Source organism: Actinoplanes sandaracinus (assembly GCF_030009775.1).
Lineage (GTDB): Bacteria > Actinomycetota > Actinomycetes > Mycobacteriales > Micromonosporaceae > Actinoplanes > Actinoplanes sandaracinus.
The window spans coordinates 1-57,384 of the sequence record NZ_JASCTH010000046.1 but is presented as its reverse complement, the minus strand read 5'-3'; the positions used below and the strand labels follow the sequence as shown (position 1 = coordinate 57,384).

Annotated in this window: 45 protein-coding genes and 1 pseudogene; 24 read left to right on the top strand and 22 right to left on the bottom strand. The window is 71.3% G+C overall.

The window, feature by feature from the left end; all coding sequences use genetic code 11:
• Positions 1–221 precede the first annotated feature (221 nt).
• From QLQ12_RS43680 to QLQ12_RS43670, 3 genes are all read left to right on the top strand, one after another.
• Positions 222–662, top strand: a complete 441-nt coding sequence (locus QLQ12_RS43680) for a deaminase (protein ID WP_282766972.1) — start codon at positions 222–224, stop codon at positions 660–662.
• A gap of 359 nt (positions 663–1,021) precedes the next feature.
• The gene (locus QLQ12_RS43675) at positions 1,022–1,297 is read left to right on the top strand and encodes a hypothetical protein (protein WP_282766971.1); all 276 of its coding nucleotides are present in this window, start codon (positions 1,022–1,024) and stop codon (positions 1,295–1,297) included.
• An 81-nt stretch (positions 1,298–1,378) separates the two neighbouring features.
• Positions 1,379–2,926: a hypothetical protein gene (locus tag QLQ12_RS43670; RefSeq protein WP_282766970.1), complete on the top strand. Its 1,548-nt coding sequence runs from the start codon at positions 1,379–1,381 to the stop codon at positions 2,924–2,926.
• 718 nt (positions 2,927–3,644) lie between these two features.
• On the opposite strand, the gene QLQ12_RS43665 is transcribed toward QLQ12_RS43670, so the two are convergent.
• Entirely contained in the window at positions 3,645–4,547 is a 903-nt protein-coding gene (locus QLQ12_RS43665) for a S1C family serine protease (RefSeq protein ID WP_282766969.1), read from the bottom strand.
• A gap of 853 nt (positions 4,548–5,400) precedes the next feature.
• Between QLQ12_RS43665 and QLQ12_RS43660 the strand changes: the two genes are divergently transcribed.
• From QLQ12_RS43660 to QLQ12_RS43645, 3 genes are all read left to right on the top strand, one after another.
• Positions 5,401–6,039 carry a DUF732 domain-containing protein gene (locus tag QLQ12_RS43660; protein ID WP_282766968.1) on the top strand — a complete coding sequence of 213 codons (639 nt, stop codon included), beginning with the start codon at positions 5,401–5,403 and terminating at the stop codon, positions 6,037–6,039.
• A gap of 1,234 nt (positions 6,040–7,273) precedes the next feature.
• On the top strand, positions 7,274–7,555 hold the full coding sequence (locus QLQ12_RS43650; protein WP_282766967.1) for a peptidoglycan-binding domain-containing protein: 282 nt from the start codon (positions 7,274–7,276) through the stop codon (positions 7,553–7,555).
• Positions 7,556–7,857: 302 nt separating this feature from the next.
• Complete coding sequence (locus QLQ12_RS43645) at positions 7,858–8,562, top strand: TIGR03089 family protein (RefSeq protein WP_282766966.1); 705 nt, start codon at positions 7,858–7,860, stop codon at positions 8,560–8,562.
• A gap of 42 nt (positions 8,563–8,604) precedes the next feature.
• On the opposite strand, the gene QLQ12_RS43640 is transcribed toward QLQ12_RS43645, so the two are convergent.
• Positions 8,605–9,360, bottom strand: coding sequence for a hypothetical protein (locus tag QLQ12_RS43640; RefSeq protein WP_282766965.1), 756 nt, complete (start codon positions 9,358–9,360; stop codon positions 8,605–8,607).
• Between the two features lie 118 nt (positions 9,361–9,478).
• On the bottom strand, positions 9,479–9,997 hold the full coding sequence (locus QLQ12_RS43635) for a GNAT family N-acetyltransferase (RefSeq protein ID WP_282766964.1): 519 nt from the start codon (positions 9,995–9,997) through the stop codon (positions 9,479–9,481).
• Positions 9,998–10,288: 291 nt separating this feature from the next.
• Between QLQ12_RS43635 and QLQ12_RS43630 the strand changes: the two genes are divergently transcribed.
• Positions 10,289–12,268 (top strand): LysM peptidoglycan-binding domain-containing protein, encoded by a 1,980-nt coding sequence (locus QLQ12_RS43630; protein ID WP_282766963.1) that lies wholly within the window; start codon positions 10,289–10,291, stop codon positions 12,266–12,268.
• Between the two features lie 45 nt (positions 12,269–12,313).
• Here QLQ12_RS43630 and QLQ12_RS43625 read toward each other — a convergent pair whose 3' ends face one another.
• The 3 genes from QLQ12_RS43625 to iolB are packed head-to-tail and all read right to left on the bottom strand — an operon-like array spanning position 12,314 to position 16,583.
• Positions 12,314–13,807: a CoA-acylating methylmalonate-semialdehyde dehydrogenase gene (locus QLQ12_RS43625; protein WP_282766962.1), complete on the bottom strand. Its 1,494-nt coding sequence runs from the start codon at positions 13,805–13,807 to the stop codon at positions 12,314–12,316.
• A gap of 2 nt (positions 13,808–13,809) precedes the next feature.
• Complete coding sequence (gene iolD / locus QLQ12_RS43620; protein WP_282766961.1) at positions 13,810–15,693, bottom strand: 3D-(3,5/4)-trihydroxycyclohexane-1,2-dione acylhydrolase (decyclizing); 1,884 nt, start codon at positions 15,691–15,693, stop codon at positions 13,810–13,812.
• On the bottom strand, positions 15,690–16,583 hold the full coding sequence (gene iolB, locus QLQ12_RS43615) for a 5-deoxy-glucuronate isomerase (protein WP_282766960.1): 894 nt from the start codon (positions 16,581–16,583) through the stop codon (positions 15,690–15,692). Before iolB ends, iolD begins: the two co-directional genes overlap by 4 nt.
• Positions 16,584–16,777: 194 nt before the next feature.
• On the opposite strand from iolB, the gene QLQ12_RS43610 reads away from it, so the two are divergent.
• Together QLQ12_RS43610 and QLQ12_RS43605 are read left to right on the top strand one after the other, a co-directional pair.
• Positions 16,778–17,542 carry a dioxygenase family protein gene (locus QLQ12_RS43610; protein ID WP_282766959.1) on the top strand — a complete coding sequence of 255 codons (765 nt, stop codon included), beginning with the start codon at positions 16,778–16,780 and terminating at the stop codon, positions 17,540–17,542.
• 50 nt (positions 17,543–17,592) lie between these two features.
• Entirely contained in the window at positions 17,593–18,600 is a 1,008-nt protein-coding gene (locus QLQ12_RS43605) for a TerC family protein (RefSeq protein ID WP_282766958.1), read from the top strand.
• Between the two features lie 333 nt (positions 18,601–18,933).
• Here QLQ12_RS43605 and QLQ12_RS43600 read toward each other — a convergent pair whose 3' ends face one another.
• Entirely contained in the window at positions 18,934–21,087 is a 2,154-nt protein-coding gene (locus QLQ12_RS43600) for an amino acid permease (protein ID WP_282766957.1), read from the bottom strand.
• 203 nt (positions 21,088–21,290) lie between these two features.
• On the opposite strand from QLQ12_RS43600, the gene QLQ12_RS43595 reads away from it, so the two are divergent.
• Together QLQ12_RS43595 and QLQ12_RS43590 are read left to right on the top strand one after the other, a co-directional pair.
• Positions 21,291–21,557 carry a hypothetical protein gene (locus QLQ12_RS43595; protein ID WP_282766956.1) on the top strand — a complete coding sequence of 89 codons (267 nt, stop codon included), beginning with the start codon at positions 21,291–21,293 and terminating at the stop codon, positions 21,555–21,557.
• Positions 21,558–21,614: 57 nt separating this feature from the next.
• Entirely contained in the window at positions 21,615–22,655 is a 1,041-nt protein-coding gene (locus QLQ12_RS43590; RefSeq protein ID WP_282766955.1) for a S66 family peptidase, read from the top strand.
• Positions 22,656–22,745: 90 nt separating this feature from the next.
• Here QLQ12_RS43590 and QLQ12_RS43585 read toward each other — a convergent pair whose 3' ends face one another.
• Positions 22,746–23,408, bottom strand: a complete 663-nt coding sequence (locus QLQ12_RS43585) for a response regulator (protein WP_407651705.1) — start codon at positions 23,406–23,408, stop codon at positions 22,746–22,748.
• The gene (locus tag QLQ12_RS43580) at positions 23,396–24,637 is read right to left on the bottom strand and encodes a sensor histidine kinase (RefSeq protein WP_282766953.1); all 1,242 of its coding nucleotides are present in this window, start codon (positions 24,635–24,637) and stop codon (positions 23,396–23,398) included. Before QLQ12_RS43580 ends, QLQ12_RS43585 begins: the two co-directional genes overlap by 13 nt.
• 132 nt (positions 24,638–24,769) lie before the next feature.
• On the opposite strand from QLQ12_RS43580, the pseudogene QLQ12_RS43575 reads away from it, so the two are divergent.
• The 3 genes and pseudogenes from QLQ12_RS43575 to QLQ12_RS43565 all read left to right on the top strand — a co-directional run bounded on the left by QLQ12_RS43575 (position 24,770) and on the right by QLQ12_RS43565 (position 28,449).
• Positions 24,770–25,362 (top strand): annotated as a pseudogene (locus QLQ12_RS43575) (ATP-binding cassette domain-containing protein).
• 159 nt (positions 25,363–25,521) lie between these two features.
• Complete coding sequence (locus QLQ12_RS43570; protein ID WP_282766952.1) at positions 25,522–26,310, top strand: ABC transporter permease; 789 nt, start codon at positions 25,522–25,524, stop codon at positions 26,308–26,310.
• 279 nt (positions 26,311–26,589) lie between these two features.
• Entirely contained in the window at positions 26,590–28,449 is a 1,860-nt protein-coding gene (locus QLQ12_RS43565; protein WP_282766951.1) for a M6 family metallopeptidase, read from the top strand.
• A 32-nt stretch (positions 28,450–28,481) separates the two neighbouring features.
• On the opposite strand, the gene QLQ12_RS43560 is transcribed toward QLQ12_RS43565, so the two are convergent.
• Positions 28,482–29,186 (bottom strand): cyclase family protein, encoded by a 705-nt coding sequence (locus QLQ12_RS43560; RefSeq protein ID WP_282766950.1) that lies wholly within the window; start codon positions 29,184–29,186, stop codon positions 28,482–28,484.
• 90 nt (positions 29,187–29,276) lie between these two features.
• Between QLQ12_RS43560 and QLQ12_RS43555 the strand changes: the two genes are divergently transcribed.
• The 6 genes from QLQ12_RS43555 (at position 29,277) to QLQ12_RS43530 (ending at position 38,659) form a co-directional block, all read left to right on the top strand.
• Positions 29,277–29,933: a MerR family transcriptional regulator gene (locus QLQ12_RS43555; protein ID WP_282766949.1), complete on the top strand. Its 657-nt coding sequence runs from the start codon at positions 29,277–29,279 to the stop codon at positions 29,931–29,933.
• A complete protein-coding gene (locus QLQ12_RS43550) occupies positions 29,930–32,569 on the top strand; it encodes a VIT domain-containing protein (RefSeq protein WP_282766948.1) in 2,640 nt (879 codons plus the stop codon). The genes QLQ12_RS43555 and QLQ12_RS43550 overlap by 4 nt, the downstream gene beginning before the upstream one ends.
• Before the next feature lie 645 nt (positions 32,570–33,214).
• Positions 33,215–34,195 (top strand): ricin-type beta-trefoil lectin domain protein, encoded by a 981-nt coding sequence (locus QLQ12_RS43545; RefSeq protein WP_282766947.1) that lies wholly within the window; start codon positions 33,215–33,217, stop codon positions 34,193–34,195.
• An 884-nt stretch (positions 34,196–35,079) separates the two neighbouring features.
• Positions 35,080–36,708 carry a glycosyltransferase family 4 protein gene (locus QLQ12_RS43540; RefSeq protein ID WP_282766946.1) on the top strand — a complete coding sequence of 543 codons (1,629 nt, stop codon included), beginning with the start codon at positions 35,080–35,082 and terminating at the stop codon, positions 36,706–36,708.
• A 183-nt stretch (positions 36,709–36,891) separates the two neighbouring features.
• Positions 36,892–37,611, top strand: coding sequence for a class I SAM-dependent methyltransferase (locus QLQ12_RS43535; RefSeq protein WP_282766945.1), 720 nt, complete (start codon positions 36,892–36,894; stop codon positions 37,609–37,611).
• Positions 37,598–38,659: a prenyltransferase/squalene oxidase repeat-containing protein gene (locus tag QLQ12_RS43530; protein WP_282766944.1), complete on the top strand. Its 1,062-nt coding sequence runs from the start codon at positions 37,598–37,600 to the stop codon at positions 38,657–38,659. The genes QLQ12_RS43535 and QLQ12_RS43530 overlap by 14 nt, the downstream gene beginning before the upstream one ends.
• Here QLQ12_RS43530 and QLQ12_RS43525 read toward each other — a convergent pair.
• From QLQ12_RS43525 to QLQ12_RS43505, 5 genes are all read right to left on the bottom strand, one after another.
• Positions 38,598–39,236 carry a class I SAM-dependent methyltransferase gene (locus tag QLQ12_RS43525; RefSeq protein WP_282766943.1) on the bottom strand — a complete coding sequence of 213 codons (639 nt, stop codon included), beginning with the start codon at positions 39,234–39,236 and terminating at the stop codon, positions 38,598–38,600. The two genes, QLQ12_RS43530 and QLQ12_RS43525, sit on opposite strands and share 62 nt — an antisense overlap.
• A 123-nt stretch (positions 39,237–39,359) precedes the next feature.
• Positions 39,360–40,391, bottom strand: a complete 1,032-nt coding sequence (locus QLQ12_RS43520; protein ID WP_282766942.1) for a maleylpyruvate isomerase family mycothiol-dependent enzyme — start codon at positions 40,389–40,391, stop codon at positions 39,360–39,362.
• Positions 40,388–40,999, bottom strand: a complete 612-nt coding sequence (locus tag QLQ12_RS43515) for a sigma-70 family RNA polymerase sigma factor (RefSeq protein WP_282766941.1) — start codon at positions 40,997–40,999, stop codon at positions 40,388–40,390. The genes QLQ12_RS43520 and QLQ12_RS43515 overlap by 4 nt, the downstream gene beginning before the upstream one ends.
• Before the next feature lie 35 nt (positions 41,000–41,034).
• Positions 41,035–41,463 carry a hypothetical protein gene (locus QLQ12_RS43510; RefSeq protein WP_282766940.1) on the bottom strand — a complete coding sequence of 143 codons (429 nt, stop codon included), beginning with the start codon at positions 41,461–41,463 and terminating at the stop codon, positions 41,035–41,037.
• Positions 41,464–41,513: 50 nt separating this feature from the next.
• On the bottom strand, positions 41,514–42,923 hold the full coding sequence (locus tag QLQ12_RS43505) for a DUF4331 domain-containing protein (protein WP_282766939.1): 1,410 nt from the start codon (positions 42,921–42,923) through the stop codon (positions 41,514–41,516).
• Positions 42,924–43,102: 179 nt separating this feature from the next.
• Between QLQ12_RS43505 and QLQ12_RS43500 the strand changes: the two genes are divergently transcribed.
• Positions 43,103–44,389, top strand: a complete 1,287-nt coding sequence (locus QLQ12_RS43500) for a tetratricopeptide repeat protein (RefSeq protein WP_282766938.1) — start codon at positions 43,103–43,105, stop codon at positions 44,387–44,389.
• A gap of 134 nt (positions 44,390–44,523) precedes the next feature.
• Here the strand turns inward: QLQ12_RS43500 and mmsB are convergent, their stop codons facing one another.
• The 4 genes from mmsB to QLQ12_RS43480 all read right to left on the bottom strand — a co-directional run bounded on the left by mmsB (position 44,524) and on the right by QLQ12_RS43480 (position 49,304).
• Positions 44,524–45,756 (bottom strand): multiple monosaccharide ABC transporter permease, encoded by a 1,233-nt coding sequence (gene mmsB / locus QLQ12_RS43495; RefSeq protein ID WP_282766937.1) that lies wholly within the window; start codon positions 45,754–45,756, stop codon positions 44,524–44,526.
• A complete protein-coding gene (gene mmsA / locus QLQ12_RS43490) occupies positions 45,753–47,306 on the bottom strand; it encodes a multiple monosaccharide ABC transporter ATP-binding protein (protein ID WP_282766936.1) in 1,554 nt (517 codons plus the stop codon). The genes mmsB and mmsA overlap by 4 nt, the downstream gene beginning before the upstream one ends.
• 115 nt (positions 47,307–47,421) lie before the next feature.
• A complete protein-coding gene (gene chvE / locus QLQ12_RS43485; RefSeq protein ID WP_282766935.1) occupies positions 47,422–48,540 on the bottom strand; it encodes a multiple monosaccharide ABC transporter substrate-binding protein in 1,119 nt (372 codons plus the stop codon).
• 350 nt (positions 48,541–48,890) lie between these two features.
• Positions 48,891–49,304: a DUF2000 domain-containing protein gene (locus QLQ12_RS43480; RefSeq protein WP_282766934.1), complete on the bottom strand. Its 414-nt coding sequence runs from the start codon at positions 49,302–49,304 to the stop codon at positions 48,891–48,893.
• A 50-nt stretch (positions 49,305–49,354) separates the two neighbouring features.
• Here QLQ12_RS43480 and QLQ12_RS43475 point away from each other — a divergent pair, with 50 nt between their 5' ends.
• Positions 49,355–50,137 (top strand): AraC family transcriptional regulator, encoded by a 783-nt coding sequence (locus tag QLQ12_RS43475; RefSeq protein WP_282766933.1) that lies wholly within the window; start codon positions 49,355–49,357, stop codon positions 50,135–50,137.
• 70 nt (positions 50,138–50,207) lie between these two features.
• On the opposite strand, the gene QLQ12_RS43470 is transcribed toward QLQ12_RS43475, so the two are convergent.
• Entirely contained in the window at positions 50,208–50,558 is a 351-nt protein-coding gene (locus tag QLQ12_RS43470; protein WP_282766932.1) for a hypothetical protein, read from the bottom strand.
• Positions 50,559–50,763: 205 nt separating this feature from the next.
• Here QLQ12_RS43470 and QLQ12_RS43465 point away from each other — a divergent pair, with 205 nt between their 5' ends.
• Both QLQ12_RS43465 and QLQ12_RS43460 read left to right on the top strand, forming a co-directional pair.
• A complete protein-coding gene (locus tag QLQ12_RS43465) occupies positions 50,764–51,222 on the top strand; it encodes a diadenosine tetraphosphate hydrolase (protein ID WP_282766931.1) in 459 nt (152 codons plus the stop codon).
• 59 nt (positions 51,223–51,281) lie between these two features.
• Positions 51,282–52,178 (top strand): serine hydrolase domain-containing protein, encoded by an 897-nt coding sequence (locus QLQ12_RS43460; RefSeq protein ID WP_282766930.1) that lies wholly within the window; start codon positions 51,282–51,284, stop codon positions 52,176–52,178.
• A gap of 237 nt (positions 52,179–52,415) precedes the next feature.
• Here QLQ12_RS43460 and QLQ12_RS43455 read toward each other — a convergent pair whose 3' ends face one another.
• Positions 52,416–52,739: a hypothetical protein gene (locus tag QLQ12_RS43455; RefSeq protein WP_282766929.1), complete on the bottom strand. Its 324-nt coding sequence runs from the start codon at positions 52,737–52,739 to the stop codon at positions 52,416–52,418.
• Positions 52,740–52,943: 204 nt separating this feature from the next.
• Positions 52,944–56,582: an nSTAND1 domain-containing NTPase gene (locus QLQ12_RS43450; protein ID WP_282766928.1), complete on the bottom strand. Its 3,639-nt coding sequence runs from the start codon at positions 56,580–56,582 to the stop codon at positions 52,944–52,946.
• Positions 56,583–57,384: the final 802 nt, after the last annotated feature.

Sequence of the window (57,384 nt, the reverse complement as noted above, 5' to 3'; positions counted from 1 at the left end):
GCGCCGCAGTGCCGGTGCCCCCGGCGACTTCATCGCCGCTCTGCCCGTCAACGTCTTCATCCACCCTGCCGGCCGGCCCATCAACACCCCCATACCCCGAGTGTTGCGACGACCGGTTGAACTCACCCAACATGAGGTCCACGGGCCGGCGGCCGTCCGGCCCGGCGATAGGGTGCTGGACGGACCGGGGGACGGCCCGCGGCCGCACGACGGGGAGCAACATGGACGACCATCGGTGGATGAGCCGCGCGATCGAGTTGGCGACCCGCTGCCCGGCGTCCCCGTCCGCGTTCTCGGTGGGCGCGGTCATCGTCGACAACGCCGGCACCGAGCTGGCGACCGGGTGGTCCCGCGACTCCGACCCGCAGGTCCACGCCGAGGAGTCGGCCCTGCTGCGTGTCGGCAGCGACGCGGACCTGCGGAGCGCGACCATGTACAGCACCCTCGAACCCTGCTCCAAACGCGCCAGCCGCCCACACGCCACCTGCACCGGGCTGATCATCGCCGCCGGCATTCCCCGGGTGGTCATCGCCTGGCGCGAACCCGACCTCTTCGTCACCTGCGAGGGCGTCGCCCTGCTCATCGCCGCCGGGATCGAGGTGGTCGAGCTGCCCGAGTTCGCCGCGGCGGCCCGGAGAGCCAACACCCATCTATCTTTCTAGCCGTACGGGGAAGGCCGCCCCCCACCGCAGACCCGGCCGCTCCGCGCCTGTCGCCGGCGACCATCGCGGCGCCTCACGGCCCCGGCGCCTCTTTCGGGCTGAGGCGGGCCCTCACCGGTGACCACCCTCCCCGCCCGGAACCGGCGCAGCGGTCCGGACCGTGGGATCCGTCGCCCCGGAGGCGGCGCGACGGCCTTGGTGCGGTGGAGTGCACTGTGGCCGTACGACGAAAAAATGGGTAGCCGGAAGCTGAACGCCTCGCCGGACCGACGCGTACTCACTGTTACCAGACTCACCGCCGGGATCGGCTCGGTTCGGATAACCCGGTTCGGCTAACTCGGTTCTCCTAGGAGGAGATCATGACGGTCCAGGAACTGCACCCCCGGGAAGCGCGGCACCACTCCGGTGCGATCGTGCGCAGCCGGCGGTTCGCCTCGCAGTTCGAGGTGGACGGACACGTGCTGGCGCTCGGCGTGGAACCCGGTGTGCGGGGCGGCCTCTACTACCTACCGTCCACTCCCACCTGGGACGACGGCACTCCGGTGCCGCGTGACATCGCCGCCGGGATGCAGACCGTGATCGAGGAGGTCGAGCGGTTCTGGGGCCACTGGCCGGAGTTCCGCGCGGTCCTCTGAATTCTGCTCAGTCCGCCTCCCCGCGGATCACTGGCGGTTACTGACGGTGATTTGTCAGGGGGGCCGTCTAGCCTGGCGAGCATGAGGAAAGAGCTCCGGGCCGGAGACGTCGCGGTCGCGCCACTGCCGGGTGGCGGGTTCGGCGCCTGCCAGGTCTCCGGCATCACCGACGAGGCCGTAACGGTGCACGCGCTGGACTGGTTCTCACCGGAGCCACCCGATCTCGATGATCTTCGCGACGCCGGGCCGGTGCCGCTGGCCTATCGCGGCCTGGTGGATCGGCTCGCCCAGATCTCGGTCTTCCGCAGCAACAGTCCGATGCCGCCCGACTTCGACTGGATCGGCAACCTCCCGGTGCCGCCGGGCGTTCCCGACCACGTCAACGCCTATTCGGGCTGGGCGTCACCGTTCGGCGACATGGCGCGGCAACGGCACTGGGACGAGCGTGTGCCGGCCGAGACGAAGGCGGCCTTCCGCGCTGCCCGGGAGTCTGAGTCGGTCACCGCCGATCTCGGCGCCGGGCCGGTCACCCTGCCGACGTCCACCAGCAGTCTCCACCTGACATCCGGCACGATCCCGGTGCCGGCGACCGGCCCGGTCGACTGGACGATCCTCGATCTGCTGCCACGCTGCGCCCAGGTCCTCTGGGCCGGGCCCGACCGGGGCCTCACCGAGGCCCTCACCCGGCATCCGCTGGTCACCGACCTGCACTGGTCCGACGCGCCCCCGGTCGTCGACCTGCGCGCCACCGAGGTGCGGAGCCTGCGCGTCGCCGGCGACAGTCTGCGCGAGATCCGGCTGCCGTCCGCGGCGCATCGCCTCTCCCTCGGCGCGGCCCGGGAACGGGTCACGGTCCGGGCGGCGGACGACGGCCGCTGGCTCGACCTCGAGCTCTACCAGGTCACCCCGTCGACACGGGCGCCCAGCGGCCTGACCCAGGTGCGGTCGGTGTCGCTCACCGGCGACGGCGTGCTCTCCGCGGCCACGCTGGCCGGGTTCGCGGCGGCGCACACGCTGGAACTGCGATGGACAGCGCCACCCGGGCGGCTCGACGACCCTTCGCTGCTGCTCCACGTGCCGTCGCTGCAGCTCGTCGAGATGTTCGAGGCCTATGGGGTTGACGCCGACATCACGTCCAGCCTGCCGGCGCTGCGGCACCTCTCGATCTACGGTCTGCGCGGCTCGGTGGCTCGTGAGTTGCGGGCGCGGTTGCGGCGTACCGATGTGGAGCTGTCTCTGCGCGGCGCCAAGACGGACAGTTGGCTGGCCGCCAATCTGGACAACCCGTTCCGCGACTGGGCCGACGACGACACCCGCGCCGGTGCGGCCGCCTGCAAGGCTTACGCCACCGCGCTGCGCGCCATCGACAAACTCGCCGCCGCTGCTCCCGCCGCCGTCGCTCCTGCCTCGGCCGCTGACGCCGCTGCCGCTGCCGACGCTGTCGTCTCCGGTGCCGAGGCGATCCTGCGGGAGCTGATCGACAAGTTGCACGCCATCGACGAGAAGTATGAGTTCATCGACACCATCCGCCGTGAGGAGGCGGGCGACGCCTTCGCGGAGCTCGCCGCCCGTGCCCGAGTCCCATCCGACTTGGCCGCCGACTGGTTCGACGAGTGGCGCGATTTCTGACCGCTCGCCCAGCACACTCCGCCCCCCTTCGGTCCGGGGTCTCGGCCTCGCGCAGTCAGGGGTCTCGGTCCCGAGCGCGCCCCTGACGAGCCACGGCCACAGGCCAGGCCACGAGCCCCGGTCGCATAGCCCGGCCCCGCCGCATAGCCCCCGTCGCCGCCGCATAGCCCGGCCCCGGCTCCGGCCACGCCGACCTGCGATGCGGCAACCGTGGAACGCTACGCGGCGGTGCCACGCACCGCACCGCACCGCACCGCAGCGGTGCGAGGCGGTGCGCCGCCGTAAGGCAGGCGGTGCCCACGGCGGTGGCGGGAAGCTTCAGTGCGACGGCACGGGCGGTGCCACTGCGCGATGCGGTGCGACGAATGCGGTGCGGCGATTGGGGCGTTGCGCGGGCGGCTCGGCCCGGCGCGATGCGGCCGCGGCGCGGCGCGCCGATGCGGGAGTTCGACACAGGCGGGCGGTGCGACGATGCGGTGCCGCTACGCGATGCGGCGGCGCGATGCGGTGCCGCGGCGCGATGCGGTGCGGCGGCGCGATGCGGTGCGGTGCGGTGCCCGTGCGCGGCCTGGCACGATGCGGCGGCGTGGCGCGGCGCGATGTGCCCGATGCGGGAGTGCGACGCAGGTGGGCGGTGCGGCGATGCGATGCGGCGGCGATGCGGCGCGGCGCGCTGGGGGTGGCTGTGCGGGCACGGCGCGGCGGGGCGGCTGTGTGGTCAGAGTCGGGCCTGGAGTTGGCTGACGACGCTGCTAACCGTGCCGGCCGGGATGGCGAAGCCCAGGCCGACGCTGCCGCTGCTGTCGCCGGTCGTGGCGATCGCGACATTGATGCCGACCAGCCGCCCGGACGTGTCGACGAGCGCGCCGCCGGAGTTGCCCTGGTTGATCGCGGCGTCGGTCTGGAGCAAGCCGGTGAGCCGCTCGCTGCCGGTGTCCATGCTGCGGTCCAGCGCGGAGACGATGCCCGAGGTGACGGTTCCCTCCAGACCGAGTGGCGCGCCGAAGGCCAGCACCGTGTCGCCGACCGCCACGCTGTCGTCGGTGGCGAACGTGACCGGCGTGAGCCCGGACAGCCCGCTGGTCTGCACGAGCGCAAGATCATGGCCGGGGTCCGTGGCGACCACCTGTGCGGGCACAGTCTGTCCGCTGGACAGCCGCACGCTGACCGTGCCGTCCGCAGCGATGACATGGTTGTTCGTCAGGATCAGCCCGTTCGCGCCGAGCACCACTCCGGATCCGAGTGATGACGACTGGGCACTGTCGACCAGCACGGTCACGACGCCGGGCTGCACCTTCGCCACGATCGGCGCCAGGTCGGGCACCTCAGTGATCGTCTCGGTGGCTGCCGCCTGCGCGGGCCGCGAGTTCAGGTAGTTCTCGGTCAGGAACGCCCCGGTGCTCCCCCCGCCGGCGATCAGCACCAGGACAGCCGCCCCACCGGCGAGCCGCCGCTTCCATCGGGGGTCATGCGGAGCCTCGAACATGACCGGCGGAATCTGCGTCGGCGGCGTGCCGAAGCCCGCACCCGGCTCCTGCTCGCGGCTCCACCCGTGGGCGGGCTCATAACCCTGCCCGTAGTTCTGGTCGTTCGTGGCGGGGCGTGTCATCAGGTCGGTCATGTCATCGAGGTTGCGCGCGTTTCATGTTTCGCAGCGGTGAGCCGTCTGTGACTTCGCTGTGCGCGCCGGTCACCCGTCCGGGTGGCATCGGCGCGGCAACAGACGCACCCGCCGGCGGCGTCTAGGGTCGGCCGGGTGCTCCTCCCCCGCCTGTCCCTGGACACCCCCGCAACACCACTCCCCGCTCCGCACTTCCCCCGCGCGCACCCCGCCGGCGTTACACCCCTGACCCTCAGGACGACGCCCGAACGCACGGCGGCCCCGACGGTGACCGACACCATTCCCGTAACCGCCCCAACGGTGACCGACAACATTCTCGTAGCCGCCGCACACACCACCGCCCGCCCCACGGCGATCGCCCCTGCGCCCGCTGCAGCCCCACTGACAACCGCCCACCGCACAGCCACCGACCGTGCGCTCGACACAGCCCGACACACCACCGCCCGCCCGGCAGAGACCGACCCGCCTCCCGGCGCGACCGACCGCCCGTTTTCCCCGACAGTGCCGCATGGGGTAACCCGGACGATCACCTGTCCGGCGTCGCGGACTGTTGCCAGGTTCGACGCGGAAATCGGCCGACCGCGACCCACCGTGGAACGGCGGCCGTTCGGCCCGACGATCAGCGAGCCGACGGTGGCGCTGCGGGCGGGGCGACCCGCCAAGCTGTGGGAAACACGGTGATCACGTCGGTTGGCCGGCCTCTGCAGGGCGCGACAGACGAAGTCGCCGAACGATCCGCAGATGCGCAGTGACCAGCGTCGGCCGACACGTGCACGAATCGATGAACAAGGCCAAGCGACGGCACAGGCGCGGGGCAATGGACACGGCCGCCCGCCGACTCCCGGGAGGTTCGATGAGCAGCGTGGACCGAGAACGTGCGCACGACACGGCGAACAACCCGGCACAAGCCGCCCGCGTGGTGCTGGACACCGCTGCCCGACAGGTTCGGGGAGACCTCATGAACAACGCGGACCGACGCTCCGCGCGTGGTTCGGTGGGCAAGGCCGGACTGGCGGTGGCGGCGCTGCTGGTCGCGGCGGGTTGTGCGAGCCGGCCGCCTGCGCCGGAGTGGAGAGATCCCCCGGCGTCCGCGGCGGCGGCTGATGGCATCACCGCTACGGCGCTGGCCGATGCGGCATCCGCGCCGGTCGGCGACAGCAGCGGCGCGCTCACGGCCGGGACGGCCGGTGCGGCATCGGACGGCGATGTCGGCCCACCGTCGAGGCCGGACCCGCTGTCCATGCGGACTGCGCCGCCGGACGCGGCGGCGATGGCGGCCCGGTTCCTGCAGGTGGTGCACGGGCAACTGCCCGAGGTGGCGGTGGACCGCCGCAACGAGGAGATCACCGAGTTGGGCGGCCAGGCGTGCGCCTCGCTCGCCGCGGGCCGGGGCCGCGGCGCGGCGGCCATTGAACTGACCGGCTACGGTCTTGCGGCCGACGACGCCCGCCGACTGGTCGCCCTGGCCCGGTCCACCATCTGCCAAAGGTGACGCGACCTGGCCACGCCGCGGACCGTCCCGGCAGGCCCGCGGCCCGGCCTTGTGTCACGAACGAGGCCTCGTGCCACCAACGAGAAGAGCCGAGGGTGATCGCCCCCGCGGAGCAAGCCCCAGGACGCCAGCCCTCTGCGGAACAAGCCTCAGCACCCCGCAGAACAACCTCCTGCGTGACAGCGCTCAACAGGACAAGCGCCACCTTGGCGGCGCACCGCGGAATGAGATTTCAGGGTGACAGCCCACAGCGGAGCAGAACCTCAGAAATGCTGATGGCGGAGGGTATCGGCCGCCTCGGGTTGAAGGCGCCGTGGGCCGCGCCCACCCCGGGTCCAGTGAGATCCGGAACGCGATCTGCGCCTGCAGGAGTTGCCCTACCGATCGCTGCAGGTCGGGCGAGGCGGCGGTGCTCTACGTCGACGAGTGGACCACCGGCATCACCGACGTGACACCGCTGGTGGGTGAGATCCACGCGCGATAGGACAGGTTCGGGCCGCACGCGGACGCGGCACCGAGCCGGCCGGGCGGCGTCACGGATCGACAAGCTCCGCGCGCCGCCGACCGGCACAAGTCTGCGCGCCCGCCGACCGGCGTAGCCCCGGCTGGACCGGGTGGCGGCCCGCCGCACGCCCTCCTGTCATTCACCCGGCACGCTCCTCCAGCCGCCCGGGTGCGACCGTCGATCATGGGGCCGCCTCAGCGGTACTCCCCGCGCAATTCGCTGACTGCCCGCGCGATCCTCGGACCGATCGCACACCCCCGCTGACCACCCGGATCGCGGAGATACGTCAGGGCTGGAGGAAGGATTGATGGCGGATGGGGTGTCCTCGGGGTGCCTCCGTGCGTTATCAGCGCGGTAGACCACTGCGATCAGCCGACGCTCATGGGCGGCGCGAACCCGGCATCAAGGGACTGATCGTCGAGGGACCGGTCGTCGAATGACCCGTCGCCGACGGTCGGGCAGCACAGGCGGATCGGGCGGCACGGGCGTGAGCCCGCCGGCGATGGCCCGAGCGACGGCCCCGAGCGAGCCGCCCGGGCTGGGCCAACGGTCCGCCGGCCGCGGTCCGCCCGAGCCGCTGCCGGCGCGCCGTGACCGGCCGCCGGTGAGCGCGTCCCGGCGGGTCGGCCGAAAGTCGCAGTGGCGCACAGGGATTGGAGACGGTGGGCAGATGTTCGGCACAGTTCCCGCCGAGATGCTGGGTTCACCACAACAGATCGGGAGGTCACGATGTCCGCACGAGGGATGCTCAACCTGGTCGGCAACGCTGTCGGTGGATTGATCGGCTGGTCGGAGCCGGTTCCGCCGGCGGCCCCGGAGGCGTTGCGGGAGCTGTTCGCGGATCTCGGGGTCAGGGTCGGGCCCGACGGCGCGGAACTGACCGAGACGGTCCGCTACTTCCAGACTCGCGCCGGCCTGGCGGCTGACGGCGAAGCCGGGCCGCGCACGGTTCACCTCCTGGCGAGGTACGCGGCGGAGGCTCGCGAACTCAGCCACATCCGGGCGGCCTGACGGCTCGGCGACGGTCCCCACACCGGAACCCTTCCGAGGCATCAGACCGCGACACCACCGGCCCCCTCCCGCCCGCATGCCGACGAGCGTGCGCATGCCGACGAACGCCCGGATGCCGACGAACGCCCGCATGCCACCGAGCGTGTGCATCCCGACGAACGCCCGCATGCCCCGAGCCCGCGCCGCACCGCCCGAATCGGGCACACCGCGGGACGGCGCCTGCCGGAGGAGGAGTGGGCAGTGGCAACACACCGGAAGAGTGATTTTCCGGCGGTGCGAGCGTCGCTAGGGTAGGGAGCGCGATGAGCGATCAATTGATCACCTTCTACGACGACGCCACCGGGGAGCGGACGGGTCTCACCGCCGCGGAGTTCGGTCACTGGGTGGCGGCGACCGCCGACCTGCTCACCCGCGAGTGTGGGCTGCGGCACGGGAGCCGCGCGGGCGTGCTGCTGCCGCCACACTGGCAGACGGCGGCGGTGCTGCTCGGAGCCTGGGCGGCGGGGATAGCGGTGTCGTTCCGGGGCTGGGGCGCCGCGGGCCTGTCACCAGAGACCGGCCCCGCTCTGGATGTGACGTTCGTGGAGCGGCGGCGGGTCGGCAGTTGGCTCGAAGACGTACCGCCGGCTCCGCATCAGTTCGTCCTGGGTTTGGCGCCGGGTGGCGGGCCGACTCCGGACGTACCACGGGGCTATCGGGATTTTCCGCCCGCGGCCCGCGCCCATCTGGGCGCACCTCCGCCGCCGGACGGGGTCAAGGTGGGCTCGGCGGCGACGGTCGACGGCACCACCTTCGGCGAGTACGGCGCAGCGGCGGCCGATGTCGCCGCGGCGCGTGGGATCGAACCCGGGGAGCGGATCCTGGTCGACACCACCGCCTGCGAGGAGCCGTTGATCTGGCTGTTGGCGCCGCTCACCGCGGGGGCCTCGATCGTGCTCTGCGCGAACCTGGACCAGGCCCGCCTCGATGACCGGATCGCCACCGAAGGTGTCACCAGACTGCTCTGAGGAGGGCGGCCCGCAGGACCGGGCCGGCAGTGGATCCGCTGGTCAGGCCCCGGCCGGCGGGGTGAACGTGTCGCAGTCGTCGCCTTCGGCCAGGGCGGGCCGCAGGCCGTTGCACAGCCGTAGCGAGGGAAGGGCGCCGGCACTCCACGGCAGACGGGTCGCCTCGACGCGGAAGGTCGCCGTGCCGGATTTGCACAGGGTGCCGATCGTGTACCACTCGATGCCGTCGGCGGGACCGTTGGTGGTCAGTTGCAGAACCCCGCAGCGGGTGCGTTCGGTGACTTCGAGGGTGAGGGAGAGCTGCGCCGCGGGCTTCAGCAGGCGGCCTTTCGCGGTCCGGTTCTCCCGGACCGGTCCGATGCCGGCGGGCGACTTGCCGGGCTGGGCCTGCGCCGGCTGCCCGACTCCCGACGTGGCGAGTCCCGGTTTGGTCGTGCCCGGCACGGGCTTGGCCGACGGGGCGGGTCCCGGCACGGACTTGGCCGGGGCGACCTTGGCCGGGACAGACTTCGCCGGGGCTGGGTTCGCCGGCGCGGGCTTGCCCTGTGCCGGCTGGGCCGTCGCCAGCCGGTAGGAGCCGACGGCGGTCGCTCCGGGGACGCTCAGCCGGAACGGCAGGACGGTGGCCGCCACGGGCAGCGCGCGGGTCGCCGGAACACGCACCGCGGCCGGGGACGCCGTGGCCGTGGCCGGAGCTGTCGGCGTGAGAGCACCCTCAGCGCCGGCCGAGGCCGGCAACGCGATCAGAGCGACTGCGGTGGTGATGCCACTGAGGACACGAAAGGCCTGTGATCTCATCGCCTTCTCCTGTTGCCGTCCGGATGCCTTGTCGACGTCCGGACGGCCTGTCGGCGTCCGGATGATCGGACTCATCCTGACGGCGCCCTCACCCCATCAACCGCTAATAAGCGGCGAATCAGGCAATTTCACTCGTTAAGGGCCGCCGCATGCACACGCGCGGCCACCGGTCCAGGCCGGCGGCGCCCTCGTGCTCCCGCAGAGCCCGCAGCTCCGGCGTGATCGCGTTCTCGTCGAGAACGACGAAACCGCACCGCCGGTAGTACGGCGCGTTCCACGGGACCTCGGCGAAGGTGGTGAGGGTCAGCGCCGCCGCCCCGATCTCCATCGCGAAGGCGGCCGCATGCTCGATGAGTGACCGCCCGATCCCCCGATGCCCATACCGTGGATCGACGGAGACCTGCTCGATGTGGACGTTCCCATCGACTAGGTCCACGATCAGATAGGCGGCCACCACGTCCCCGGCCACCGCGACCCAGGCCCGGCCCGCCTCGGCATAGCCGGCGAGGACCTCGATCGACAGCGGCTCGTCGTCGGCCACCTCCGGCATCCCGATGTCCCGGAACGCTCGGCCGGCCACACGCTCGATCTCCTGAAGCCGGGCCAGATCGCTCGGCCGCGCTGTTCTGATTAACACCGGCCGATTGTCCACCATCGTCCGTCGGCCGCGGTCGCGGTCACCGGGGGGTGACGGATCAGGAGCTCGGATCCGTACGAGAGGCCCCTCTCTTGAGGGATCGTCTTCGTCACCCGCCCTTGGCACCATTTGCCAACAACAGCGTCGGCCGGTGTCACCAACTTGTCTTCACTGTGGACGGCCGCTGCCTAGGGTGGCCGCTTAGAGATACCGACCGATTCAACGGCGGATCGAGCCTGCAACGCGGAGCGGACCCGCCGTCTCGCCACCACAGTTGCGAAGGAATTCACCATGCCTCGTCTCGGACACGGCCGATCCATCTCCGACGAAGACCTCGATAAGGCGAAGAAGGAGCTGGCCGAGTTCGCCGCACGCTCCCCGCTGGCGTTCGCCCTGGCCCCACCGGCGCCCACGCATCCCTTCGATCTGCTCTTCCCAACATTGCAGGACGACGAGGCGAACCTGCTGCCACGGTTACCGGACACGCCGGCGAAGCTGAAGCGGCTCGGCCAGGCGATGATCGACAGCGAGAACCGCGGGGACGACAGCCCGATCCCGGCCGCCTACACCTATCTCGGCCAGTTCATCGACCACGACATCACCTTGGAGATCGACAACAGGGAGCAGGGTCTCGGCTCCGGCGACATGACGGTGCTCCTCGACGCGGGCATGACTCCGCTCCCGCTGGAACAGATCCGCAAGGTGCTGCGCAATCAGCGCTCCGCCACCCTGGACCTGGACAGCCTCTACGGGCCGCCGGCGCCGCGCGACCCGGACAACCAGGACCGGATGCTGATCGGCAAGGTCCACGAGCTCAGACTGCTGAACCCGCCGAACCCGAACGGGCCGCCGCTGGCCCGGCCGCGGGGCAAGGGCGACGACAACGACCTGCCCCGCGAGGGGCGCAACATCGACCCCCGGCTGGACCGGGCGGCCCTGATCGGCGACCCCCGCAACGACGAGAACACCATCATCTCGCAGTTGCACGTGGCGTTCCTGAAGGCGCACAACGCGCTGATCGACCAGGGCCTGCCGTTCCGTGAGGCGCGGCGCGTCCTGCGCCAGCACTACCAGCACATCGTGGTGCACGACTTCCTCAAACGGGTCGCGGACCCGGCGATCGTGGACGACATCGTCGTGAACGGCAACAAGTGGTTCAACCCGTACGCCGAGCCGTTCTTCATGCCGATCGAATTCGCCGTCGCCGCCTACCGGTTCGGGCACTCGATGGTGCGCAGCCTCTACAACTTCAACTCGAACTTCCGGATCGACAGCGATCCGCCCGGGAGCCTGGACCTGCTCTTCGTGTTCACGGCGCTGAGCGGCCAGCTCGGCGAGGACATCGGCCTGGGACCGGCCGAGTCCCTGCCCGAGAACTGGATCATCGAGTGGGAGAACATCGTCGGCTCGGGTGACGGTGTCATGCGGACCCGCAAGATCGACACGAACCTCGCCGCGCTCGACGGCGGGGCGCTGTTCCGGCTCAAGGACGAGAAGGGCACACCACTGGCGCCCGCCGACGCCGGCCGGCTGGCGGTGCGCAACCTGCTGCGTGGCTACCGCCTGCGGCTGCCCACCGGCCAGGCGGTCGCCGACCTGCTCGGCGTGCAGACGCTCAGCAAGGACCAGATCCGCCAGGCGGCCGGGTCCGACGCCCAGCGTGCCGTCCTGGACGAGAGCGGGTTCCTGACCCGCACCCCGCTCTGGTACTACGTCCTGGCGGAGGCCGAGGCTCTGCACGACGGCGCTCACCTGGGACCGGTCGGCAGCACCATCGTCGCCGAGGTGCTGGTCGGGCTGGTCCGCCGCAGCGAGGACTCGATCCTCAAGCAGCCGGGGTGGCAGCCTTCCCTTCCGGCCGAGAGGCACGGCGAGTTCGAACTGGCCGACCTGCTGCGCCTGGCGAAGGTGCTGCCCGGAGGTCAGGCGCCGCGCACGTACACGGTGCGGCGCGGTGACAGCCTCGCCAAGATCGCTCGCGAGCGGCTCGGCAACGAGGCCCGCTGGCCGGAGATCTTCGTCCTGAACCGGGCCACCCTCCAGAATCCCAGCCGGATCTTCCCCGGGCAGGTGCTCTTCCTGCCGCCGGCCCAGCCGACCGGGCCGATTCCGAAGCTCTACACGGTCAAGGCCGGCGACTCGCTGTCGAGGATCGCCCGCGAGCAGCTCGGCGACGAGAGCCGGTGGCGGGACATCCTCCATCTGAACCGGGACGTCATCACCGACCCGGACCGGATCTTCCCCGGCCAGGTCCTGGTGCTGCCCCAGTAGAGAGAGCTCCGGCGGCGGGCAGCACGACGAGGTGCTGCCCGCCGGTCACCGGGCGGTCGGGAAGTGCAGGGACGCCGCCGAGTCCGACGAGACGGCCGGCCATCGCTGGGTGACGACCTTGGCGCGGGTGTAGAAGGCGACGCCGTCGGGACCGTAGATCGGGCTCTGCCCGAACAGCGAGTCCTTCCAGCCACCGAACGAGTAGTAGGCCATCGGCACCGGAATCGGCACGTTGACGCCGATCATGCCGACGTGCACGCCGCGCTGGAACCGGCGGGCCGCCGCACCGCTGTCGGTGAAGACGGCGGCGCCGTTGCCGTACGGATTGCCGTTCACCAGTTCGATCGCGGTATCCACGTCGGAGGCCCGCACGATCGAGAGCACCGGCCCGAAGATCTCCTCGGTGTAGACGTCCATCTCCCGGCGCACGTGGTCGAGCACCGTCGGTCCCACGAAGAAGCCGTCCTCGTACCCCGGGATCTTGAGCCCCCGGCCGTCGGCCGCGACCGTCGCGCCCTGCCGCTCCCCCGCGGTGATCAGGTTTTCGATCCGTTCCTTGGCCGCCGCGGTGATCACCGGCCCCATCTCGCTGGCGGGATCGCGGCCCGGCCCGACCCGGATCTGCCCGGCGCGGGCGGCGACGGCCTCGACGAGCCGGTCGGACGGTCCGACGACGACCGCCGCGGAGATCGCCATGCACCGCTCGCCGGCGGAGCCGAAAGCGGACGCCGCCAGGTGTTCGGCGACGAACGAGGGGTCGGCGTCGGGCAGGACCACGGCATGGTTCTTGGCCCCGCCGAGGGCCTGCACCCGCTTGCCCATGACCGTGGCCCGCTGGTGGATGTAGCGAGCGATCGGCGTCGAACCGACGAACGACACCGCGGCGACGCCCGGGTGATCGAGAATCGCGTCGACCGCGACCTTGTCGCCGTGCACGACGTTGAAGACGCCGTCGGGCAGGCCCGCCTCCTGCCAGAGCCGGGCGACGAACCCGGCCGACGACGGGTCCCGTTCGCTGGGCTTGAGCACGAACGTGTTGCCGCAGGCGATGGCGATCGGGTGCATCCACATCGGCACCATGGCCGGGAAGTTGAACGGGGTGATCCCGGCGACCACACCGAGCGGCTCGCGGAAGCCGAACACGTCGACGCCGGCCGACGCCTGGTCCGAGTAGGAGCCTTTGAGCAGCTGCGGGATCCCGCACGCGAACTCGATCACCTCGAGCCCGCGCTGCACCTCGCCGGCGGCGTCGGAGAGCACCTTGCCGTGCTCGTCCGAGACGATCTCCGCGAGCTGCTGAGCGGAGGCGTTGACCAGCTCGCGGAAGGCGAACAGGACTGTGGCGCGCTGGCTGAGCGAGGCCTGGCTCCATCGGGCGAACGCCGCGGCGGCGGCTCGCACCGCGGCGTCGACGTCCTGCGGCGACGCCAGCAGGACGTCGTGCTGCCGGCGTCCGGTGGCCGGCTGGAAGACCGGCGCGCGGCGGGTGGAGACGCCGCGGGTGCCGGCGCCGTCGATCCAGTGCTCGATGGTGGCCATGGTCAGAGCCCTCCCGGTCGCAGGTGGTGGCGCTGGTCGCGTTTGCCGGCGAGATGGTCGGCGCGTGCGTCGCGGGCGCTGTGCAGGGTGGCGACCTCGGCGACCGGCATCTCCCACCAGGACTCCGACGCGGGCGCCGACGGCTCCGGGTCGGTCTCGATGTGCAGCACGGTGATCCGGTCCGCGTCGCGCGCGTGCTTGATGCCTTCGACCAGGTCGGCGATGCTCCGGCAGCGGACCACCGCGGCGCCGAGGCTCTCCGCGTTGCCGGCCAGGTCGACCGGCAGGCGTGCGCCGTCGTAGTCGCCGCTGCGCGGATTCCGGTACCGGTACGCGGTGCCGAACCGCTGGGAGCCGACCTGCTCGGAGAGAGCGCCGATCGAGGCGGGGCCGTGGTTCTCCAGGATGATCACGATCAGTTTCACGCCGTCGGCGACCGCGGTGACGATCTCCTGCGCCATCATGAGGTAGGAGCCGTCGCCGACCAGCGCGAACACCTCACGGCCGGGCTCGGCGAGTTTGACGCCCAGGGCTCCGGCGATCTCGAAACCCATGCACGAGTAGCCGTGCTCGACGTGGTACTGCTTCGGATCGCGGGCGCGCCACAACCGCTGCAGGTCGCCGGGCAGGCTTCCGGCCGACTGCACCACCACGTCGCGTGCTCCGCACGCTTCGTTCACCACCCCGATCACCTCGGCCTGGGTGGGCAGGTCCCGGTTACCGCCTCTGCCCCGGTACGCGTGAGCGACAGCCGCCTGCCACGCCGCCACATCGTCGCGGAAATCTCCGGCGAACCGGCGCCCGTGCAGGGCCGGCAGCAGCGCGTTCAGCCCCGCGCGGGCATCACCGGTCAGCGGCAGCGCGGCCAGCTTGCCGGCGTCGAGACCGGCCACGTTCAGGTTGACGAAACGCACGTCCGGGCGCTGGAACGCGGTCATCGACCCGGTGGTGACGTCGGTCCAGCGGGTGCCGACCCCGATCACCACGTCGGCGTTGCGGGCCAGCCGGTTGGCGACCGGGCTGCCGGTCGCGCCGAGGCCACCGACCGCGTTCGGGTGATCCCAGTTCAGAGCGCCCTTGCCGGCCTGGGTGTCGGCGACCGGGATGCCGGTCTCGCGGGCGAACCGGTCCAGGGCGGCCGACGCCTCCGAGTAGATCACCCCGCCACCGGCGACGATCAACGGGCGCTGGGCACCGCGGATCACGGCGGCGGCCCGTTCCATCGCGAGCGGATCGGGGCTCTGGCGGGGCACGTGCCAGACCCGCCGGACGAACAACTCGTCCGGGTAGTCGTACGCCTCCGTCTGAAGATCTTGAGGCAGGCAGAGGGTGACCGCGCCGGCCTCCGCCGGGTCAGTCAGCACCCGCATCGCGCTGAGCAGCGCCGAAGGCAGCTGCTCAGGCCGTGAGATCCGGTCGAAGAACCGCGACAGCGGCCGGAAGGCGTCGTTGACGGAGACGTCGCCGGCGCGCGGGTCCTCAAGGTGCTGGAACACCGGCGCGGCGGCGCGGGACACGAAGACATCCGACGGCAGCAGCAGGACCGGCAGCCGACTGGTGGTCGCCAGGGCCGCGCCGGTCAGCATGTTGGTGGCGCCCGGTCCGACCGAACAGGTGCAGGCCATCGCCGACAGCCGGTTGCGCATCCGGGCGTACCCGACGGCGGTGTGCACCATCGCCTGCTCGTTGCGGGCCTGCCGGAACGGCATGTCCGGTGTGCCGGTGCGCTGGGCCTGCAGCAGCGCCTGACCGATCCCGGCCACATTGCCGTGACCGATCACGCCGAGGAACCCGGCGACCGCCCGCTGTTCGACGCCGTCGCGTTCGGTCCACTGGTTCGCCAGGAACCGCACGACGGCCTGTCCGACGGTGAGCCGCTGCTTCACAGTCGTCTTCTCTCTCTGACCGAGGTCAACGGCAGCCGGGCGTCCATCCGCTCGGCCGCCCAGCGGCCACGCACCCACCCGTGTGCCGGATCGTCGCGCGCCTGCCACCGCCGTTCACCCGGGCCGGCCATCACGTTCAGGTAGTAGAGGTCGTAGCCGGGCGCCGCCATCGACGGCCCGTGCCAGCCGTACGGGATCAGCACGACGTCACCGCTGCGCACCTCGGCGCACACGTCGATGGGGCGGTCCGGGTGGCCGTACACCCGCTGGTAGCCGCAGCCGTGGCCGCCGGCCGGGGAGGGCGCCACCTCGAAGTAGCAGATCTCCTCCAGACTGCTCTCGCCGTCGCACTGCTCGTCGTGCTTGTGCGGCGGGTACGCCGACCAGTTCCCGCCCGGCGTCAGCACCTCGCGGGCGATCAGCCGGTCGGTCTCGAACGAGTCCGGGGTGCAGAAGTTGTTGACCTGGCGGCTGGCCTGCCCGGCGCCGCGCAGTTCGATGGGGACGTCCTCGGCGGCGCCGTACCGGAACGGCAGGATCCGGTCGGCGCGCGCCGCCGGCAGGGCGAACCGTCCGCCGTTCGGGGCCCGCAGCGTGACCGAGGTGTCGCGCGGCAGGTAGGCGAAGTCGGTGACCCGGGAGAAGACCGAGCGGCGGCCGGTCAGGGTGAGCCGCTCGTCGTCGCAGGCCACGTCGCAGCCGCCGATCAGGGGCAGCACCAGGACCTCGTCACCGCCGGTGCGGAACCGGACCCGGCCGCCGACCGGGAGCTGCACCACCCGCAGGCCGCTGTACTCCCAGCCGGCGGTCTCCGGGGAGACGATGACGTCGAACGGCCGGACCGCGGAGCTGCCCCGAGGGACCAGGGGGTTGACCCGTGCTTCGGTCATGGCCGCACCCCTCCGCCATTGGTCACCCAGCCCGCCGTTGCCACCTGGCGGTAACCGACCGGCGACGCTGGGTTCGGGTCTGGTTTCGATGTAATTACGGGACATCGTCGGCGTCAATACCGGGTTTAGTTGCACTCGCAAGTAAACCCGCGTACCGTGAGCCGTAATTACTTGAAGCTTCAACGGAGGTCACCATGCGGATGCCCGCCCTCTTCCTCAGTCACGGCGCTCCGCCCCTGGTCGACGACCCCACCTGGGTGGCCCAGTTGCAGGAGCTCGCCGCCGGCCTGCCGCGACCGAAAGCGATCCTCGTCGCCTCAGCGCACTGGGAGTCCGCCCCGCTGATGCTCGGCGCCACCGAGACCGTCCCGCTGACCTACGACTTCGGCGGCTTCGCGCAGCGCTACTACCAGGTGCGGTACCGCGCACCCGGCGCACCGGCGCTCGCCGCACAGGTGGAGGCGCTGATGCCGGACCACCAGACCGTGGCCCGCACCACTCGGGGCCTCGATCACGGGGCCTATGTGCCGCTGACCGTGATGTACCCGGACGCCGACATCCCCGTCCTGCAGATGTCGCTGCCCACCCTCGAACCCGACGCGTTGCTCGACCTGGGCCGCCGGCTCGCCCCGCTGCGCGACGACGGCGTGCTCGTCATCGGGTCCGGATTCACCACCCACGGCCTGCCGTTCCTGCGCGACTGGCGCCCCGAGGCGGAGGCGCCGGGCTGGTCACGCGAGTTCGACGCGTGGACGGCCGAGACCCTGGCCCGCGGCGCCGTCGACGAGCTGGCCGACTTCCGCCAGCGCGCGCCCGGCATGCCGTACGCCCACCCGACCATCGAGCACTTCGCCCCGATGTTCCTCACCCTGGGCGCCTCCGAGGACCCCGGCCAGGCTCCGGCACAGCCGATCGACGGCTTCTGGATGGGCCTGGCGAAGCGCTCTTTCCAGGTCTGATGGAGTTGTTTCTCAGCCTGCTTGCAGGATCTTTGGAGATCCTGTGAAGCATGCTTGAGGTCTCCGCGCTCGGGTGGATCGTGACCATCGGAGTCATCGTCGCCCTGCTCGCCCTCGATTTGACTCTCGGGGTGCTCCGTCCACACGTCGTCGGCTTCCGGGAAGCCGCCGGCTGGTCAATCTTCTACATCGCGGTCGCCATCGTGTTCGGCGTCGTCTTCGCGAGCATCTACGGCTGGGGATTCGGTACCGAGTACTTCGCCGGCTACATCGTCGAGAAAAGCCTGTCCGTCGACAACCTCTTCGTCTTCGTGATCATCATGGCGACGTTCGCCGTGCCCGAAAAGTATCAGCAGGAGGTGCTCACCTTCGGCATCATCATCGCGCTGGTGCTGCGGGTCATCTTCATCGCGGTCGGCGCCGCCCTGCTCAGCGCGTTCTCGTTCATGTTCCTGATCTTCGGCCTGATCCTGCTCTTCACCGCCGTTCAACTCTTCCGGCACCGTGACGAGGACCCGGACGTCGGGGAGAACGCTCTGGTCAAGGCCGCCCGCCGCTTCCTGCCGGTCACCGACGACTACGTCGACGGCAAAATGGTCACCCGGGTCGACGGCAAGCGCATGTTCACCCCACTGTTCCTCGTGCTGCTCGCGATCGGCGGCACCGACCTGCTGTTCGCCCTCGACTCCATCCCCGCGGTGTTCGGCGTGACCGAATCGGCCTACATCGTCTTTGTCGCCAACGCCTTCGCCCTGCTCGGCCTGCGCGCCCTGTTCTTCCTGGTCAAGGGCCTGCTCGACCGCCTGGTCTACCTGTCCACGGGCCTGTCGATCATCCTGGCCTTCATCGGTGTCAAGCTGGTCCTGCACTGGGCCCACAAGGACATCAACGAGTCGGTGCCCGAGGTCAGCACGCCCGTCTCCCTCGGCGTGATCATCGGCATCCTGGTCATCACCACGGTCGCCAGCCTGATCAAGTCGAAGCGCGATCCGTCGCTCAAGGCCCACGCGGGTAGCCTCCGCGCCAACCCCACCGACCAACAGCACGTCCAGCACTGACCGGGTGGGGGGCCGCTTCCGGCGGTCCCCCACACCCTCCTTCTCCACCCTTTCCGGTACGAGGACACGCGCCGACCAGAGCCACCCATGCTCGTCCGTTCGCGCCGCGGACCTTCGTGGGCTCGGCGCCCCGTGTTCCCCAGCCGTCCCGCAGCCGCGCTTTCCTGGCCGCCCCGCAGCCGCGCTCTCCTGGCCGTCCCGCAGCCACGTTTCCCGGCTGCCCCGCAGCCGCTCCCCAGCCGTCCCGCGTCCGCGTTTCCCCGGCCGTCCGGCGCTCCGGGCTTTCTCAGTCTTCCGATACTCCGGGCGTTCTTCGCCGGCCGGCGCCTCGGGTCAACGCTGGTCGTCCGGCGCCTCGGCTTCGGTGGCCGGCGTGGCATCCGAGGGCTGCGGACCGCGCGGACGAGGCGCCGGCCGCCGGTTGCCCGGTGGGCGCGGCCCCGCCGGAGTCGCCGGACCGCCCGCGGCCGGGTCATCGTCAGCGGCCTGCCGCGCGTGCGGCACGCGCGGCGCGGCGCCGGAAGCGCCGTTCTCCACCGTCGCACCCGAGGCCTCGCCCGCAACGGTGTTCTGCCCGCCGCCGGCCGGAGTCCCCGGCCGTCTGCTGCCCTGCCTGGTGGAGGTTCGTTTGCGTGGGGACGGTGGCCGGCGAGTCGGTCCGACGCCGGCGGCTGGGGTGTCGGCCTTCTTCTCTCCACCGGTTTCCGGCGTCTTCTCGTCACCGGCTTGCGGCGTCTCGATCACACCCGGACCGGATGTCGCCGGCTCGCTGCCCTGCTCGGCGGCCGGGGCCGGGTCGGCGGCTTCGGCATCGTTGCTGGTGCGGGCGTTGCCGTCCGGTGCAGCGGCATCGACGGGCCGGGGCTCGCCGCTAGATTCGGCCTCGCCGGCTCGCGCGGTCCTCTCCACGGCCGCCGGCCTCTCCACGGTCGCTGACTTCTCCGCGGTCGCTGACTTCTCCACGGTCGCTGACTTCTCCGCGGTCTCCGGCACGGACACCGCCGTCGCCGGTGACGCCACTGTCGCCGGCGCCGTGGCCGAATTCTCGTCGTCGATGACCGGAGCGCTTTCGCCCGGCGCCAGAGGCGGACGACCGGTGCCGATCACCGCGTACACCTCGGGGCGGTCGCGCCGCAGCCGGCGCCCCCAGACGATCCCGGTGACCAGGACCAGCAGGAACAGCAGGATCGGCGACCAGATCTTCGCCACGTTGTCGGTGTCCAGCAGTTCGCCGAAGAAGGCGATGGTGACCAGTAGCACGAGCGACAGGAAGACCGTGGCGATCCACGGCGCGATCGACCGCCGCCAGAGGGTCTCCCCGTGGGGACCGTGACGGAAGAACCTGACCACCGCGACGGCCGCGATCGTCATCAGGACGAGCACGCCCAGCCCGCCGGAGACCGTACCGAAGAAGAAGAGGTCGGTCGTCGGGTTCCACACCGCCGCGGCGAAGATCAGCAACACGACCAGGGCGAGCGCGGACTGCGCGGTCGAAGCTGCCACCGGCACGCCGGCCCGGGTGCGCGCCAGCGCCGGGGGCAGCACCCCTTCGCGGGCGACGGTCAGCGCGTACCGGGCGACGGTGTGATGGAAGGCGAGCATCGCGGCGAAGAGGCTGGTGGCGAAGAAGATCCGGCCGAGGTCGAGAACGACATCGGCCAGGTAGGGCTCGGGGAGGAAGAAGAACAGGTCGTCGAGGTGGTCCCCGGCGACGGCCACGATGTTGTCGGGGCCGGCGACGACCGACATGGCCCACGCGGTGCCCCCGTAGAGGACGGCCGCGACCAGCAGAGTGAAACCGATGGCACGGGCGATCGTGCGGCGAGGGTCGCGGGCCTCGGCCGCGTACACCAGCGGGGCCTCGAAGCCGACCATCCCGGCGATCGCGGCGACCAGCAGAGAAACCCCGCCCGCGGTGGCCAGCAGGCCGGGATTGAGTGTGTCGAACGAGACCGATCCGCCGTAGGGGTTACCGACCATGACGGCGTCGAAAATCAGGACGATGACCAGTTCGGCGCAGACGAGCACGGTGAGGATGCGCGCGTTGAGGTCGATGTCGAGCCGTCCGAGCAGCCCGATCACGGCCCAGCCGGCCAGCGCGCAGATGATCCAGGAGATCTCGATCCCGAAGATCGCGAGCGCGCTGTGCGCGGCGACGCCGAAGGCGCCGTAGAGACCGATCTGCATCGCGTTGTACGCCAGCAGCGCCACGAACGCGGTTCCGACACCGACCGGGCGCGAGATGCCGATCGAGGCGTACGCGTAGAAGGCGCCGCTGTTGGGCACGTGCCGGGCCATCGCGGCCAGCCCCACCGCGAAAACGCCCAGAACGGCGGCGACCAGCATGTACGCCACCGGAATGCCCTTTTCCTGCACCTGCCCGTAGCCCAGCGGCAGAGCCCCGGCAACGACGGTGAGCGGAGTCATGGCGGAGACCGCGATGACGAAGATCGGCCACGTGCCGAGCTTGCGCTCCGGCTGCGACATGGCGCCTCCCGTGTCGAATCGACGATGAATCGATGACCGCCCTCCATCATGGCCTGCACGACGACCTAGCGATATAGAGAGTTGTCGATCTTGGCGAGTTGCGCCGCCCCGGCCGCCCGGAACCACCTGATCGTTCCCGCCGTTCACCCTTTCCGTGGTCGCCCTCACGTTTCCCGGCTCGCGGGGCCGGGTAGATTGCCGTGATGCCACTCGGACCGCAACCTCACGGCCGCCGGGGCACGATCGAGGAGCCCTACAGCCCGCTGAACCTGCGGCTGGTCCTCGCCCTGTTCGGCATGCTGGTCTGCGCCGGTCTGGCGGTGTTGCTGTTCCGCGCCGGCTGGACCGTTCCGGGCTGGCTGCTCGCCACCTGGGCCGTGGTCGCGGCCATCGACGCCGTGGTGATCCAGCTCCGCCGCCGGGCCCGGGCGCGGGCCGAGGGCGGCCGCAAGCACTCCCTCTTCGAGTGACTACTCGCGAGTCCGCGCCGGAGTGACCGCTCGGCGCCCCGTATCGACCGTTGTGCCATGATCACACGAATGACCATCCGCTATCCGGCCCCCTTGCGCCCCGGTGACCGCGTCGGTGTCACCTCCCCGTCCAGCGGGATCGACGAGAGCATGCGGCCTCGTCTCCAGGTCGCGCTCGACAGTGTGCGCAAGCGCGGGTACGAGATCGTCGTCGGCGACTGCATGGACGGCACCGGGCACGTGAGCGCTTCGGCCGCCGCACGCGCGGACGAACTGATGCGGATGCTCACCGATCCGGCCGTCAAGGCGGTGGTCCCGCCCTGGGGCGGGGAGACCGCGATCGATCTCGTGCCGTTGCTCGACTGGGAAGCCCTGAGCGACGCCGAGCCCACCTGGGTCGTCGGATACTCCGACATCTCGACGATCATCACGCCGTTGACGCTGCTCACCAACATGGCGACGATCCACGGCAACAACCTGATGGACACCCCGTTCCGGGCGCCCGAGGGCCTGCTGTCGTGGCTGGACATCGTGTCGCTGAACCAGGGCGAGTCCTTCACGCAGGTCTCGCCCGGCCGGTACCGGGCCACGGGCTGGGTCGACTACCGCGAGCACCCGGAGGTCGACGAGTTCACCCTGGACAGCGCCGGGCGCTGGACGCGCCTGGACGGTACCGGTGACGTGGCCGTCGAGGGCCGGCTCATCGGCGGCTGCATCGAAACCCTGTGCAACCTCGCCGGCACGCGTTACGCCGACGTCGAGGCCTTCGCCCGGCGGGAGGCACCCGACGGCCTGCTCGTCTATGTCGAGGCGTCCGGCGACGACGCGGCGACGATCTGCCGGAACCTCCATGGCATGCGGCTGAACGGTTTCTTCGCCGGCGCCAACGCTGTGCTGGTCGGCCGCACCAGCGCGCCGGCGCTCGACAGCCTGACCCAGCACGAGGCCGTCCTCGACGCGCTCGGCGGCCTGGGGGTTCCGATCATCGCCGACGTCGAGTGCGGGCATGTCGCGCCCTATCTGCCGATCGTCAACGGGGCTCGCGGCCGGGTCGTTCTCACCGACGACCGCAGCGAGTTCACCCAGACCCTGTCCTGATCCGGCCCGCTCCGTCCCGATGCCCGGCCGCTGAAGCCCGATGCCCGGGCTCCAAGCTCGATGTCCGGGCTTCGAGCACGGCGTGCGGGGTCAAGCCAGGCCGGCGTCGTGCACCAGAAGTGCCACCTGCACCCGGTTGTTCAGGTCGAGCTTGGTGAGGGCCCGGGAGACGTGCGCCTTCACCGTCGCCACCGACATGTGCAGCTGACCGGCGATCTCCGCGTTGGAGCGTCCCTGCGCGACGGCGAGGGCGACGTCCCGCTCCCGGGCGCTCAGCCTGTCGAGCAGATCACCGGCGCGGTTCCGCTCAGGTGGGGTTCCGGCCGCGACGTGCGCGATCAACTGGCGGGTGACGCTGGGTGACAGGGTCGCCTCGCCCTGGGCCACGCGCAGCACCGCGTCCCGGATCTGCGCCGGCGGCGTGTCCTTGAGCAGGAAGCCGCTGGCCCCGGCCCGCAAGGCGCGCAGCACGAACTCGTCGGCGTCGAACGTGGTCAGCACCAGGACCTCGGGAGCTTCCGGCCGTCGTCGCAGAGCCTCGGTGGCGGCCAGCCCGTCCACGCCGGGCATGCGGATGTCCATCAGCACGACATCGGGCCGGCACCGGGCGACCGCGGCGGGCACCTCGGCCCCGTCGCCGGCCTGCCCCACGACGCTCACCTCCTCGTCCCCCGAGAGGATCATCGACAGGCCGGCCCGGACCAGCGGGTCGTCGTCAACGATGAGGACCCGGACCGTGCTCATGCCTGCCATGGCAGCCACGCGGTGAGCACGAACTCGTCGTCGATCCGTCCGTGGCTGAGCCAGCCGCCGGCGAGCAGGGCACGCTCGGCGAGGCCGATCAGGCCCACACCGGTGCCGGGAATGGCGGGGGCGGGAACGAGGACCGGTATCGGGTTGCGGATCTCGATGGTCAGCCCGTCGCCGGCCGCGCCGCCGACGGCGACACGCACGGCGGTGCCGGGCGCGTGCTTGCGGGCGTTCGTCAGCCCTTCCTGAATGATCCGGTACGCCGCGCGCCCGGTCGCCGCCGGAACGTTGTCGGGGGCGGGACCGATCTCCAGCCGGACATTGACGCCCGCGGCCCGCGACTCGTCGGCGAGCATCGGCAGCGCGCTCAGCGTGGGTTGTGGTCGTTCCGGGGTCTGCTCGTCCTCCGGCTGCCCGGTGCGCAGCACACCGATGACCGCGCGCAGGTCCTGGAGGGCCTGGTGGGCACTGGACCGGATCACAGCGGCCGCGCCCGCGATCTCCTCGGGCGGCGCGCTCGGGCGGAACTCCAGCGCGCCCGCGTGCAGGCTGAGCAGGGAGATCCGGTGAGCGAGGACGTCGTGCATCTCCCGGGCGATCCGGGTGCGTTCGAGGACGCGGGCCTGGGCGATCCGCAGCCGCTGCTCGGACTCGGCCCGCTCGGCGCGGTCACGCCAGGACACGATCAACTGGCGGCGGGCGCGGACCAGCATGCCCCACGATGCCGCGCTCATCATCATCACGTTGCCCCACCAGAACGTCTCCCCGTCGCTGAGGTCGGCTTCCGGCCGCACCATCGTGAAGACGCCGTTGGCGAGAACGGCCAGCGCCACATAGCCGGCCAGCACCGCGAACCTGCGGTGCACGCCGATGGTGAAGATGACGATCAGCAGGGTGAGCCCGGCGGCCACCGAGAAGAACGACAGCAAAAGGACGTAGGCGGCCAGCCCGGCGAGGAACCGGCGCCGCCACCAGAGCCCCACGGCGGCGATCACACTCGCCACGCCGTCGGTCAGCACCAGCCAGTACGGCGTCGCCCCTGGCCTCACCAGAGTCGGCTCCGGGTTGAGCAGGTCCAGGGTGACCCACACGGTCAGGCCGAGACCCAGGAGGAAGCAGAGGGTGTCGACGCCCCAGTCACGCGTGGACCGGCGCGCGGGCATCGGCCCTGCCGGGTCCCCGGCCAGCGCCGACGGCCACAAGCGGCGGTACTCCGGCAACGACGTCCCCACGAGGCCGACTCTACGGGCGGGCCGCCACCGGCCGATACCGACCAAAGTCGATGGTCCGGCCCCGACCAAGGCTTGCCAGCGTCGGCTCTCGGCCGAAGCGGCGGCCACCGCGGCGCCCGCAGGCTGGTTCGCATGATTACGGTCGAGAACCTCACCAAGACGTACGGGCCACAGCGCGCCGTCGATGACGTGTCGTTCACCTGCGAGCCGGGCACGGTCACCGGCTTCCTCGGGCCCAACGGCGCCGGCAAGTCCACCACATTGCGGATGATCTGCGGTCTGACGCCGCCGACGTCCGGCCGGGCCACCGTGAGCGGTGTGCCGTACCAGCGGCTCGGCAATCCGGGCCGGCACGTCGGCGTGCTGCTCGACGCCTCCGCCCAGCATGCCGGGCGGACCGGGCGGGAGGTGCTGGCGCTGGCGGCGATCACGATGGGGCTGGACACCGCCCGCGTGTCGGACCGGCTCGAACGCGTCGGGCTGGGTGGCGTGGCGGCGAAGCGGCGGGTGCGGGCCTACTCGCTGGGCATGCGGCAGCGGCTGGGGCCGGTTCGCCGTCGGCCGACGGCAGTGTCCTGGTGCCGTCGGATCCCGAGACGATCGGGCAGGCGGCCGCGACCGCCGGGGTGGTGCTGCTGGAGTTGCGCCCGGCCGGCGTGGGTGGCCTTGAGGAGATGTTCCTGAGACTGACCGCCGGCGCCGAGACCGAAGGGGCGCTCCGTTGACCGCCACCGCCGCGTCGGCCGGCGCGGCGTCGGCCGGTTCCGCATTGACCGGTTCCGGATCGCCCTTCGCTTCCGCGTCGCGGTCTGCTTCCGCATCGCGGTCTGCTTCCGCATCGCGGTCTGCTTTCGCATCGTCCACTGCTTCGAGGAGGCTCGTCCATGACCGCGACCGTGCCCGTTTCCGCCGTGGCGGCCGCTCCGCCCGCGGCCGCCGCCCCGGTTCCGCTGACCCGGCTGACCATGGTCGAGCTGCGCAAGCTGGCCGACACTCGGGCCGGGATGTGGCTGTTGATCGTGATCGGGCTGGCCACTGTGGCGACGTCGGCGATCCTGCTCGGCGGGGCGCCGGACAACGAGATCACCTTCAGCGGCCTGTACAGCTTCGGGTTGCTGCCCTCGGCGGTGCTGCTGCCGGTGCTCGGCATCTTCTCGGTGACCAGCGAATGGTCACAACGCACCGCGCTGGCGACCTTCACTCTGGTGCCGGCCCGTGGCCGGGTCCTGCTGGCGAAGATCGCCGCGGGCATCCTGATCGCGATCGCCGCGACAGCCGCCACCGCGGTCCTGGCCGCTGCCGCGAACGCCCTGACCCCGGTGGGCGGCGGCGACGGTTCGTGGAGTCTGGACTCGTGGCTGATCTGGCAGAGCCTGCTGCTCCAGATCGTGCTCGTGCTGATGGGTATCGCGTTCGGCGCCCTGCTGCTGAACACCCCGTTGGCGATCGTCGTCTTCTTCGCCCTTCCGACTGTCGGGACGATCCTGGGCGAGACCATCCGTGCTCTGCGGGACGCCGCCCAGTGGCTGGATCTCAGCGCCACCTCGCAGGCGATGTCGAAGGCGGACATGACCTCGGGTGAGTGGGCCAGGCTGGCGGCCTCCGCGGGGGTCTGGGTCGTGCTTCTGCTGCTGATCGGGGTCGCGCGTGTGCTCCGGCGGGAGGTTTCCTGATCCACAACGGCCGGTGTTGGCGTCACGATCCGACGATCGGAGGTAGCGTCCCGAGACGTGACGCGTACCCTATTTGCCAGCTTCGCGGCAATCACCGCTTCCCTCCCGTTATTGGCTGGCCCGGCGCCGGCGGCGTTTACGACCGTTCCGCACCCCGTCCCCAGCGCCCCGGCTGAACCGCTCGAGGCGGAGACCCGCGAACCGAACCTGGACCGGCTCACCCTGAACGGGGAGCCGCTCCCCGTCGCCAGTTATGAGCCCCGGCCCAGCGCGCGCAGCATGGTGCGGACTCCGGACGTCGGCACCGTCCGGAGCTGGGCCGGCCTCAACGAGATCGACGGTGACGTGTACCGCAAGGACTACACGCTGCGCGGTGTCGGCAAGCACATCGAGGTCTGGGTGGCCAACGACCTGGCATTTCCCGAGGGCGACTGTCGCAAGAACTCCACCGAGGTCACCGATGCCCAGGTCACCGCGCTGGTACGCGAGTTCGACGAGGTGATCTACCCGCGGGAGACCAAGACCTTCAGCACTCCGCCGGACCGCAGCGGCACGAGTCCCGGGCTCCCCGGCGACTTCACCGGCGCCGGCGACCGGACCGTCACGCTGGTCGACAATGTCCGCGACGACAACTTCTTCGACTTCCCGAAGCGGCCGACGTACATCTCCGGCTTCTTCTCCGAGCAGCTCAACGAACTGTTCGACCGCAACGTGATCACGATCGACGCCTTCGACTGGGCGCATCGCACCGGGGCCGACCCCAAACACGAGCCCGCCGACGACCTGTGTGTCAGCCGCCCGGCCCGGCCGCGCATGTACGAGGCGACCTTCGCCCACGAGTGGCAGCACCTGCTCGCGTATTACACCGACCCGGACGAGGAGGTGTGGATCAGCGAGGGCCTGGCCGATTACGCCCAGAGCCTCACCGGCTATGTGAACTCGACGATCGGCGTGCGCCACCGCGGATTCGACAACCATCTGGCCTGTTACCAGGGCTTCGGCAGTGTGAAGACCACGAACAACCCGAATCCGCGCGACTGCGGTGGCCCGGCCAACTCGCCGAACCTCTGGTCCGAGGGCGCGCCGGACCAGATCCTGGCCGATTACGGCATCAGTTACCAGTTGATGCTCTACCTGCGTGACCGGTTCGGCTCCGATCTCATCACCGGCCTGCACCAGGACAAGGAGAACCACGGCCTCGCGGCGGTCGCGGCCGCCCTGCCGAAACACATGAAGCTCCACGACGTCCTGCACGATTTCCAGATCATGACCCTGGTCGACAAGGTGGCCGGCGCGCGGGGCGGCGTCGTCAGCGGCGTGCCGCGCGGCCGGGTGACCGCCCGGAGCCTGCGCTCCACGGTGAACCTGGACAGTGCGGCCGCTTACGGCATCGCCGGCGCGCCGCCGAACGGCGCCGATTTCCTCCGCCTGCCGCGCGACTGGCGGACGGTCGGGTTCGAGGGCGCGCCGAGCCTGCCGTCGGCGCCGCTGGCGTGGACGATCGACGCCGGAGCGCTCTTCTCCGGCAACACCCCGAGCACCGACACGGCCGCGGTGCGGCCGGTCGACGTGCCGGAAACCGGCCCGGTCCTGCGTTTCAAGACGACCTACGGTCTGGAGGACAAGTTCGACTTCGGGTACGTGACCGTGTCGGCTGACGGCGGCAAGACCTATCGCATGGTCAAGGGCGACAACACCATCGAAGGCCCGCTCGGCCAGGCGATCACCGGCAAGGCCACCGGCGTCACCCTGACCTACGACCTCAAGGAGTACGCCGGGAAGCGGGTGCTCCTTGGTTTCCGCTACGTCAGCGACAGCGCCGTGAGCATCGGCGGCTGGCGCGTCTCGAACATCAAGGTCGGCTCCACCGAGATCGACGGGACCGTCCTGAAGGGTTGGAAGTCGCCCACGGAGGTCCGCCCGACCCCCGTGCACAACTGGCACGTGACCCTGGTCGGCCTGGCCCGGGACCGGGCGAAGGTGGTGGAGCTGGCCGATTTCGCCAAGCTCCGTCACTATCCGAAAGTCGTCGCGATCGTCGCCTTCGACGATCCGACGGGCACGGTGACTCAATACGCCCCCTACACCTTGACGGTCGACGGCAAGCCTTACCAGCCCACCGCCGCGCAGACTCCGTGATTCACGGGCACGGGCTCCCGCCGGGCGTCTCCTCAGCCCGGTGGGAGCACCGCATAGATCAGGGCGGTCGACCCTGATCCGGCCTTGTTGATCTGCCCGCCGCACAGCACCCAGGCGCCGGTGGCGGGCAGACCGGCGAGATTGGCGAGCACCTCGAGACTGATCCGCCGGCGGCGGTAGACGAGCCGGGACACGGTGAACGTGGTGTCGGTGCTGACGTCCGGGCTGAACGCGTCGGTGCCGGTGCCGCCCCGCTCCCCCAACCGGCCGGTCTCGACCAGCCATCGCGCCGCCTCGGGCGCGAACCCCGGATGCGGGACGAACCCGGCGGTGCCGAACCGTTCCTCCCAGCCGGTCCACAACACCACCACCGACTCGTCGGGGATCCGGCCGTGCCGCCGCTCCCACCGCTGGAGGTCGGCCACCCCCACCGCATAGCCGGGATCGCCGGCGCACGCCGCCCGCACGTCGAGCTTCACCACCGGCCGGAACAAGTCCTCCGGGGTCAGCTCGTCAGCCAGCAGCCCGCCCGGCGTGAAATGGCCGGGCGCGCCCCAGTGCGTGCCGGTGTGCTCGCCGGAGAAGACCGTCTGAAGGTAGAACCCGTCGCGCTCCAGGGTCGCGACGGTCTCCAGACGCGGGGGCGGATCGCCCGGATAGACGCTCACCCGGCCCGGATCGTTGACGTGCGACAGGCTGACCAGCCGCAATCGCCCGAGCACTCCGTCGTCACCCATGTCGCCCCTCTCCGGCGCGGTCGCCGTCGCCGGCCGTCTGCCGCCATTCTGCCATTGACAGTGTCACGATGACAGTGTCATTGTCGGGGCATGTGGACGATGGAGCAGTTGGTCGAGCGGGTCAGCGCGGCGCTCGCCGCGGAGTCCCCGGGCGCACCCAACGGCCGTGTCCGGGAAGTTCCCGACCGCAGGTCGATCCGGTGGTACACGACGATCGGCCTGGTCGACCGGCCGCTCGGCACACGCGGGCGCGCCGTTCTCTACGGTCCCCGGCATCTCCTCCAGCTCGTCGCGATCAAGCGACGCCAGGCGGCCGGCCTCACTCTGGCCGAGATCCAGGCTGAGCTGGCCGGCGCTTCCGAGGACACCCTCGCCGCGGTCGCCCGGGTGCCCGACGGGTTCCTCCACACCGAGATGCCGCCGCCCGACCGGCAGGCCCGGTCCCCTTTCTGGAAGGCCGCACCCACGCCTCCCGCCGCGTTCGCACCCCCACCCGACCCCGGCCTGCCGGTGGAGCCGGCAGAGGGCTCCACCCGGCAGGCGCTGGCGGCCGTGGTGCAGACGCTCGGCACACCGCCGTCACCGGCGCCACAGGCGCTGATCACCGGGGTTCCCCTCGGCGGCGGCGTGATCCTGCTGCTGCCCCACCACGGCACCGACCTCGACCGCGACGAGATCGTCGCGGCCGCCCGGCCCCTGCTCGACCTGCTCGCGTCCCGCGGGCTCACCGATGGGAGAAACGCATGATGATTTCCGTGAACCCGATGGGATCGGCAGAGCTGGAGCGCCACCGGCAGGTGCCCGGGGCAGGCCTCGGCACACTGCTCACCGCACGCGGCAACCTGCCGCTGGACCGGCTCGACGTGCGGGCCGCCATCAGCGGCCTGGTCGTGCGCACCGAGCTCACCACCGAGTTCGTCAACGCCCACGACACCGCGCTGGAAGCGACCTATGTGTTCCCGATGCCCGACCGGGCCGCGGTCACCGGCATGACAATGACCTGCGACGATCGCGTCGTCACCGCCGAGTTGCACGAGCGCGGAGCCGCCCGCGAGCGGTACGACCAGGCCATCGCCGCCGGCCAGCGGGCTTCCATCGCCGAGGAGGAGCGGCCCGACGTCTTCACCATGCGGGTCGGCAACATCCTGCCCGGCGAGCGGGTGGTGGTGCGGCTGCGACTGGTCGGCCCGCTGGCCTATGAGGACGGCGCCGCGACCTTCCGGTTCCCGTTGGTGGTGGCGCCCCGCTACATGCCCGGCATCCCGCTGCCCGGCCCGTCGGCCGGTGACGGGCAGGAGCCCGACACCGACGCCGTGCCGGACGCGTCACGCATCTCGCCGCCGGTGCTGCTGCCCGGCTTCCCCAACCCGCTGCGGCTGTCCATCAGTGTGGACATCGATCCGGCCGGGCTGAAACTCGGCGAGGTCAGGTCCAGCCTTCACACGATCACCGAGCAGGGCGGGCCACTGCGCATCGCGCCGGGCGAGCGGGCCGACCGCGACTTCGTGCTCCGGCTGGCGTACTCACCCGGCGCCGAGTCCGCCGTGGCCGTTCCCGACGAGGACGGCGAGCAGGGCACCTATCAGCTCGTGGTTCTGCCTCCGGAGGCCGCCGCGCCACCACGCCCAAAAGACGTGGTGCTGCTGCTTGACCGTTCCGGGAGCATGGGCGGCTGGAAGATGGTCGCCGCCCGCCGGGCCGCCGCTCGAGTCATCGACACGCTGACCGCCGCCGACCGGTTCGCCGTGCTCACCTTCGACCACGAGATCGACCGGCCGGAAGGCCTCGGCTCCGGGCTCGCGGAGGCCACCGACCGGCACCGTTACCGAGCCGTCGAGCATCTGGCCCGCGCGGACGCACGCGGCGGCACCGAGTTGCTCAACCCACTCACCGCAGCGCTGGCGCTGCTGGCCGACAGCCCCGGCCGCGACCGGGTGCTGGTGCTAGTCACCGACGGCCAGGTCGGCAACGAGGACCAGATCGTCAAGCAGGTGACCCCGCTGATCGGCGCGATCCGGGTGCACACCGTCGGCATCGACCGGGCCGTCAACGCCGGATTCCTCGGCCGTCTCGCCGCCCTCGGCGCGGGCCGCGCCGAACTGGTCGAGAGCGAAGACCGTCTCGATGAGGCGATGGAGCAGATCCACCGGCGGATCGGGGCACCGGTCGTCACCGGCCTCTCTGTGACCGGCGACGGGTTCACGCCGATCGACGGCACTCGCACACCGGCACGCCTGCCCGGCCTCTACCCCGGGGTGCCACTCGTGGTCACCGGCCGCTACACCGGTGTGCCCGGCGGCGCCCTCACGGTGACCGGGCGCACCCGCGACGATCAGGAATTCCGGACCGTCGTCGCGGTCCATCAGCGCTCCGAGCCGGCGGTCACCTCTCTGTGGGCGCGTGCCCGGCTGCGCGACCTTGAAGACGCGTATGCGTCCGGCGACCACTCCCTGGAGACGGAGATCGTCGGCACGTCGCTGCGGTTCGGTGTGCTCTGCCGGTTCACCGCTTTCGTGGCCGTCGACGAGCGGGTCGTCAACGAGGGCGGCCACACCCGCCGCGTCACGCAGCCGGTCGAGCTGCCTTCCGGCTGGGAGACGCCCGTCGCACCAACCCCGCCGTCCTACTTCATGGCCGCCTCGTCCCCGTTCCCCGGCGCGGCCGGGGTGGCGCCGATGACCACCGGCGCCATGCCACCTCCGGGTGCTCCGGCACCGGGCTCACCGCCTCCCGGCCGGCCCGGGTTCACACCGCCGCGCGCCAAGAGGGCCTCGTCCGCCGAGGAGGTCGCGACCGGGGCGCCCACCGGCGGGCCGGCAGGCGTGACACCGGACGCCGACCCGTTCACCTGGGCCGGCGTGAGCCCCGCAGCCGCTCTCGATGACGCTTCTTTCGATCAGGTGGCCGCCGACGGCGCGCCCCCTTCGGCGAGCCACGGCGGCGCGCCCGGCACGCCCGCCGACCGGGGTGGGGCGCCCGAGGGCGTGGCCCCGGCCAGCGCGGTGACGCACGGGTTCTCCGGCCCGGCGCGCCGTTCCCGCCCGGCAGGCGCTCCCGGCCGGCGGGGGTCGCACGGTCCGGCCCGGGCCGACGGCCTGGCCGTCGACGAGTTGCGGGAGTTGGCCGCGGTCGAGGTGGCCCGGCTGCGCGAGGCCGCGAGCCAGCCGGCGCTCGACCGCCGGGACCTGCTCGACGATCTGGTCAGCCGCCTCGCCGTCCTCCTCGAACCGGTCACCGACCCCGCGGTCGACCCGGTGCGCGAGCTGGTCGGCCTGCTTCGCGGCGACGCCTCCCTTGAGGAGCGGTGGGCGGCCGCGCTGCGGGTGCTGGAAGACTTCGCCGCCGGAAAGGCGCAGAAGAAGCGCCCATTCTGGAAGTCCTGACGACCGGTGACCCCGGCCTAGCGAAGCAAGCCGCCGGCTCCACTCCGCAAGGCCGGGTCACACTCACGGGCGCGCCAGCCGTCCAGCTACCGCCAGCCCGCCGTGGGTCCCCCGCCAGCCCGCCGCCAGAACGCGGGGCCACACCCCCACGCGCACCAGCCGCGCAGCTACGTCAGGCCCGAGGCCCACCACCGCACCGCCGCCACCACGCCCACGCACACCAGCCGCCCAACCACGTCAGGCCCGAGACCCACCACCGCACCGCCGCCACCACGCCCACGCACACCAGCCGCCCAACCACGCCAGGGCCGAAGCCCCACCGCCACACCGCCGCCACCACGCCCACGCACACCAGCCGCCCAACCACGCCAGGGCCGAGGTCCCACCTCCATAGGGGGCGGCACGGGGGACACCCAGGGGCGCCGGGCGCACAGCTGCGCCACGGGCCGTACGGCCCGTGAAGCGAAGCTGGTGGGGGCCGGCCCCGGAGTTGTGACCGGAAACATGTAGGGACCGCGTGAGCACGGCAGACCGCAGCCTGAGGGCACGCAGAACGACGGGCATCTACTGATGGGATCCCCACACGGATCAATGAATGCCGGTAAGTTGGGGCACCGACGCCGGACCGGGGGGTGGCAACGCCAAGTGGGTGAGGATCTGGGCGACAATCGCGATCCGTTGCTGGTGCGGCCGTTCGTCCTGCCAGACGGCCCTCAGCAGGAGCCATCGCTGTCCGCCTCGACCTGGCCCGTGGAGCACACCGCTGGGGAGCTTCCGACGCAACTGCTGCCGGTGGTTCCGGTCGCCGAGTCCGACCGTTCCGGCGAGGACCGTCAGGGTGCACGTCGGCGACGCGGCCTGCTCCTGCTGATCGGTTCCGGAGTGACGTCCGCCGCGTTTGTCGCCGGCTACGCGATGCTGCGGCCCGCCGATCGATCTGACACGTGGGCCTCGATGCCCGGCAACTCGCTTCCCGTGGCGGTCGGGCCGGCCACCTCGGCGAGTGTCAGCCCCACCGGCGCCCCGACCGGTGAGACGGGCACCGGCACTGAGAATAGGACTGGGGCGGGGACCGGCACCGGTAGCGCGGACGAGGCCGGCAAGGCGACCACGTCCCCGCCGGCGCAGAAGATCTCTCCACCGTCCTCGGTGGCCGGCGACGTGACCGGTGCGTCGGCTGCCCCCTCGGGGACGGCGAGTGGCAACCCGGCTACTGTGGCGCCGGCGCCGCCGGTCGAGTTCGCCCCGGCTCCGGTCAGGACCGGCCGCGGGCTGCTGGTCACCGGCAACGGCCTCTGCCTGGACCTGCACGGCGACGCTATTGAGGGCGGTGAGGTGCACGTCGACGACTGCAACGGCACCAGCCCGCAACGGTGGCGGCTGAACTCGGACCGCACTCTCGAGGTGCTGGACATGTGCGCCTACCTGGCCGGTGATGGCACCGTCGAACTGACCCGCTGCGACGGGCGGACAACCGCACAGTGGCAACTCTCCGAAGACGGCACTCTCGTCAACGCCGCGACCGCCCAGTGCCTCACCGACCCCCACTCAGGCGCCCGCCCCGGCCGCTCGGTCATCGTCACCACCTGCGACGGCGCCAACAATCAGCGCTGGACGTTCCGCTGACACGGCGCTGACGCCGGCCCTCGAACGCCTGGCTGTGGTCGCCACCAGCGACACCACGTGGTCGTGACCTTGGAGCGCACCTCACCCTGCGCCGGTGTCCGTGGTCGTCAGAACCGACACCACCGCCGAGCGGAACGCTGACCTGCGCGGCGAGGGCTCAATGGCCGCGGTGCGGTGTGGGTTATCGCGACCGCCGGACCGGCTCGATGTCCCGATCATGGTGTTCAAACCCTCGACCGCTCGGTGTTGCTGCTCGCGACCGTAGCCAACCGCCGTCCCTCGGACGCCGATGCACTGGCACCAACCCTCGAACACCGGCTTGCTTACGCCGGTCATCACGGATGGCTGACATTCATTCCCCGGAGATCCCCGGAGACGGTCCCGCCCACCACAGGCGGTCGCTCGGGTGACTCTGCTCGCGCCAGCGACCGACGGTGAGCAGGGTGGCCGGCGGTAGCCGACGCTGGCGAGTGGTGGCCGGCGGTAAGCGGCGTTCGGTGTGGGCGGCGGCCACGGCGAGGCGGTTGCCGCCCACCCACACCGACGAGGGCATCCGCGCCGCGGGCGAGCGCGGCCTCGGGGTAGCCGTCGCGGCGGGCGATGTCGCCGGGGTCGCCGGTGCTCCCGGGGCAGTGCCCGGCCCGGCGAGCGGGCGGGATGCGGTCAGATGGGGCCCGGCGAGCGGGCGGGATGCGGTCAGATGGGGCCCGGCGAGCGGGCGGGATGCGGTCAGATGGGGCCCGGCGAGCGGGTGGAAATGCGGTCAGATGGGGCTCGGCGGGGTGGTCCGTTTCGGGGTCCGGTGGGACCTACCGATGAAAGTGATCAAATCGTCAGGCCCGAACAGTAGTGATCATTTGCTTCTCGCCTCTTAGGGTCATCAGGTGATCTCCCCGCCGCTTCGCATCGCCCTACTGTCATATCGGAGCAAACCGCACAGCGGGGGCCAGGGGATCTATGTCCGGCACCTGTCGCGGGAGCTGGTCAGGCTCGGGCATCAGGTGGAGGTGTTCTCCGGGCCGCCGTTGCCGGACCTGGATGACGGGGTCGGGTTGACCGTCCTGCCGAGCCTCGACCTCTATCGGGAACCGGATCCGTTCCGGACGCCGCGGCTGTCGGAGTTCCGCACGCCGGTCGACGTGCTGGAGTGGACGGCGATGTGCACGGGAGCGTTTCCCGAGCCGCTGACGTTCTCGTTGCGGGCCTGGCGGTTCCTGAGGGAGCGGCTGAGCGAGTTCGACATCGTGCACGACAACCAGTGCCTCGGCTACGGGCTGTTGCCGTTGAGCCGGTCGGATACACCGGTGGTCGCGACCATCCATCACCCGATCACCGTGGACCGTGATCTGGAACTGGCGGCCGCACCCGACTGGAAGCGTCGGCTGTCGCTGCGCCGGTGGTATGCGTTCACCCGCATGCAGGGGCGGGTGGCGCGGAACCTGCCGTGGCTGACGACCGTGTCGAACGCCGCGAGGGACGAGATCGTCGAGGCGTTCCGGGTGCCGGCCGAGCGGCTCCGGGTGATCGGCGTCGGCGTCGACGTCGACACCTTCAGCCCGGCCGGAAACACAACCAGCCTGGCCGGAAGCACAACGGTCGAGAGCGACACATGCGGCGGCGCCACACCCGACAGCGCCTCGACGAACGGCGCGCTCGGCACCCCCGCCGGGCAGGCCACCGTAGGCGCCGCCGCCGGGCAGGCCACCGTAAGCGCCGCCACCACCCGGCAGACCGCCGTAAGCGCCGCCACCGAGAACGGCGTTGCCACCGGCGCCGCCAGCGGCAACGCCGCGGTGGGAGACGCTGCGGAGAACCACGCCGGAGAGGGTGGCACCGCTGTGGACGATGTCGCAGCGGACGGCGCGCCCCGGGACGGCGGTATCCGGGCGAACGGCAGCCAGGGTGGTGGCTCTGCGGGGGGCGGGGTCGCGGGATGGGCCCGAGGCGACCGGATCGTGGCGGTGGCCAGCGCGGACGTACCGCTGAAAGGTCTTCCTGAGCTGATCGAAGCGGTAGCCAAACTCCGCGCCGACCACGACGTCGAACTGGTGGTCGTCGGCTCGGCGCGTCCGGACGGCGCCGCCGCGCGGGCGATCGCCCGGCTGGGCCTGGACCGGGCGGTTCGTTTCGTCTCGGGGATCTCGGACGACGAACTCGCTGATCTCTTCCGGTCAGCGACGGTCGCTGCGGTGCCGTCGCGGTACGAGGGTTTCTCGCTGCCCGCCGTCGAGGCGATGGCGTGCGGGGTCCCGCTGGTCGTCACCACCGCGGGCGCGTTGCCGGAGGTGACCGGCCCGGACGGGCTGGCGTCGCTGCACGTCGCGCCGGGGGACGCCGAGGCGTTGTCGGCGGCGATCGGGCGGCTGCTCGACGATGAGGCGCTGCGCCGCAGGCTGGGCGCCGCCGGCCGGCGCCGGGCGGTCGAACACTTCACGTGGCGGCGTACCGCGATGCGGACCGCCGAGTGGTACGCCGAAGCGATCGAGGAGCACCGCAAGCGCCGCAGGCCGTAAGCATCACCGGGCCGCAAGCGCCACCAAGCCGTGACCCGCACGGGGCCGTGAGCACCACCCGGCCGTAAGCACCACCAGGCCAGAACCCCACCGGGCCGTAAGCACCACCAGGCCACAGGTAACGCAGAACGCAAGCAGCGCACAACGCGGGCTTCAACCGAAAGGGCAGGTAGAACAACTTTGTTGACCGTCGACTACGACCGGCTGGACGTGCGGCCGGGGATGCGGGTCCTCGATCTGGGTTGCGGCGAGGGCCGGCACACCTTCGAGGCGTACCGGCGGGGCGCGGACGTCGTCGCCCTGGACCTGAACGAGAAGGATCTGGCGACGACAGCGTCCTGGTGCGCGGCGATGGAGCTGGCCGGTGAGGTGCCGGCGACGGCGAGCGCCACGACGGTGCAGGGTGACCTGTTGTCTCTGCCGTTCCCGGACGCGAGTTTCGACCGGGTGATCGCCTCCGAGGTGCTGGAGCACATTCCGGACGATGTGACGGCGATCGCGGAGCTGACCCGGGTGCTGAAGCCGGGCGGGCTGGCCGCGGTGACGGTGCCGCGCTGGCTGCCGGAGCGGGTGTGCTGGGCACTTTCGGACGAGTACCACGCCAATGAGGGTGGGCATGTGCGCATCTACAAGGAGGACGAGTTGTCCGGTCGGCTGCGCGAGGCGGGGCTGACGGTGACGGGCAACGGGTTCGCGCATGCGCTGCACAGCCCGTACTGGTGGCTGAAGTGCGCGATCGGGGACGCCGCCCCGACTCGGGCGTACCACCGGATGCTGGTGTGGGACATCACCGACCGGCCGGCGCTGACGCGGGTGCTGGAGCAGGCCCTCAATCCGCTGATCGGCAAGAGCGTGGTCATCTATCTGCGGAAACAGGAGGTGATGGCCGATGTCGGTGCCTGATCTTCCCGGGGTGCTGAGTGCCGACGCGATCCGCCGGACGGTGGCGAGCATCGCCGCCGCGCAGCAGGCCGACGGCTTGATCCCGTGGTTCCCGGGCGGGCAGGCCGATCCGTGGGATCACGTGGAGGCCGCGATGGCTCTCGACGTGGGCGGAGAATCCGAGAAAGCGGAGGCCGCCTACGACTGGCTGCGCCGCGCGCAGCGGCCGGACGGGTCGTGGGCGTCGCGTTACGATCCGGGCGGGGTGGTCGCCGATCCGACGGCGGAGACGAATCACGCCGCCTACCTCGCGGTCGGCTGCTGGCATCACTGGCGGTGCACCGGTGACGATGCTTTCCTGGCCCGGATGTGGCCCGCGGTGCGCCGGGCGCTCGACTTCGTGACCGGTTGTCAGGCACCCGGTGGGGAGATCTGGTGGGCGGCCGGCGATCCGGTGGCGCTGCTGACCGGCTGTTCGAGCATTCATCAGGCGCTGCGCTGCGGCACCGCGATCGCCGAGCGGGTCGGTGAGCCGCAGCCCGACTGGGAGCTGGCCGCCGATCTGCTGGCGGACGCGGTCAACGAGCGTCCGGGCGCGTTCGCCGACAAGGCGCGCTATTCGATGGACTGGTATTACCCGGTGCTGGGCGGCGCGGTCCGCGGGCGTGTGGCGCGGGAGCGGCTCGAACAGCGGTGGGACGAGTTCGTCGTACCCGGCCGGGGCGCCTATTGCGTGTCGGATCAGCCGTGGGTGACCGGCGCGGAGACGTGTGAGCTGGCTTTGGCGCTGGACACGATCGGTGAGCGGGCCGCCGCGGAGGAGCTGGTCGCGGCGATGCAGCACCTGCGGGAGCCGGACGGTTCGTACTGGACGGGTCTGGTGCTGACCGACGGCGTCCGGTGGCCGGTGGAACGGACCACCTGGACGGCGGCGGCGGTGGTGCTCGCGGTCGACGCCCTGCACGGGCAGCATCCGCGCTCGGGCATCTTCCGGGAGGCGAGCGGCGTCAGCGTTCCTGACGCGGAGACGGTTCGCGGCGCAGGAGCCGCAGCGAACCCCGGCCCGTGAGTTCGGTGTAGTCGCCGCTGTCGAGGGCTTTGCGGTAGATGCGGTAGGGCGCCTGTCCACCGTCGGCCGGGTCGGGGAACACGTCGTGGATGGCGAGGACCCCGCCGGCCGCCAGGTGCGGCGCCCAGCTGGCGAGGTCGCGTTGCGCGGATTCGTCGGTGTGGCTGCCGTCGAGGAACAGGAACGCGAGCGGCGTCGCCCACAGCCGCGCGAACTGCTCGGCCCGCGCCACGACGGCGACGACCACGTCCTCGGCGCCGGCCGCGGCGATCGTGCCGCGGAAGCCGGGCAGCGTGTCGATCAGCCCCACCCGCGGGTCGACCAGCCCGGGATCGTGATAGTCCCAGCCGGGCTGGTGTTCCTCCGACCCGCGGTGGTGGTCGACGGTGACGACGGTGGCGCCGCGCGGGCGGGCGGCGGCGGCCAGGTAGAGCGTCGATTTGCCGAGGTAGCTGCCCACCTCCAGGATCGGGCCGGCCGGCGCGGCGAGCACCGCTTCGGCCAGGGCGAGGCCTTCGTCGGCTGGCATGAACCCGGTCGCCGCCGCGGCGGCCGCCAAAAGGTCGGAATCGAGCATCGCGCCATCATATAAAGCGAAGATCAACCCACTTTTCCCGTACGGCCACACGCACCCCGACCGCACTCGCGCTGCTCGGCGGGCCATCGCGCGAGGAGGCGACCACTCCGCGCCGTTCGTGGCTCACGGGACGGGCGCCATGGCCGGCGCGGCCGCGAGCACCTCCCGCGCCAGAGTGGTGTCGCCCTCGATCTCCACGGCGATCCGGGCCGGATCACGGCGGCCGCCGACCAGCCGGCAGAACTCGACGACGTCCAGGGTGAGGACCGCGGCCGGACGGACCACGGCCGGCACCGGCATGGACGGGTGCAGCGGCACGGTCCAGGCCTCACCGGCGCCGGTGAGACGCCACCGCACGTACCGGTCGAGGGGTGGCGCGACGCGGCGGGAGGTGACCCGGGGTAGCAGTCGTACCGCCAGGTCAGCCATGGGGTGCAGGTGTTCGGGCAGGGGTGTGACGGTGCGGCGCCCGGTCGCGGCGGCGATGTCCTCCCGGTGGATCCAGATCTCGAAGGCCCGGGCCGTCAGCGCGTCGGCCAGGGGCAGCGGCCAGCCCAGATCCACGGTCACGGAGCCCGGTGACGGGTGCCCCGCGAGAAGGGCGTGGCACACCGCGTCGGCCTGTGCGCGCCAGGACCGCATGGTCTGCTCGGGGGACCGCTGCCGTTCCCGGCGCAGCACGGCGGCGGTGCGTGCGGCCGCGCCCTCGCCCGGCTCGGTCGGCGGCTGGACGGGCACGCCCACCGCGGCGGCGACCAGCCCATCGGTGGCGGCGAGATGCGCGAGGAGGTCATGGACCGTCAGTTCGCCGTCCGCCGCGATCCGGCGCCAGTGCTCGGGCGCCAGGTCGGACAGCAGCAGTTCGAGTGCCGCGATCTGGGCGGCGTACGGCGCCGCGTACGCCGGTGCCGCCGGTGCCGGGCGCCGCCGGCTCCGGGCGGCCGAGAGCAGCCGGGCACGTGCCCCGGCCGGTGGTCGGAGGTGGTCGTCCACGATGCCCGCGGCGGCTTCCCGCAGTCCACGGGCCTCCTCGGTGCAGGCCGGGCAGGTGCCGAGATGGGACTCGACGAGCTTCTCCTCCACGGTGGAACAGGCGTCCAGCGCCCACGCCCCGATGAGGTGGACGACCGTCTCGTGGTTGTCCATCCCGCTCATCTCTCCTGCCCGTCATCGGCGTGTAGGTCGTTGAGCGCCACGGCCAGCCGGCGCAGGCCCTCGCGCAGCTGGGACTTGGCGGTGCCTTCGGGCAGGCCGAGTTCGGTCGCGACCTCACGGTAGGTGTGGCCCTCCAGGTACGCCAGGGCGATCGCACGGCCCAGATGCCGGGGCAGGGCTTTGAGCGCGGTGCTCAGCCGCTGCGCGGTGTCGGCGTCGGTGACCTGGTCGCCGACTGGATCGCCGCCGCTGACGGCCCCGGCGTGCAGCCGCTCGTCCTGGGACGTCCGGCGGTGTGCCTCCTCCCGGCGCACCAGGTCGACCGCGCGGCGGTGGGCCATCATCGCCAGCCAGCCGCGCAGGCTTCCCTTGGCTGGTTCGAAGGCGAGCGGGCGCTGCCACATGGCCAGGAACACCTCCTGGGTGACGTCCTCCGCGGCCTGGCCGTCGTGGGTGACCCGGGCGGCGATGGTGAAGACGAGGGACTCGAACTGTTCGTACAGTTCAGCGAACGCGGTTTCGTCGCCGTGGACGAGCCGATCGCGGAGCCGCGCGTCGTCGTGGGCGGCACCGGTGCGACGTGGCTGGGACAGAGCGCTCCTCCCCACCTCGGCTCCCGCTCAGTCTCGTGTGGCTGACGGCATTATCGGGCGCTGACGCATGTCTTCTCCAGGGCGGCGCGGCCGGTCTCCACATCGCGCACGTACTGCGGCTCGAGGGTTCGGCTGTCGAGCCGGATCCGCAGGTATCCCAGTGCGAGGATGACGGCATCCATCGACGCCCGTACGTCCGCGGTGGCGGCCGGCGCCAGCGTGACGAGCCGGTCCTGCGCCCGGCGCAGCTCGGCGCTGTCGGCGGGCGTCAGGGCCGTGCCGTCGCCACCGTGAGTGAGACGGGCGAGGGAGCGTACGGTGTCGGCGGCGTCGCGGCAGGCGCCCGGCGCGAACTGTTCCACCGCCGGCAGGACGAGCGGTGGCTCCGGCGGCGAGGCCGGCCGCTGTGCCGTGGCGAGGGCTCCGGCCAGGCCGGCCGCTACGGCCAGCGCGGTCACCACGATGATGGGACGCTTCACGAGGTGCTCCTTCCCGGGGCGCCGCGCGGGCGGCGCCCCGAGTCGTCCGGTCAGTTCTGGTTCACCGCGACCACGTTGGGCAGCGCGACATAGGGGAATGCGCCGCGGAACGGGATCGTGTTGGTGTTGACCGCGTCGCCAAGCCCGTCCACCGCCGGCGGGTGGTTCGGGAGCAGCACGCCCTCGGCCACCCGCAGAGTGACGTCGGTGACGTCGTCGGCGAGCCGGCGGCCGTTCGGGAAGCCGGCGTTGTCGCCGCCGAGCACGCCGAGGCGGTGGGGTGCCGCGGACGGCGGGATGGACATGTTCAGCCGCAGTTGTTCGCTGGGCACGAACGCGGCCGGGTTGACGTCACGGTTGAGGCGCTGTGAGTTCAGGTCCACCGCCACCGGCCCGCAGGCGCCGCACAGCCCGGTGAGGAACACCTCGACGAGGTCCTGGCGGGGCGTGGCCGGCGCCGGGATGCGGTAGATGCCCTGGACCAGGCGCGGCACCTCCGGGTTGGTCACGAACTGCAGGAACCGGGAGTCGTTGTGCGGGGCGGTCGCGTTGAACTCGTCCTTGCGCCCGACCGGGATGACCACTTCGTTGACCAGCGGCATGCCGAGCCGGGACACCTGCTGCCAGCCGCCGTACCGGTTGCGGTTGTTCACGGTGTCCACCACCTCGATGCGCTGCCGCGATGTGGTGGACCAGACGCCGATGACCGGGTTACGGGTGGCGTCGCCACGCAGTGCCAGCACGCTCTTGGGCACCTGGATGGCCAGTGTGTTGGTGTTGTAGCCCCGGACGGTGTCCTGGCCGACCTCGGAGAAGTCCCCGCCGTACAACAGGTCGAAGATTCTCAGGTCGAGGAAGAACGGGTCGTCGGCCTGTCCGGCGAAGGTGCGCCCGCCGCCCGGCAGCGCGGTGATCGCGGCGTCGGCGAGCGCGGCGTAGTTCGGCATCGACGCCTGGCCGACCCGCGACGGCGCGACGCGCCCGTTGTCGACCAGCACGGTACTCCCGGCCGCGGTGATGGCCTCCAACCGGTAGGTCTGCCAGAAGTTGAGGTCCGGGTCGTCGAGCGAGGTGACCACGCCGGTGTTGTACAGGAAGGTGTTCCGGTTGCGGTAGGTGCTGTTGAACGTCCACCGGTAGGTCAGGTCGGCGCGGGCGTCACCGTTGCTGTCGATGTTGATGTCGTACGCCGCGTCGTTGGCGAACGGGTAGAAGGTCGGCCCGCCGTTGGGCTCCTCGAAAGGCACCCAGTTGGCGATCAGCGTGACGGTGTTCGGCGCGTCCGGGCTGACGAACGCGTACACGTCGGTGTTGTCCAACTGCGGTTCGCCGGAGACCAGCGGCGCCTCCCGGTGGCTGGACGCCCGCGTGACCGTCGGGGCCAGCGAGGCTACGCAGGCTGCGGCGGCGAACGCCGCCACGACGCCGAGCGCCGGTCTACGGCCGGGGTGTTGAAGCATCTCGTCCTCCTCCGCGGAGCCGGTGCGGCCCTCTGCTGGGCCGCGATGGCTGTCGAGGGCGTTCGTCTCCCGGCCGCGGCGCGGATGAGTGGAGTCGGCTTGGCGACATCGGGTCATCCGGGCGGCCGCCGCGTGCGAACCCTCCCGTCGACGACATTCAACGAGCCAAGGAGGATCGCATGCGCCGCGCGGCAATGCTCATCGCTGTCTCGATACTCGGCGCCCTGCTGCTGGTCACCGCCGGTGCGCTTTTGGCGCCGGGGGACGACCGGGCGCCGGCGAGCCGGGAGACCGCCCGGCACGCCGATCCGATAGCCGCCGCCCAACGTCGGCTCCAGCGCCTGCCGAACGATTGGACGACCTGGGCGCAGCTCGGCATGGCATACGTGCAACGGGCCCGGACCGCCGGGGATCAAGCCGACTACCCGCGCGCCGAGGAGGCGCTCGACCGGTCGCTGGCGATCCGGCCGCGGGACAACGCGATCGCGCTGACCGGCCTCGGCGCCCTCGCCGCCGCCCGCCACGACTTCCCGGCCGCGCTGCGGCACGGCCGGGACGCGCTCGCGGTGGATCCGTACCGGGCGGCCGCGCTCGGCGTCGTCGTCGACGCCCTGACCGAGCTCGGCCGCTACGAGGAGGCCTTCGCCGCGGTTCAGCAGATGGTGGATCTGCGCCCGGATGCCGCCTCGTACTCCCGGGCGTCGTACAGCTGGGAGCTGCGCGGCGAACTCGGGCGCGCGACCGAGGCGATGCAGCGGGCCCTGGCCGCCGCCCCCGAGCCGGCCGACGGCGCGTTCGCACGGTTGCACCTGGGCGAGCTGGCGATGGACAGCGGCGATCTCGACACCGCGTCGGCCCACTTCACCGAAGGGCTGCGGCTCCTGCCCGGTCACCCGCCGCTGCGCGCGGAACAGGCCCGGGTACGGGCGGCGCGCGGCGACCTCGCCGGAGCCATCGCCGGGTTCCGGTCCCTGCTGGCGACGGCGCCGGAGCCGGCGTACATCGCCGAACTCGGTGACCTGCTCACCGCCGCCGGGCAGCCGGCGGAGGGCGAGCGGCAGCACGCCCGGGCCCGGCAGGCGTGGGCCGCCGAGGCCGGACAGGGTCACCCGCCGGAGGCCGACCCGGTGCTCTTCGCCGCCGACCACCGCGATCCGGCCGCGCTGGAGGCCGCACGCCGCCTGTACGACCGGCAGCCCGGCATCTCCGGCGCCGACGCGATGGGCTGGGCCCTGCGCGCAGCGGGGCGGCTCGAGGAGGCGCTCACCTACGCCGACGAAGCCCTCGCTCTCGGCACCCGCGACGCGTTGATGCACTACCACCGCGGCATGATTCTCGCCGAGCTCGGCAGACGTGACGCCGCCCGCGCCGACCTGAGCGCCGCGCTGCGGTTCCACCCGCACTTCTCGGTCCGGCACGCTCCGGTCGCACGCGAGACGCTGACCGCGCTCGGCGCGGCGCGCTGACCTTCCGCGACGGCCTCGATCCTCGGCGGCGTCGCGGTGGCGCGGCCGCGAGGGGCTTCGCGGACGGCCGCAACGGCATCAGCGCCGCCCGGGGCGAACCCCGGGCGGCGCTGGTTTCCTTCCCCCCGGAAGGACTACTTGCCGCGGCGCTTGTTGAGGATGTCGAAAGCGACGGCGGCGATGAGCACCAGGCCCTTGATGACCATCTGCCACTCGGGCGTGACGTCGGTGATGGAGAGGCCCATGTTGAGCACGCCCATGATCAGCGCGCCGATGATGGCGCCGGTGATCTTGCCGACGCCGCCGTTGACCGCGGTGCCGCCGATGAAGGCGGCGGCGATGGCGTCGAGCTCGTAGTTCTGGCCGGCGGCGGCGACCGCGGAGCCGGCCCGGGCCGTGGTGATGACAGCGGCCACACCGGCGAGCAGGCCCATGTTCACGAAGAGCAGGAAGTTGACCCGCTTGGTCTTCACACCGCTGAGCATCGCGGCGGGCAGGTTGCCGCCCATCGCGTACACGTGCCGGCCGAAGATGGTGTTGTTCATGATGAACGAGTAGAGCAGCACCAGCAGGGCGACGATGATCAGCACGATCGGCATGCCACCGGCGCTGTTGGCGAGCAGCCAGGTCAGGTAGCCGACGGCGGCGATGCCGACGACGAGCTTGCCGACGAAGGCCGCGAACGGCTCGGTGCGCAGATCGTTGCGGACCAGTTCACGGCGGGTCCGGATCTGGCTGACCGCCAGCCCGCCCGCGGCCACGGCGCCGATCAGCACGGTGACCGCGTCCAGGTTGCCGACGAAACCGAGCCAGTTCGGCAGGGCGCCGTTGGCCAGGGCGTTGAAGTCGCTGGGCAGGCCGCCGACGGTGGTGCCGACGTACTTGATGGCCAGACCGCGGAAGAGCAGCATGCCGCCGAGGGTGACGATGAACGCCGGGATGCCGACATAGGCGATCCAGAAGCCCTGCCAGGCGCCGACGATGCCACCGAGCAGGATCGACAGCACGACCGCGACCGGCCAGGCGACGTCCCACTGCATGATCATCAGGGCGCAGATGCCGCCGACGAACGCGACCACCGAGCCGACCGACAGGTCGATGTGACCCGCCACGATGATCATGACCATGCCGATGGTCAGGACGAACACGTACGCGTTCTGCTGGATCAGCGACACCACGTTGTTCGGCAGCAGCATCAGGCCGTTGGTGTCGAACTGGAACCACAGCGTGATCACGACGAGCGCCGCGATCATCGCGTACTGCTTCATGTTGCCGCCGAGGTAGGCGGCGAGGGCCCCGCTCTCGCTCTTCTTCTTGCCGGGCTGCGGCGAGGCCGCCGGCGCCGGAAGAGTGGTGGACGCGCTCACCGTGTTGCTCCGCTCTTCTCCATGGTCATGTAACGCATGAGGCTCTCCTGGGAGGCCTCCTCGCGGGGAAGCTGACCGGTGATGCGCCCCTGGCTCATCGCGTAGATCCGGTCACAGATGCCGAGCAGCTCCGGCAGCTCGGAAGAGATCACGATGACTGCCTTGCCGGAGTCGGCAAGCTTGTTGATGATCTCGTAGATCTCGTACTTGGCGCCGACGTCGATACCGCGCGTCGGCTCGTCGAGGATCAGCACCTCGGGCTCGGCGAAGAGCCACTTGCTGAGCACGACCTTCTGCTGGTTGCCGCCGGACAGCTTGCCGACCTGCACGTCGACGCTGGGCGTCTTGGTGCGCATGTCCTTGCGGAACTGGTCGGCGATGGTGATCTCCTTGGCGGAGTTCACCACGCCGAGGCGGGCGATCTTGCCCAGCCGGGCCGCGGTGGTGTTGCGCTTGATGTCCTCGATCAGGTTGAGGCCGTAGTGCTTGCGGTCCTCGGTGGCGTACGCGATGCCGTGCTCGATGGCCGCGGACACCGTCTTGATCGACACCTGCTTGCCGTGCAGGAACAGCTTGCCGGTGATGCCGGCGCCGTAGCTGTGCCCGAACACGCTCATCGCCAGCTCGGTCCGGCCGGCGCCCATCAGCCCGGCGATGCCGACGATCTCCCCGGCCCGCACGTTCAGCGCGGCCGAGTCCACCACGACCCGGTTCGGGTCGTTGGGGTGGTGCACGGTCCAGTCCTCGATCCGCAGGATCTCCTCGCCCAGCGTGGGCGTGTGCGAGGGGTACCGGTTCTCCAGGTCACGGCCGACCATCGTGCGGATGATGCGGTCCTCGCTGACCGGCTCGGCGCCGTGCATGTCGAGGGTCTCGATGCTCTGGCCGTCGCGGATGATCGTCGTGCTGTCGGCGATCGCGGCGATCTCGTTGAGCTTGTGGGAGATGATGATCGAGGTGATGCCCTCGGCCTTGAGCAGGCGCAGCAGGCCGAGCAGGTGTGCCGAGTCCTCGTCGTTCAGGGCCGCGGTCGGCTCGTCGAGGATGAGCAGCTTGACCTTCTTCGACAGCGCCTTCGCGATCTCCACGAGCTGCTGCTTGCCGACACCGATGTCCATGATCTTGGTGTCGGGCTGCTCGTCCAGGCCGACCCGCTTCAGCAGGTCGGCGGCCTGCCGGTTGGTCTGCGCCCAGTTGATGACGCCGCCCCGGGCCCGCTCGTTGCCGAGGAAGATGTTCTCCGCGATCGACAGGTACGGGCTGAGCGCGAGCTCCTGGTGGATGATGACGATGCCGCGCTCCTCGGAGTCACGCGTCGTCCGGAACTTGCAGGTCTCGCCCTCGAAGACGATGTCACCGTCGTAGGAGCCGTGCGGGTACACCCCACTGAGCACCTTCATCAGGGTCGACTTGCCCGCGCCGTTCTCGCCACAAATAGCGTGGACCTCCCCGCGGGCCACGCTCAGCGTGACATCCGAGAGCGCCTTGACGCCCGGGAAGGTCTTGGTGATCCCCCGCATCTCCAGGATCGGGGTCGTGTCGTTGGCCATCGCACAACTCGCTTGCTCTAGGTCTGTCTCGCGGATCGCGTGGGGGCGGGGCGAGGTCCAGGGTCCGACCGGGACCGGCCGGGCCCGCAGAAGGTGGGCCCGGCCGGAGTTCGACTTACAGGCCGAGCTTGTCGGCGGTGTAGAAGCCGGAGTCGACCAGCTTGGTCTTGACGTCGGCCTTGGTGACGACGACCGGCGGCAGCAGGTAGGCCGGGACGACCTTGACACCGTTGTTGTAGGTCTTGTCGTCGTTGGTCGCGACGGCCGTGCCCTTGACGATCGCGTCGACCATCTTGGCGACCTGGTCGCCCAGGGTCCGGGTGTCCTTCCAGACGGTCATCGCCTGCTTGTCCGCGAGGACGTTCTTGGTGTTCGCCAGGTCGGCGTCCTGACCGGTGATCAGCGGGTACTCAGCGCCCGGCTTGTAGCCCTTGGAGTCCAGCGACTGCGCGATGCCCAGCGCCAGCGAGTCGTTCGGGGACAGGACGACGTTGACCTTCTTGCCACCGGTGTAGAACGAGTTGATCCGGTTGTCCATCTCCGCCTGCGCGGTCTCGGACTTCCAGCCGGTGATGGAGACGGTCTTCCAGTCCTCCTCGCCGGCGATCTTCTTGCCCGACGGGATGACCAGCTTGCCGCTCTCGACGTACGGCTTGAGGACGTCCCACGCACCGTTGAAGAAGAACTTGGCGTTGTTGTCGTCCGACGAGCCGGCGAAGGGCTCCAGGTTGAACGGGCCCTTGCCGTCCTTGAGGCCCAGCTTGTCGACGATGAACTCGCCCTGCAGCTTGCCGACCAGGTAGTTGTCGAACGTGGCGTAGTAGTCCACGTTCTTGGTCGCGTTGATCAGGCGGTCGTACGCGATGACCTTGATCTTCGCGTTCGCGGCCTTCTCCAGCACCGGGCCGAGCGCGGTGCCGTCGATCGAGGCGACGACCAGAACCTTCGGGTTCTGGTTGATCATGTTCTCGATCTGGGTGATCTGCTGGTCGACCTTGTTGTCGGCGTACTGCAGCGAGGTCGTGTAGCCAGCCTTCTTCAGCAGGCTGTCCAGGTGCGCGCCGTCGTTGTTCCAGCGCTCGAGGCTCCGGGTCGGCATGGCGATGCCGACCAGGTTGGTGCCGGAGGAGCCGGAGGGCGACTTCTCGGCGTCACGGGTGTTGCTGCAAGCGGACGTCGCGGCGAGGGTGGCGGCCAGCGCGACGGACGCGAGGACCCGGAAGTTCTTGGACACCTCGGCGTCTCCTTTCTATTGGGCCCGCTGCCGGGCCTCCAAAGCTTCTCTTTTGTTGCTGGGCACAACATACGGCTCCTGCGAGAGACTTTCACGCCGCCGTTCGTAACGGCTGCGTAACACTCGCTGTGACGATCAAGGCCCTGAACCCCGGTTCAGGAACGCGAAACCCACCGTGCGTAACCAAATCCGCCGCATCGTATTTGTTGGCAACGGCCACTAATACTCCGAGGGGTCGATCTACACGGACCGTCGCCGCCCTGTCACCCCGGCGCAATCACCCGGCAAACGACGAACCGCCCCCGACCGCACCGCGGCGGCCGGAGGCGGAGACGACGACGAAAGGCGGGTCACGGATGCATCGCCGCACCCTTGACGACACGGTCGACAGCGTTACGCGGGCCGTGCACCGCCAAGCCCACCAGGTCCAGATCACCGGTGCGGACCGCTCGCACCGCATCCCGGTTGGCCGCGTCGTGACCGGTCGCGAACAGATCCGAGGTGAACACCGACATCACCACACCGTCGCGGCCCAGCGCCCGGCCGTGCGCCGCGGCGAGCAACTCCTCGCCGCCCTGGAACACCATCACCGGCTGCCGGAACATCGGCAGATAGACGACGCCGTCGGCATCGGCGTACGGCTCACCGACCACCTCCGGCACGAGCGTGCCGATACCGGAGACGAGGAAGGCCGTGACGTTCAGGCGCTGCCAGGTGAGCAGGTCGTCCCGCAACAGGACGGCGATCTTGGTGGAGAACTTCATGCCGCCCATCGTCAACCGGGCCGTCCCACCAGGTCTTGTACGATTTTGACGTGCCTCACCTCCGCGCGTGGCGACCACGGCTCGACGGCGTCGCCGAGGTCCTGCACGCCCGGTTCTCCGAACACACCTACCCGATGCACGCCCACGACACCTGGACGGTGCTGCTCGTCGACGACGGCGCGGTCCGCTACGACCTCGACCGCCACCAGCGCGGCGCGTTCGGCGACCTGGTGACCGTCCTCCCGCCCCGGGTGCCGCACAACGGCACGTCGGCACGGCCCGGCGGCTTCCGCAAACGGGTCCTCTACCTCGACGCCGACCGGCTGCCGGCCCGGCTCATCGGGGCCAGCGTGGACGCCCCGGCGATCAACGACCGGGAACTGCGCCACGCGATCTCCCGGGTGCACCGGCTGATCCGCTCCCCCGGTGACGCGCCACTGGCCGACAGCCTGCTCGCGGTGACGCTGGCCCGGCTCCGCACCCACCTCGGCGACCCACCCGACCCCCGGCCACCGAACCGGGCGGCGGCACACAGCCTGCGCGACCTTCTGGAACAGCACATCGTCGCCGGCCTGCCACTGTCGACGGCCGCCGCCGCGCTGCACTTCGACCCGACACACCTGGTGCGGTCGTTCCGCCGGGAGTTCGGCATGTCACCGCACCAGTACCTGATCTCCCGGCGCGTCGACCTGGCACGGCGCCTGATCCTGGCCGGCGAACCCCTGCGGGCCGTCGCCGCCGGCAGCGGCTTCCACGACCAACCGCACCTGAACCGGCACTTCAAACGCATCCTCGGCGTCACCCCCGGCCGTTACGCCGGCACGCCACCCTGAAACGGCCGGACCCGCGCGATCACGGCCGGCGACCCGGTCCCCTCCGGCCGAACCGCGACATGGCAGCCCGTCACCCCAGAAGCCGCAACCCGACCGCCCCAGCGCCGGCGGCCAGCAACCCCACGAGCGCCGCCAACGACCCCGCCAGCAGCCCCGACCGCACCCGCCGCCCCAGCACGAACCACAACGGCCCGGAGATCACCAGACCCGCCAGTAGCACCGGCGTCGTGAGCGCCAGCACGCCGGACGCGTCCGGGTACCACGTCCCGCACTCACCCGGGTCGGCACAGGGCAGGTCCCGCGACTGCCGCCGCATCAGAAACTCCGGACCCACGACGGCCAGCCCCACCACGACCGGAACCAGCAGCGCCGCCACGTACCAGGCCCCGAGCACACCGGCGCCCCTCACCTCTCGATCCACTCCGGGACCGTACAACCTGGTCAGGACCACAGGTCCAGCGCGTCCGCGACCCGCCCCCCAGCATCTCGGCCAGTCGCTCCCGCCGTGGGCCGGCTCCTCGTCGCCGTCGGCCCCGACAGGTGTTCCGCCACGAGTCCGAACACTCATCCTCTAAATCATCCTAGGAGGCTAGTCCTCTTGCGGGGACGTCCGGCAGGATGTCGCGGTGACGAACTGGCGGGAAGACCGGATCGGGTCGGCTCTGCGCGGCGAGAACCCCACGGTTCTCCAGCGGCTCCCCGGCGGCTTCGCGGTGATCGGGGACGTGCAGTGGCTGCCGGGCTATTGCGTGCTGCTGACCGACGATCCGGCGGTCGGCAGGCTGACCGACATGCCCCGCGCCCGGCGGCTGGTCTTCCTGGAGAGCATGGAACGGCTCGGCGAGGCCGTCGAACGGGCCTGCGCCGAGTCCGACCCGGCGTTCCGACGCATCAACCTGGAGATCCTCGGCAACACCGATCCCTATCTGCACGCCCACATCTGGCCGCGTTACGACTGGGAGCCACCGGAGATCGTCGGCCGGCCGGTGTATGTCTACCCCCGGCAACGATGGACCGACCCGGCCACCGCTCTCGGCCCCCGCCACGATCCGCTGCGCGCCGCCATCCGACGCCACCTGGCCTGACGCCGAGGACCTCGAAAACCTGTTTGCCTACGGGCCGATCCATGACGAAGGTTGCCGCCATGGACGTGATCGATGAGGCCGTACGAACCCTGCGTGACGCCGCGTATGCGCATGTGGGGCATCTGGTGCTGGTACGTGATGGGGAGGTGCTGGCGCAGCGGCAGTTCGGGCGGCGCACGCTGACGGAGCCGGCCGAGGTGTTCTCCGTGACGAAGTCGGTGGTCGCGACCGTGGTGTTGTCGGCGGTTCAGGACGGCCGGCTGTCGCTGGACGCGTCGCTGGGCGACCTGCTCGGCGGGCGGGTGCCTCCCGGTCGGCGTGCCGTCACGGTGGAGCATCTGCTGTCGATGACGGGAGGCGCGTACTGCGGCGGGCTTCAGGACATCGATCGCGTGATCGAACTGCCGACGAGCTGGATCGATGCGCTCCTGTCGGTGCCACAGCGGCATCAGCCGGGCACCACGTGGTGCTACGACAACGGCGCCGTCCACCTGCTGGCGGCCGCACTGCAGACGGTGACCGGCGACGTGGCGGAGTTCGCCGCCGACCGGGTGTTCGGGCCGCTGGGCATCACGGGTGAGGACTGGCCCCGCGATCCGGACGGCGTCGTGTGGGGTTTCGGTGGCCTGCGGCTGTCTGCCCTGGATCTGGCCCGGCTGGGGGAGGGCTGGCGGACCGATGCGCTGGGCCTCGCAGGGCTGCTCACCGAGGCCACCGCGCCGCGGTCGGCCGGCGGCCCACCGGTGGATCTACCGTACGGCTGGCTGTTCTGGGTCGACGAGGTGGCCGGCAGGCACGCCTACCTGGCGGCCGGCTGGTCGGGCCAGTACGTGCTCGTTGTCCCGGCCACCGGGGTGACGGCCGTCGTCACCGGTGATCCGCGATACCTCACCGACCGTTCCACGAGCGCACTGGCGGTGGCCCGTCACCTCGCAGCCGTCGTGGCCGACCGGTAGCGTCACGCCCCGCCGCTTCACGTCAGCCGCGCCGGCTCCGGTCATCCTCCCGAACCGGGAACACACATCGCTCCAAGAAGGATCGCCGGCGCCGGCCCCGCCGCAGGACAGAGGCCGGCGCCGGCGGTCAACGGCAATCTCGGCACCGGGCCCCGAGAATTCGCCGCGTCGTCCGCCCGGCATGCCAGGCGGTCAACCCCCGTCGGGGCTCAGCGGGGCGCCGGTGAGAAGAGGACCTCAGCCGGTGATGCCGCCGGGCCACTGGTAGCCGTAGTGGCGGACCCGCAGAGTGTCCTGCGGGCAGACCGCGGTGGACCGTGCCGCGCCGTTCACCCAGGCACCGAAGTACTTGCCGTCCCTGGAACTCTGAGTGTCACAGTCGATCCACGCACGGTGCCGTACGTCGCATTGGTCGGCGAACGACGCCGATCGCTTGGTCCAGTCGCGGCCGTAGCGACAGGCCGCAGCGCTTGCCGGCGCCGAGCCGAGCACCACCAGTACGGCGCTGGCCAGCACCGCGCCGGCTCCGCCCAAGGCTACGGTTCTTCGGATGGTCCTCATTCAGGGTCCCTTCGTTGTCGGGCGCCGGGACGGCGCGGCTCTCCCGGCAGAGGCCGGTGTGCCCGGATGGCGGGCCGCGCCCCGCAGCGGTGCGAGGTGACTTCCGGTCTACCGGCGATCCCGGGTTGTCGTCACGACGGAAGCCATCGATCAATCAATGACCGGACAACCGCACCGGTGGCGTGACAGCGGCCGAAGACGCGTTCACCGGGCGCAGGCCTCGCACTGCCAGGACCGCAGCGTCCCGTCGTCGTGGACGGTGGCGAGCCGGTCGCCGCCCGGCTCGAACACCGAGACCTCGACGGCGCTGCCGAACCCGCGCACGACCACCGGTGTGCTGTCCTCGGTGGTGCGCCAGATCCGCAGCCCGCCGTCGTCGCCGCTGCTGGCGATCAACCCGCCGTCCGGGCTGTACGCCACGTTCCACACGGCGCCGCGATGCCCGCGCAGCACGGTGACCGCTTGCCCGGTGGCGGTGTCCCACACCCGTATCGTGCCGTCGTGGCCGCCGCTGGCGACGTGCCGGCCGTCCGGGCTGAAGGTCACCTTCCAGACCAGGCCGCCCTGGTGGCCGTGCAGAACGAGGGCCTGCCCCGTCTCCAGATCCCACACCCGGACGGTCCCGTCGCGGCCGGCGCTGGCGACGTGCCGGCCGTCCGGTCCGGCCGCCACCGACCGCACCGTCCCGGTGTGACCGCCGAGCGTGACCGCCCGGCCGGTCGCGAGGTCCCAGACGCGCACCGTCCCGTCTCTGCCGGCGCTGGCCAGGCGCCGCCCGTCGGGGAGGAAAGCCACGTCGAAGACCGCCTCGGAGTGCCCGGACAGTGTCCCCACACGGCCGGTCGCGGCATCCCACACCCGTACCGTGTGGTCGGCGCCGGCGCTCGCTACTCGTGTGCCGTCCGCGGTGACAGCGACCCCGAAGACTTCGCCGGTATGGCCGCGCAGCACGGTCGGCCCGGCGGGGCCGCCTGGCGGCCACAGCCGTACCGTGCCGTCCTGGCCGCCGGTGACCAGCCGGCGGCCATCAGCGCTGACCGCGATGCCCGCCACCGCGCCTTGGTGGCCGCGCAGCACCCGGGGTGCGCCGGGGTAGGCGGGATCCCAGAACCGGACGGAGCCGTCACCACTGCCGCTGGCCAGCCGGCGGCCGTCCGGGCTGAACGCGACGCTCCAGACCGGTCCGTCGTGGCCGGGCAGCACGAGCGGGTCGGCGTCGCTGTCGGTGTTGAAGACCCGGACCGTGCCGTCGCTGCCGCCGCTGGCTATCCGGTGTCCGTCCGGGCTGAACGCCACCGTCTCGGCAGTGCTCGAGCCCTCGCCGTTGAGGACCACCGCCTTCTCGGTTCCGGCCACCGGCCAGACCCGGATGGTCCCGTCGGTGCTCGCGCTGGCCAGTGCCTGGCTGTCGGCACTGAACATCACGTTCTCCACGGAGTCGGTGTGCCCGCGCAGGATCTTCGGTGTTCCGACGCCGGACGCGGGCCACAGTCGCACCACACCAGCGCCGTCACCGGTCGCCAGGTGCCGGCCGTCCGGGCTGAACGCGACGCCGAGTTGCCGGTCGCCGGGGCGCAGCACGGTTCGGGCGGGGCCGCCGGCGATGTCCCAGATCCGGACCGTGCCGTCGTCGCTGGTGCTGGCGAGCCGCTGCCCGTCCGGGCTGAATGCCACGTTCCACACCTTGTCGGTGTGGCCGGTTTGGACCAGCGCGGGCCGGTCGGCGCCCAGTTCCCACACGGTGACGGTGCCGTCGATGCCGCAGGCGGCCAGCCGGCGGCCGTCCGGGCTGAACACCGGGCTCCATACCTCGTCGGCATGTCCGATGAGCACCCGCGGCGTTCCGGTGGCGACGCCGCGGGCATCGAGGCGCCACACTCGTACGGTGCCGTTGTCGCCGCTCGTCGCGATCGACTGCCCGTCGGGGCTGTAGGCCACGCCGAACACCTGGCCCTGCCCGGCCGGCAGCGCCGACTGGATCCGTGAGTCCATCGCCGCCTGTCGCAGCACGGCCTGCGCGGTGGGCGTGCGCCGTACGGCCATAGCCTGCTTGGCCAGCGCCAACGACGACTCCGGCTTGAGGGCCAGTTGCTCCCGCGCCCGGGCGGCGAGCTCGTTGGAGACGGCCAGGTCTCGTTCGTCGGCGGCCCGGCGGGCCTGCATCGTGCTGATCGCGGCGAGCGTGGCCACGACCAGCACCACCGCGCAGAGCAGCGCCCCGGCCACCTGGACCCGCCGCCGACGTGCTCCCCGCCGGCGGTTCTCGTGGAGTCGGCTCGCGGTCAGGAAGGCCTGTTCGAGCTCGTTGAGCCGGTCCAGTGGACGTTCCCGCCACGGCGCCAGACGAGCCCCTCGGTACAGGAACGCGTCGTCACGGCGGTGTTGCTGCCATTCCGCTGTGACCTCGGTCAGCCGACGGTGCTGCAGCAGCATGTTCCGGTCGGCGGCCAGCCAGCCGCGCAGCCGTGGCCACCGCCGGATCAGCGCCTCGTGCGCGACGGTCGCGGTGTCTTCGTCGCAGGTGACCAGGCGGGCCCGGGCCAGCCGGTCGAGGACGTCGGCCGTCGCGGGGCTGCCCAGCAGCTCGGCGTAGCCGACGCGCCGCCGGGTGTCCTCGGTGTCCTGGCCGAGCGCGGTCAGCCGCAGGAAGATGTCCTGAACGATGTGCCGGCGGGCCGGGTCCAGGTCGCCGTAGACCCGCTCGGCGGTCTGCGCGATGGCATCGGCGACGCCACCGGCGTCCCGATAACCGGCCAGCGTGAGCATGCCACTCTGCCGCCGTTGCCAGGTCTCCAGCAGCGCATGCGAGACCAGCGGCAGCGCCCCGGGCTGGCCCGCCGCGTCGGCCACGACTGCCTCGAGCAGCGCCGGCTCGACCCGATATCCCGCGTGTTCGGCGGGACCGGTGACGACGGCGCGCAGGTCGGCCTCGTCCATCGGACCGACGAGCAACTGCCGGTCCCGCAGCGCGGACACCAGGCCCGCGTGGCGGGCGCAGTGCGGATAGAAATCGGCGCGCACGCCCAGCACGACGCGTGCCCGCTCGGCGCAGCCGTCGGCGATCTTCAGCAGGCAATCCAGGAACCGCTGCCGGGTCTGCTCGTCGCGGCAGAGCGTGAACACCTCCTCGAACTGGTCCACCACAAGCACCAGCAGGTCCGCGCCCGGGCGGGCCGTCAGTGCCTGGCGGACGGCCAGCGGCCCGGCGGCGGGCTCGACAGCCAGCTCGGCGTGCAGCGCGGTGGCCGTCAGACCCTGCAGTTTCGCCAGCCCGGCGGCCAGCTCCTGCAGCGGCTCCGCCCCCGGCGTCATCAACAGCGGCACACTCGTACGCCCATCCGGAGCCGAACCGGCGGCGAGCGCGGGTAACAGACCGGCGCGCAGCAGCGACGACTTGCCGCTACCCGACGCGCCGAAGACCGTCAGGAACGGTTCGTCGGCAAGCCTCTTGGACAACTCGTCGATCAGAGCCCGGCGCCCGAAGAACCGGGCCGCGTCCGTGGCCTGGAACGTCGACAGGCCCAGATACGGCGGTTCCTCCCCGACGTCCTTACCCGCGTCCGCGCCCGGGCCGCCTGCGATCTCGGCTGCGAGCCGCCGCCAGCGCTGTTCCCAGAGCTGCGGATCGCCCCCGCAGCCCCGCACATAGGCCAGCGTGACCGCCAGGGACGGCAGCGCCAGCCCGGCTGCCGCCTCGGAGAGCATCGACGCCGAGTAATGCACCCGCGCCGCCAGCGCACGATAGCTCGGCCGGCCGGCCTGCTGACGCAACTGGCGCAGCTCCCACGCGAAACGCTGCACAGGACCGGCATCGGGATCGACCTGACGTTCCGGACGCCCCATCAGACAAGCCTCCCGCGCCGGTGTCGTTGTCCGGCCATTGATTGATCGATGGACGTCATCATGACAACAACGAGCGATCACCGGTAGACCGGAGGTAGCCGCACGCCGCCGCACCGTCACCCATGGGCGGCGGCTCCTCAGGCAGGTCGTCAGATCTCGGCTCGTGGCCGCCCACGACACGTTCGCGCCGCCCAGACCACAGCATCAGCCGTAGGCAGCCTGACCGGCCGGTATGACGTGGGCCACCTACATCGAGCGGTGTAGTTGCCCGCCCGGTTGGTTAACGTGGTTGCCATGGCGACGACCCGGCGGCTCAGCATGCTGGCCCGCTCGTTGCCGGCCATGCTGGCCCTGCTCCTGATCAGCGGTATCAACAGTCCCGCAGTCGCGCGTCCCGACCCCGGCCGTAAGGCCGAGATGTCCACGGCCGCTGTCCAGCAGCCGGCACCCCGCGATACCGCGCCCGTTGCCCCTACCCGCTCACGTCAACCCGCCACCGCGATGACCGCGACGCGGGCTCCCGTGGCGGACCGGACCCGAATCCGGCCGACGCAGCACGCCGCCGATGCCGCCAGCTCGAGAGCCCCGCCAGCTCACCACGCATGAGCCGCGCCCAGCCGGCGTGACACCGCCGCACGGCGCCGCAGCGTCAATCCGATGCCGAACGCCCCACACAACGGCGGACCGGCTTTCCGCCTCACCGCAGTCACCGCCGGTGAGGCGCCCTCGGTGGCAGACCCGACCCATGGACAGGACCCCTCCCGCATGGACGTGGCACAGATTCTTCTGCAGGAACCCGCCG

Bases quoted from the DNA above. Each gene is read 5' to 3' on its own strand.
- QLQ12_RS43600 (WP_282766957.1), bottom strand. From the start codon at position 21,087: ATGTCGCAGCCGGAGCGCAAGCTCGGCACGTGGCCGATCTTCGTCATC.
- QLQ12_RS43670 (WP_282766970.1), top strand. From the start codon at position 1,379: ATGAGGAAAGAGCTCCGGGCCGGAGACGTCGCGGTCGCGCCACTGCCG.
- QLQ12_RS43595 (WP_282766956.1), top strand. From the start codon at position 21,291: ATGCCACTCGGACCGCAACCTCACGGCCGCCGGGGCACGATCGAGGAG.
- QLQ12_RS43555 (WP_282766949.1), top strand. From the start codon at position 29,277: ATGTGGACGATGGAGCAGTTGGTCGAGCGGGTCAGCGCGGCGCTCGCC.
- QLQ12_RS43680 (WP_282766972.1), top strand. From the start codon at position 222: ATGGACGACCATCGGTGGATGAGCCGCGCGATCGAGTTGGCGACCCGC.
- QLQ12_RS43645 (WP_282766966.1), top strand. From the start codon at position 7,858: ATGAGCGATCAATTGATCACCTTCTACGACGACGCCACCGGGGAGCGG.
- QLQ12_RS43450 (WP_282766928.1), bottom strand. From the start codon at position 56,582: ATGGGGCGTCCGGAACGTCAGGTCGATCCCGATGCCGGTCCTGTGCAG.
- mmsA (WP_282766936.1), bottom strand. From the start codon at position 47,306: ATGGCCAACGACACGACCCCGATCCTGGAGATGCGGGGGATCACCAAG.
- QLQ12_RS43460 (WP_282766930.1), top strand. From the start codon at position 51,282: ATGGACGTGATCGATGAGGCCGTACGAACCCTGCGTGACGCCGCGTAT.
- QLQ12_RS43525 (WP_282766943.1), bottom strand. From the start codon at position 39,236: ATGCTCGATTCCGACCTTTTGGCGGCCGCCGCGGCGGCGACCGGGTTC.
- QLQ12_RS43660 (WP_282766968.1), top strand. From the start codon at position 5,401: ATGAGCAGCGTGGACCGAGAACGTGCGCACGACACGGCGAACAACCCG.
- QLQ12_RS43590 (WP_282766955.1), top strand. From the start codon at position 21,615: ATGATCACACGAATGACCATCCGCTATCCGGCCCCCTTGCGCCCCGGT.
- QLQ12_RS43455 (WP_282766929.1), bottom strand. From the start codon at position 52,739: ATGAGGACCATCCGAAGAACCGTAGCCTTGGGCGGAGCCGGCGCGGTG.
- QLQ12_RS43640 (WP_282766965.1), bottom strand. From the start codon at position 9,360: ATGAGATCACAGGCCTTTCGTGTCCTCAGTGGCATCACCACCGCAGTC.
- QLQ12_RS43505 (WP_282766939.1), bottom strand. From the start codon at position 42,923: ATGCTTCAACACCCCGGCCGTAGACCGGCGCTCGGCGTCGTGGCGGCG.
- QLQ12_RS43665 (WP_282766969.1), bottom strand. From the start codon at position 4,547: ATGACCGACCTGATGACACGCCCCGCCACGAACGACCAGAACTACGGG.
- QLQ12_RS43570 (WP_282766952.1), top strand. From the start codon at position 25,522: ATGACCGCGACCGTGCCCGTTTCCGCCGTGGCGGCCGCTCCGCCCGCG.
- QLQ12_RS43610 (WP_282766959.1), top strand. From the start codon at position 16,778: ATGCGGATGCCCGCCCTCTTCCTCAGTCACGGCGCTCCGCCCCTGGTC.
- iolB (WP_282766960.1), bottom strand. From the start codon at position 16,583: ATGACCGAAGCACGGGTCAACCCCCTGGTCCCTCGGGGCAGCTCCGCG.
- QLQ12_RS43605 (WP_282766958.1), top strand. From the start codon at position 17,593: ATGCTTGAGGTCTCCGCGCTCGGGTGGATCGTGACCATCGGAGTCATC.
- QLQ12_RS43565 (WP_282766951.1), top strand. From the start codon at position 26,590: ATGGTGCGGACTCCGGACGTCGGCACCGTCCGGAGCTGGGCCGGCCTC.
- QLQ12_RS43630 (WP_282766963.1), top strand. From the start codon at position 10,289: ATGCCTCGTCTCGGACACGGCCGATCCATCTCCGACGAAGACCTCGAT.
- QLQ12_RS43560 (WP_282766950.1), bottom strand. From the start codon at position 29,186: ATGGGTGACGACGGAGTGCTCGGGCGATTGCGGCTGGTCAGCCTGTCG.
- QLQ12_RS43530 (WP_282766944.1), top strand. From the start codon at position 37,598: ATGTCGGTGCCTGATCTTCCCGGGGTGCTGAGTGCCGACGCGATCCGC.
- QLQ12_RS43550 (WP_282766948.1), top strand. From the start codon at position 29,930: ATGATGATTTCCGTGAACCCGATGGGATCGGCAGAGCTGGAGCGCCAC.
- QLQ12_RS43625 (WP_282766962.1), bottom strand. From the start codon at position 13,807: ATGGCCACCATCGAGCACTGGATCGACGGCGCCGGCACCCGCGGCGTC.
- QLQ12_RS43520 (WP_282766942.1), bottom strand. From the start codon at position 40,391: ATGAGCGGGATGGACAACCACGAGACGGTCGTCCACCTCATCGGGGCG.
- QLQ12_RS43480 (WP_282766934.1), bottom strand. From the start codon at position 49,304: ATGAAGTTCTCCACCAAGATCGCCGTCCTGTTGCGGGACGACCTGCTC.
- QLQ12_RS43500 (WP_282766938.1), top strand. From the start codon at position 43,103: ATGCGCCGCGCGGCAATGCTCATCGCTGTCTCGATACTCGGCGCCCTG.
- QLQ12_RS43585 (WP_407651705.1), bottom strand. From the start codon at position 23,408: ATGGCAGGCATGAGCACGGTCCGGGTCCTCATCGTTGACGACGACCCG.
- QLQ12_RS43650 (WP_282766967.1), top strand. From the start codon at position 7,274: ATGTCCGCACGAGGGATGCTCAACCTGGTCGGCAACGCTGTCGGTGGA.
- QLQ12_RS43675 (WP_282766971.1), top strand. From the start codon at position 1,022: ATGACGGTCCAGGAACTGCACCCCCGGGAAGCGCGGCACCACTCCGGT.